The 57295-nt window shown below is 65.5% G+C and carries 47 protein-coding genes, 1 tRNA gene and 1 riboswitch (2 of these 49 only partly in view); of the genes, 24 read left to right on the top strand and 24 right to left on the bottom strand.

Annotated elements, in window-relative coordinates:
- Positions 1–1542 carry the 3' portion of an EAL domain-containing protein gene (locus tag RDV64_RS19685; RefSeq protein WP_309199555.1) on the top strand. It extends 18 nt beyond the left edge of the window, so the window shows 1542 of its 1560 coding nt (coding positions 19–1560); the start codon falls outside the window, past its left edge; the stop codon is at positions 1540–1542.
- 327 nt (positions 1543–1869) lie between these two features.
- Positions 1870–3369 (top strand): EAL domain-containing protein, encoded by a 1500-nt coding sequence (locus RDV64_RS19680; RefSeq protein ID WP_309196660.1) that lies wholly within the window; start codon positions 1870–1872, stop codon positions 3367–3369.
- A gap of 14 nt (positions 3370–3383) precedes the next feature.
- On the opposite strand, the gene RDV64_RS19675 is transcribed toward RDV64_RS19680, so the two are convergent.
- Entirely contained in the window at positions 3384–3875 is a 492-nt protein-coding gene (locus RDV64_RS19675) for a DinB family protein (protein WP_375143841.1), read from the bottom strand.
- 146 nt (positions 3876–4021) lie between these two features.
- Between RDV64_RS19675 and ndk the strand changes: the two genes are divergently transcribed.
- On the top strand, positions 4022–4444 hold the full coding sequence (gene ndk, locus RDV64_RS19670; RefSeq protein WP_309196658.1) for a nucleoside-diphosphate kinase: 423 nt from the start codon (positions 4022–4024) through the stop codon (positions 4442–4444).
- Complete coding sequence (locus RDV64_RS19665; protein WP_309196657.1) at positions 4444–5058, top strand: glutathione S-transferase; 615 nt, start codon at positions 4444–4446, stop codon at positions 5056–5058. The genes ndk and RDV64_RS19665 overlap by 1 nt, the downstream gene beginning before the upstream one ends.
- A 33-nt stretch (positions 5059–5091) precedes the next feature.
- On the opposite strand, the gene RDV64_RS19660 is transcribed toward RDV64_RS19665, so the two are convergent.
- The 3 genes from RDV64_RS19660 to RDV64_RS19650 form a co-directional block, all read right to left on the bottom strand.
- Entirely contained in the window at positions 5092–5955 is an 864-nt protein-coding gene (locus RDV64_RS19660) for a CoA ester lyase (protein WP_309196656.1), read from the bottom strand.
- Positions 5956–6411, bottom strand: a complete 456-nt coding sequence (locus RDV64_RS19655) for a MaoC family dehydratase (protein WP_309199554.1) — start codon at positions 6409–6411, stop codon at positions 5956–5958.
- Between the two features lie 126 nt (positions 6412–6537).
- Positions 6538–7311, bottom strand: a complete 774-nt coding sequence (locus RDV64_RS19650; protein WP_309196655.1) for an NAD kinase — start codon at positions 7309–7311, stop codon at positions 6538–6540.
- A 157-nt stretch (positions 7312–7468) separates the two neighbouring features.
- Between RDV64_RS19650 and RDV64_RS19645 the strand changes: the two genes are divergently transcribed.
- A complete protein-coding gene (locus RDV64_RS19645; RefSeq protein ID WP_309196654.1) occupies positions 7469–8713 on the top strand; it encodes an Mrp/NBP35 family ATP-binding protein in 1245 nt (414 codons plus the stop codon).
- A 9-nt stretch (positions 8714–8722) separates the two neighbouring features.
- On the opposite strand, the gene RDV64_RS19640 is transcribed toward RDV64_RS19645, so the two are convergent.
- Positions 8723–10012 carry a multidrug effflux MFS transporter gene (locus tag RDV64_RS19640; RefSeq protein WP_309196653.1) on the bottom strand — a complete coding sequence of 430 codons (1290 nt, stop codon included), beginning with the start codon at positions 10010–10012 and terminating at the stop codon, positions 8723–8725.
- A 157-nt stretch (positions 10013–10169) separates the two neighbouring features.
- Positions 10170–11183: a GTP 3',8-cyclase MoaA gene (gene moaA, locus RDV64_RS19635; protein ID WP_309196652.1), complete on the bottom strand. Its 1014-nt coding sequence runs from the start codon at positions 11181–11183 to the stop codon at positions 10170–10172.
- A gap of 63 nt (positions 11184–11246) precedes the next feature.
- On the opposite strand from moaA, the gene RDV64_RS19630 reads away from it, so the two are divergent.
- Both RDV64_RS19630 and RDV64_RS19625 read left to right on the top strand, forming a co-directional pair.
- Complete coding sequence (locus tag RDV64_RS19630) at positions 11247–11657, top strand: DUF971 domain-containing protein (RefSeq protein ID WP_309196651.1); 411 nt, start codon at positions 11247–11249, stop codon at positions 11655–11657.
- A 113-nt stretch (positions 11658–11770) separates the two neighbouring features.
- Positions 11771–11844 (top strand) — tRNA-Gln (locus RDV64_RS19625).
- Positions 11845–11959: 115 nt separating this feature from the next.
- On the opposite strand, the gene RDV64_RS19620 is transcribed toward RDV64_RS19625, so the two are convergent.
- The 6 genes from RDV64_RS19620 to RDV64_RS19595 all read right to left on the bottom strand — a co-directional run bounded on the left by RDV64_RS19620 (position 11960) and on the right by RDV64_RS19595 (position 17147).
- Positions 11960–12994 carry a DUF1206 domain-containing protein gene (locus RDV64_RS19620; protein ID WP_309196650.1) on the bottom strand — a complete coding sequence of 345 codons (1035 nt, stop codon included), beginning with the start codon at positions 12992–12994 and terminating at the stop codon, positions 11960–11962.
- A 55-nt stretch (positions 12995–13049) separates the two neighbouring features.
- Entirely contained in the window at positions 13050–13259 is a 210-nt protein-coding gene (locus RDV64_RS19615) for a cold-shock protein (RefSeq protein ID WP_309196649.1), read from the bottom strand.
- Between the two features lie 355 nt (positions 13260–13614).
- Complete coding sequence (locus tag RDV64_RS19610; RefSeq protein ID WP_309196648.1) at positions 13615–13950, bottom strand: hypothetical protein; 336 nt, start codon at positions 13948–13950, stop codon at positions 13615–13617.
- Between the two features lies 1 nt (position 13951).
- Positions 13952–14848 carry a DUF6772 family protein gene (locus tag RDV64_RS19605; RefSeq protein ID WP_309196647.1) on the bottom strand — a complete coding sequence of 299 codons (897 nt, stop codon included), beginning with the start codon at positions 14846–14848 and terminating at the stop codon, positions 13952–13954.
- Positions 14849–14871: 23 nt separating this feature from the next.
- Positions 14872–16023 (bottom strand): mandelate racemase/muconate lactonizing enzyme family protein, encoded by a 1152-nt coding sequence (locus RDV64_RS19600; RefSeq protein ID WP_309196646.1) that lies wholly within the window; start codon positions 16021–16023, stop codon positions 14872–14874.
- Positions 16020–17147 (bottom strand): mandelate racemase/muconate lactonizing enzyme family protein, encoded by a 1128-nt coding sequence (locus RDV64_RS19595; protein ID WP_309196645.1) that lies wholly within the window; start codon positions 17145–17147, stop codon positions 16020–16022. Before RDV64_RS19595 ends, RDV64_RS19600 begins: the two co-directional genes overlap by 4 nt.
- A gap of 146 nt (positions 17148–17293) precedes the next feature.
- Here RDV64_RS19595 and RDV64_RS19590 point away from each other — a divergent pair, with 146 nt between their 5' ends.
- The 9 genes from RDV64_RS19590 (at position 17294) to ltnD (ending at position 25813) form a co-directional block, all read left to right on the top strand.
- On the top strand, positions 17294–18076 hold the full coding sequence (locus RDV64_RS19590; RefSeq protein ID WP_309199553.1) for an FCD domain-containing protein: 783 nt from the start codon (positions 17294–17296) through the stop codon (positions 18074–18076).
- Positions 18073–18870 (top strand): SDR family oxidoreductase, encoded by a 798-nt coding sequence (locus RDV64_RS19585; RefSeq protein ID WP_309196644.1) that lies wholly within the window; start codon positions 18073–18075, stop codon positions 18868–18870. Before RDV64_RS19590 ends, RDV64_RS19585 begins: the two co-directional genes overlap by 4 nt.
- 68 nt (positions 18871–18938) lie before the next feature.
- Positions 18939–20183 carry an ABC transporter substrate-binding protein gene (locus RDV64_RS19580; protein ID WP_375143771.1) on the top strand — a complete coding sequence of 415 codons (1245 nt, stop codon included), beginning with the start codon at positions 18939–18941 and terminating at the stop codon, positions 20181–20183.
- Positions 20184–20191: 8 nt separating this feature from the next.
- A complete protein-coding gene (locus RDV64_RS19575) occupies positions 20192–21121 on the top strand; it encodes a sugar ABC transporter permease (protein WP_309196643.1) in 930 nt (309 codons plus the stop codon).
- Positions 21118–21960: a carbohydrate ABC transporter permease gene (locus RDV64_RS19570; RefSeq protein ID WP_309196642.1), complete on the top strand. Its 843-nt coding sequence runs from the start codon at positions 21118–21120 to the stop codon at positions 21958–21960. The genes RDV64_RS19575 and RDV64_RS19570 overlap by 4 nt, the downstream gene beginning before the upstream one ends.
- Positions 21961–21994: 34 nt before the next feature.
- Positions 21995–23011, top strand: a complete 1017-nt coding sequence (locus tag RDV64_RS19565) for a sn-glycerol-3-phosphate ABC transporter ATP-binding protein UgpC (protein WP_309196641.1) — start codon at positions 21995–21997, stop codon at positions 23009–23011.
- 68 nt (positions 23012–23079) lie between these two features.
- Positions 23080–23463 (top strand): Rid family hydrolase, encoded by a 384-nt coding sequence (locus tag RDV64_RS19560; RefSeq protein WP_309196640.1) that lies wholly within the window; start codon positions 23080–23082, stop codon positions 23461–23463.
- Positions 23463–24752 (top strand): FAD-binding oxidoreductase, encoded by a 1290-nt coding sequence (locus RDV64_RS19555; protein WP_309196639.1) that lies wholly within the window; start codon positions 23463–23465, stop codon positions 24750–24752. The genes RDV64_RS19560 and RDV64_RS19555 overlap by 1 nt, the downstream gene beginning before the upstream one ends.
- Before the next feature lie 176 nt (positions 24753–24928).
- Positions 24929–25813, top strand: a complete 885-nt coding sequence (gene ltnD / locus RDV64_RS19550; RefSeq protein WP_309196638.1) for an L-threonate dehydrogenase — start codon at positions 24929–24931, stop codon at positions 25811–25813.
- Positions 25814–25815: 2 nt separating this feature from the next.
- On the opposite strand, the gene RDV64_RS19545 is transcribed toward ltnD, so the two are convergent.
- The gene (locus tag RDV64_RS19545; RefSeq protein ID WP_309196637.1) at positions 25816–26709 is read right to left on the bottom strand and encodes a VOC family protein; all 894 of its coding nucleotides are present in this window, start codon (positions 26707–26709) and stop codon (positions 25816–25818) included.
- A gap of 134 nt (positions 26710–26843) precedes the next feature.
- Here RDV64_RS19545 and RDV64_RS19540 point away from each other — a divergent pair, with 134 nt between their 5' ends.
- The 3 genes from RDV64_RS19540 (at position 26844) to RDV64_RS19530 (ending at position 29897) form a co-directional block, all read left to right on the top strand.
- Positions 26844–27830 (top strand): tripartite tricarboxylate transporter substrate binding protein, encoded by a 987-nt coding sequence (locus RDV64_RS19540; protein ID WP_309196636.1) that lies wholly within the window; start codon positions 26844–26846, stop codon positions 27828–27830.
- Between the two features lie 114 nt (positions 27831–27944).
- Positions 27945–28412 carry a tripartite tricarboxylate transporter TctB family protein gene (locus RDV64_RS19535; protein ID WP_309196635.1) on the top strand — a complete coding sequence of 156 codons (468 nt, stop codon included), beginning with the start codon at positions 27945–27947 and terminating at the stop codon, positions 28410–28412.
- A 3-nt stretch (positions 28413–28415) separates the two neighbouring features.
- On the top strand, positions 28416–29897 hold the full coding sequence (locus RDV64_RS19530) for a tripartite tricarboxylate transporter permease (RefSeq protein WP_309196634.1): 1482 nt from the start codon (positions 28416–28418) through the stop codon (positions 29895–29897).
- Positions 29898–29933: 36 nt separating this feature from the next.
- Here RDV64_RS19530 and RDV64_RS19525 read toward each other — a convergent pair whose 3' ends face one another.
- Positions 29934–30368: a 6,7-dimethyl-8-ribityllumazine synthase gene (locus tag RDV64_RS19525; RefSeq protein WP_309196633.1), complete on the bottom strand. Its 435-nt coding sequence runs from the start codon at positions 30366–30368 to the stop codon at positions 29934–29936.
- 75 nt (positions 30369–30443) lie between these two features.
- A riboswitch (FMN riboswitch) is annotated at positions 30444–30594 on the bottom strand.
- A gap of 131 nt (positions 30595–30725) precedes the next feature.
- Between RDV64_RS19525 and RDV64_RS19520 the strand changes: the two genes are divergently transcribed.
- Positions 30726–33113, top strand: a complete 2388-nt coding sequence (locus RDV64_RS19520) for a Tex family protein (protein ID WP_375143770.1) — start codon at positions 30726–30728, stop codon at positions 33111–33113.
- Between the two features lie 34 nt (positions 33114–33147).
- Here RDV64_RS19520 and RDV64_RS19515 read toward each other — a convergent pair whose 3' ends face one another.
- The gene (locus tag RDV64_RS19515; RefSeq protein ID WP_309196631.1) at positions 33148–34971 is read right to left on the bottom strand and encodes a hypothetical protein; all 1824 of its coding nucleotides are present in this window, start codon (positions 34969–34971) and stop codon (positions 33148–33150) included.
- A gap of 421 nt (positions 34972–35392) precedes the next feature.
- Here RDV64_RS19515 and RDV64_RS19510 point away from each other — a divergent pair, with 421 nt between their 5' ends.
- Positions 35393–37039: an arylsulfatase gene (locus tag RDV64_RS19510; RefSeq protein WP_375143840.1), complete on the top strand. Its 1647-nt coding sequence runs from the start codon at positions 35393–35395 to the stop codon at positions 37037–37039.
- Positions 37040–37247: 208 nt separating this feature from the next.
- Here RDV64_RS19510 and ilvD read toward each other — a convergent pair whose 3' ends face one another.
- Positions 37248–39104: a dihydroxy-acid dehydratase gene (gene ilvD / locus RDV64_RS19505; RefSeq protein WP_309196630.1), complete on the bottom strand. Its 1857-nt coding sequence runs from the start codon at positions 39102–39104 to the stop codon at positions 37248–37250.
- 102 nt (positions 39105–39206) lie between these two features.
- Here ilvD and RDV64_RS19500 point away from each other — a divergent pair, with 102 nt between their 5' ends.
- Positions 39207–40169, top strand: coding sequence for a LysR family transcriptional regulator (locus tag RDV64_RS19500; protein ID WP_309196629.1), 963 nt, complete (start codon positions 39207–39209; stop codon positions 40167–40169).
- A gap of 13 nt (positions 40170–40182) precedes the next feature.
- Here the strand turns inward: RDV64_RS19500 and RDV64_RS19495 are convergent, their stop codons facing one another.
- The 6 genes from RDV64_RS19495 to RDV64_RS19470 form a co-directional block, all read right to left on the bottom strand.
- Positions 40183–41112 (bottom strand): GGDEF domain-containing protein, encoded by a 930-nt coding sequence (locus RDV64_RS19495; protein ID WP_309196628.1) that lies wholly within the window; start codon positions 41110–41112, stop codon positions 40183–40185.
- 230 nt (positions 41113–41342) lie between these two features.
- Entirely contained in the window at positions 41343–42977 is a 1635-nt protein-coding gene (locus tag RDV64_RS19490; protein WP_309196627.1) for a hydantoinase B/oxoprolinase family protein, read from the bottom strand.
- The gene (locus RDV64_RS19485) at positions 42974–45022 is read right to left on the bottom strand and encodes a hydantoinase/oxoprolinase family protein (RefSeq protein WP_309196626.1); all 2049 of its coding nucleotides are present in this window, start codon (positions 45020–45022) and stop codon (positions 42974–42976) included. The genes RDV64_RS19490 and RDV64_RS19485 overlap by 4 nt, the downstream gene beginning before the upstream one ends.
- A 22-nt stretch (positions 45023–45044) precedes the next feature.
- Positions 45045–46328, bottom strand: coding sequence for a TRAP transporter large permease (locus tag RDV64_RS19480; protein WP_309196625.1), 1284 nt, complete (start codon positions 46326–46328; stop codon positions 45045–45047).
- Positions 46328–46918: a TRAP transporter small permease gene (locus RDV64_RS19475; RefSeq protein ID WP_309196624.1), complete on the bottom strand. Its 591-nt coding sequence runs from the start codon at positions 46916–46918 to the stop codon at positions 46328–46330. The genes RDV64_RS19480 and RDV64_RS19475 overlap by 1 nt, the downstream gene beginning before the upstream one ends.
- 84 nt (positions 46919–47002) lie before the next feature.
- The gene (locus tag RDV64_RS19470) at positions 47003–48052 is read right to left on the bottom strand and encodes a TRAP transporter substrate-binding protein (RefSeq protein ID WP_309196623.1); all 1050 of its coding nucleotides are present in this window, start codon (positions 48050–48052) and stop codon (positions 47003–47005) included.
- 273 nt (positions 48053–48325) lie between these two features.
- Between RDV64_RS19470 and RDV64_RS19465 the strand changes: the two genes are divergently transcribed.
- On the top strand, positions 48326–49048 hold the full coding sequence (locus RDV64_RS19465) for an aspartate/glutamate racemase family protein (RefSeq protein WP_309196622.1): 723 nt from the start codon (positions 48326–48328) through the stop codon (positions 49046–49048).
- A gap of 40 nt (positions 49049–49088) precedes the next feature.
- Here the strand turns inward: RDV64_RS19465 and RDV64_RS19460 are convergent, their stop codons facing one another.
- The gene (locus RDV64_RS19460; protein ID WP_309196621.1) at positions 49089–51482 is read right to left on the bottom strand and encodes a mechanosensitive ion channel family protein; all 2394 of its coding nucleotides are present in this window, start codon (positions 51480–51482) and stop codon (positions 49089–49091) included.
- A 423-nt stretch (positions 51483–51905) separates the two neighbouring features.
- Between RDV64_RS19460 and RDV64_RS19455 the strand changes: the two genes are divergently transcribed.
- The gene (locus tag RDV64_RS19455; RefSeq protein ID WP_309196620.1) at positions 51906–55979 is read left to right on the top strand and encodes a PKD domain-containing protein; all 4074 of its coding nucleotides are present in this window, start codon (positions 51906–51908) and stop codon (positions 55977–55979) included.
- Here RDV64_RS19455 and RDV64_RS19450 read toward each other — a convergent pair.
- Positions 55954–57295: the 3' portion of a TAXI family TRAP transporter solute-binding subunit gene (locus RDV64_RS19450; protein ID WP_309196619.1), read on the bottom strand. The gene runs 20 nt beyond the window's last position; 1342 of the gene's 1362 nt are visible here — the last part of the coding sequence; the start codon falls outside the window, past its right edge — the gene reads right to left on this strand; it ends in the stop codon at positions 55954–55956. The two genes, RDV64_RS19455 and RDV64_RS19450, sit on opposite strands and share 26 nt — an antisense overlap.

Raw genomic sequence — 57295 nt, 5'->3', positions numbered from 1 at the left:
TCATTGCTTCTGGGGTTTGTCGGGACGATCGGGCTTATGTCGGCCGTGCTCATCTCGTCTTGGATGCTGGCCCGGGCCGACGAGCGCCAGGAAGCCCAGCTGACCGCCGGACGTGCCGTCCACCACGCCGATCTGATCTACCGCGATGCGGTTGAGGTCATCGCGCGATTGGAAGCCTTCGACGGCATCCCGTGCTCGCCCGAGCACATAAGGCTGATGTATCTCCTCACTCTGAATTCCATGAAGATCCACATGACAGGCTACGGCAAGGGCGCTGATATCCTGTGTAGCGCCGACGGCGGTCCGCCATTGCCCGGCGTTGTGGATCCGAGCGACGTCCTGCAGCCGGACGGGATCGGGATGACGGTCAACTGGCCGGGCTACTTTGTCGACGAGCTGCCCGATCGGGGTCCGATCCTGATCATGCGGCGAAGCGGCTACCACGTGCTTTTGGATCAGCGCAACTTTTACGAAAACCTGTTCCTGATGGGCCGGACTGCGCAATTCTCGATCAGAACCCGGAATGGGATCGAGCTTTTGGCCGGTCCGTCAGCGCGACCGGACGATCCCGGCTCCCGTGACGATCAAATTGTCGCCGAGGCGCATTCGGCCGACTGGATCGCGCAGGCCAAGGTCGAGCGCATCGGCATCGCCGACCATGTAATTTCCATGAAATCGACGCTCATTCCGGCGTCGGCGGCCATCGCACTGCTCTTTCCCGTCGGAAGCTTCTGGCTGATGCGCCGACGGATTTCCGTCGCCTCGGAAATCGCGGCCGCCATCCGCAATCGCGAGCTCTATCTCGAATATCAACCGATCATCGAGTTGCCATCGCGCAAATGCGTGGCGGCGGAAGCGCTTTTGCGGTGGCAGCGGCCGGACGGGATACTCGTCAGACCGGACCATTTCATTCCGATTGCCGAAGAAGCGGGGTATTGCGAAAAGATCACCGACCTGGTGATCGACCTCGTCGTGCGCGATCTGGCGCCATTCCTTCAGCGGGAGCGGTCCTTTTATGTCTCCATCAATACGTGCGCGTCCGACATCGGTTCAGGCCGCATCCTGACGGCGCTGGAAGCGGGCCTCAAGAAATCGGGTATCAAGAACCACCAGATCTGCGTGGAGGCGACGGAGCGCAGCTTCGTTGACCTTGAAGGCGCCTGCGCGACCATTGGAGAGCTTCGGCGCCGCGGCCACCGCGTCGCAATCGACGATTTCGGCACCGGCTACTCAAGTCTCCAGTATCTTCAGAAGCTGCCGGCGGACATGCTGAAGATCGACAAGGCCTTCATCAATACCGTTGGCACCGAAGCGGTCACCAGCAGCGTCATCGGCCATATCATCTCCATGGGCAACGACCTCAACCTGACGATGGTCGCCGAAGGCGTCGAGACCGAAGCGCAGGCGTTGTTCCTGCAGGACGCGCGTGTCCAGTTTGCGCAAGGCTGGCTGTTTGCCCGATCGCTGCCGCGCATCGAATTCTTGAATTTCTACCGCAAGCATCGCCCTGGCGCCCCGGATCTCGTGACGTCGGCGACGTGAGCGCCAACGCGAATATTCCAGAGCGATGATGTCCTTGCACCTCAGCCCGCTTTCGGGGCCGGCAAAAAGCCGCGCCTTCCGGAGGGGTTAGCCATTTTGCCACGCCGCAACGAATGCGCGTGCCACTGCGACGATTAAAAGTATATTCATTAAGTCGACAATTGGCGATGGCCCCGTGTTCGCCTGCATGCTATCGGCCACAATCATATATCGCGCAGTATTCATGTAGTATTTCTGGGGGGATTTGGAGGTGTTCTATTGCTTGACAGGCGGATTGCAACTCTAGTTTTCATATGGGCAACTCTGGGGTCGGTCGCACTTTTCGCGGTGGCGGTGCTGATTTCTTGGATGCTGGCGTTGCACGCACAGCGCGAGGGGGTCGAGCGCACGGCAATCGGCGCCGCGAAGGTTGCCGACTCGATCTATGCTGACGCAGAACGGGTCCTCAGCGAGATCGAGGCCACCGACACCACGCCGTGCTCACCCGAGAACATTGAGCAGATGTTCGATCTGCACCTGCGTTTTCTGCGGGTCGACAACATCGCCTACGGCCTCGGCGACAACATCACGTGTACGGCTTTCGGCGCGAAGAACGTCAAGGATGCCTTCGGGCCCCCCGATTGGGTGCAGCCGGATGGCCTGACCGTGAACGTCAACTGGGAAGGGGGCTTGGTTGACCAGCTTTCCGGCCGGGGGCCGATCCTGGTCATGCGACGTGGCGGGTACGACGTCCTTATCGACCAGCGTCAATTGTACGATGATTTGTACTGGACCGAGTGGCCCATGACATTCACGGTCAGCACGCAGAATGGTCTGCCTCTCTACCCAACAGAGTCGCGCGAAGGCGGCGATCTGCGGACGGCTGGGGATGGGGTCGCCGTCGAGTTGCACTCGAAATTCTGGATTGTGACCGCTCGCGCGGAACGGATCACGATCGGCGCACATCTCAGCGCCAGAAAATCGACGCTCACTTTGCTTGTTGCGGCGATCATGCTGCCTTTTGCAAGCGGCGGTTACTGGTTGCTGCTTCGCCGAAGATCGTTGGATTCGGAGCTTTCGACCGCCATTCGGCAAGGAGAGTTGTTTGTTGAATATCAACCGATTGTCTCGTTGTCCTCGCGCACCTGCGTCGGTGCGGAGGCGCTGGTGCGGTGGCGGCGGCCGGACGGCCAGATCGTCAGGCCGGACGTGTTCATTCCGATTGCCGAAGATACAGGCATAGCCGGGCAGATCACGGATCTCGTGATCAAAACCACCGTGAAAGAGCTGGCGGGATTTCTTCAGCAGGAGAGGTCCTTTTATGTGTCGATCAACGCAAGTGCCGGAGAAATCAGCTCCGGCCAGATTCTGACGGCTTTGCAACGGGGGCTCAAAGGATCGACCGTCGACCCCGCCCAGATCTGTATCGAGGCGACGGAGCGCAGCTTCGTGGAGATCGAGGGGGCGGCGGCGACGATTGCCGAGCTTCGGCGGCGCGGCCACCGCGCTGCAATTGACGACTTCGGCACCGGCTATTCCAGCCTGCGCTATCTGCAGGACTTGCCGATGGACACGCTGAAGATCGACAAGGCGTTCATCGATACCATCGGCACCGGCGCAGTGACCCGGAGCGTCACCGGCCATATCATCAGGCTGGCAAAATGCCTGGACTTGAATCTCGTCGCCGAGGGTGTCGAGACCGAAGTTCAGGCGGCGTTTCTGCGCAAGGAGGGCGTGCATGCGGCGCAGGGCTGGCTGTTCGCCCGCCCGCTGCCGTGCGCCGAATTCATCGACTTTTGCCGCAAACACCGCACCGACGCGGCGGAGACCGCGCTGCCGGCAGCGTAGGCGCGGGTCGCCCGTCAGTCCATGCCCTCACCGGTCTCGCGCTGGTAGTAGATGAGGTCGAGGCTGGGGGCTTCGCCGGTGAGGCGGGTCAGCAGCGTGTGACACTGGCCGCGGTGGTGGGTCTGGTGGTTGAAGGCGTGGAGGAGCGCCGGCGCCAGTGGCTGTGTCACCGGCACGGGGGTGGTGACCGGGGTGTAGGTGAAGTTGGTGGCGAGCGCCTCGTCGGAGAGGCGGGCGACGTAGCCGATATAGGCGTTGTCGGTCGCCTCGCGTTCTTCGCGCAGGGTGGTGAAGTCTTCGGCAATGATGGCGTCGAGGCGGGACGGGGCATCGCCTTCGCCGGTAAAGCGGGTGAGCCAGATCCGGTCCGCCGCCACCAGATGGTTGAGCGTGCCGTGGAGGGACTTGAAAAAGGCGCCCTCATCGGACCGGTAGGCTTCGACGGATAGCGGCGCAACCGCATCGTAGAGCCGCGCGTTGGCCCAGCGATTGTAGTTGGCGAGCATCGTATAGAGCGGTTTCACGGGTCTTCTCCCACCGGTTCTCTTCAATGTTGCGGTCAAGCCGTTGCAGCGCGCCCGCCTGCCAGCGTAGGAAGCGGGCAACGCGGGGTCTGCCCCGCTCACATTATCTGTTTCAAAGGACAATACCCATGGCGATCGAACGCACCTTCTCGATGATCAAGCCCGATGCGACCAAGAAGAACGTCACCGGCAAGATCATCGACCGGCTGGAAAGCGCCGGCCTGCGCGTGGTTGCGTCCAAGCGCGTCCACATGTCCCTGCGTCAGGCCGAGGCGTTTTATGCCGTCCACTCTGCGCGCCCGTTTTATGGCGAGCTGACCGAGTTCATGTCCTCCGGCCCGACCGTCGTCCAGGTTCTGGAAGGCGAGAACGCCATTGCCAAGAACCGCGAAGTGATGGGCGCCACCAATCCGGCGGAAGCGGCCGAAGGCACCATCCGCAAGGACTTTGCCGACTCCATCGGCGAGAACGCCGTGCACGGCTCCGACGCGCCGGAAACCGCCGCTGAAGAGATCGCGTTCTGGTTCTCCGGCACCGAGCTGGTCGGCTGATGAAACTCGTCGGGCGGGATCTTTCGCCCTACGTGCGGCGGGTCGCGATCTGGCTGACGTTGCAGGAACGGGCGTTTGAGCGGGAGATCCTCGGCACGTTCGATCCTGAGGTGATGGACCGGCTGAACGCCGTCCACCCCAGCCGCCGCGTGCCGGCGCTCGTGCTGGATGACGGCACCAGCCTCATCGAGAGCTTCGCGATCTGCGACTATCTCGACGAGACGATGCCGCATCTGCGCCTCGTGCCGGAAAGCGGTCCGGCGCGGCGGGTGACGCTCCAGCGCATCGCGCTGGCGCACTCCACCACCGAAAAGATCGTGGCGGTGTTTTACGAGAAGGGCCGCCGTCCACCGGAGCTGGTCTGGGACGAGTGGCTGGACAGGCTTGCCGCGCAGACGCGCGACGGGTTGGCCGCCATGGAGGCCAACGCCGATCCCGCAGGCGCCTTTGGCGGCGCCGACGGGCCGGACGGCGGCGACATTGCCGTGGTCTGCGCGTTTCAGATGGCGAAGATCACCAGCCCGTGGCTGATCGACCGGGAATACAAGGCGCTCGAAGCCCTTGAAGCTCAGGCGATGGCGCTGGCGCCGTTCGCCGAAACCTACCCCGGCTGATGTTCCGGCCGGCGGCGCGGGTTGCGCTGCCGGTCAGACGCCCAGCGCCCTCGCGCGGGCCAGCAGTCGCTGCGCATTGGCAAGGTGCGGGCGGTCGACCATTTTTCCATCCAGCGAGAGGACGCCGGCGTCCGGCGCCGCATCGAACGCCGCGACAATCCGCTCGGCGGCATTCACCGCAGCCGCACTCGGCGTGAAAGCGGTGTTGATGATGGGGACCTGCGCGGGGTGGATCGACATCTTTCCCAGAAAACCGTCTGCGGCCGCGGCTTCGCACTCGGCCTTGAGGCCGGCGTTGTCGCCAAGGGCTGTGAACACGGCGTCGAGCGGGCTGGCGGCCGCCGCGTGGGCACCCGCCAGCGTGAGGGTGCGGGCGAGCGCAAATGCGCCGGTGAGGCGGGTATCTGCGCAGCGGGTGCGGCTCGCGCCCAGCGCGGTGGACAGATCCTCAGCGCCCCAACCCATGGCGCAAAGGCGCGTTGAACTGTCGGCGTAGGTCCCGAGCTGGAACAGGGAGGACGCTGTTTCGGTGACGATCGCCATGATGCCGATGGCGCCTTCGGCAAGCCCGGCTTCGGCCTCGGCGACGGCAAGGCGGGCGGCAAGCTCGGCCACGCTGGCACCGCCCTCAGCCTTTGGGAGCACCACCAACGCCGGGGCGGCGGCGGCAACGGTTGCGATGTCAGCGTCCACCATGCCGGAATCGAGTGCATTGATGCGGATGGCCGTCCGGGCCGGCGCCATGTCGCGGGCGGCCAGGGCGCAGTCGCGCGCAAAGGCCTTGCGGACGGGGGCGACGGAATCTTCAAGGTCGAGAATGACCACGTCGGCCTCGGTCAGGAACGCCTTTTCGATCTTGCGCTCTGAATCGGCGGGGACGAACAGCCAGGAGCGCAATCAGGTCTCCCGCTTCTTCATCATGGCAACCCGCTTCGTCACCGCGACGATCACACCGTTCTGGTTGCGGCCGGTGTGCTCCAGCTCCACAAGCCCCACGTCCGGCCGGGACTTCGAACCCCGCTTGGAGAGGACTCTGGTTTCGGCGTAGAGGCTGTCGCCGTTGAAGAGGGGGTGGGGAAAGCGCGTTTCGCTCATCCCGAGGTTGGCGACGGTGGTGCCGATCGTGAGATCGTTGACCGAAATGCCGATAAGCAGCCCCAGCGTGAACAGCGAATTGACGATGGGCTGGCCCCACTCGGTGTGCCGCTCGCAATAATGCCTGTCGATGTGGAGGGGCTGGGGGTTCAATGTCATGTTGGAGAAGAGGATATTGTCGGCCTCGGTGATGGTGCGCGACAAGGTGTGCCGCGTGACCGTACCCACCTCGAAATCCTCGTAGTAGAGGCCTGCCATGGTCCCATCCATCGGTTTTCCGCCGGGGTGTTCCGGCCGCTGCGGCACATCCACGCTGCATCATGGGTCGAGCGTGGCGCGCGGCAGCGGAGCCGTCAACGGCCCGGCATGGCAGCCGCAATGCGGCTAGTAGGTGAACTGTTCGGCGAGGATGCGTTCGTCCCACGAATGGTCGGGGTCGAACATGATGATGCAGGAGGCGTCCCGGTCCTCGCGGATTTCGACCTTGGCCACGCGCCGGATCTCCACATGGTCGGCGGCAGCGGCGACCGGCCGCTTGTCGCGCTCCAGGCACTCGATCGTGACGGTGACGTGGGACGGGAGGAGCGCGCCGCGCCAGCGCCGGGGGCGGAATGCGGAGATTGGCGTCAGCGCCAGAAGCTGGGCGTTGATCGGCAGGATCGGGCCGTGGGCGGACAGGTTGTAGGCGGTGGAGCCGGCCGGGGTCGCCACCAGCACACCGTCGCAGATCAGCTCCTTGAGGCGGGCGCGCCCGTCGATGTGGAGCGAAAGCTTGGCCGCCTGGTGGGACTGGCGCAGGAGCGACACCTCGTTGATGGCGCGCGCGGTGGTGACTTCGCCGTAGACATCCTCCGCCGTCATGGCGAGGGGGCGGATGGTTTTGGTGTCGGCCCTTGCGATGCGGGCGGGCAGATCGTCCAGCGTGTACTCGTTCATCAGAAAGCCGACCGAGCCACGGTTCATGCCGAAGGTGGGCTTGCCGGACGACATGAAGCGGTGGAGCGTCTGCAGCATCATGCCGTCACCGCCGAGGGCGACGATGACGTCGGCATCATCCGGGTCCACCGCCGGGTAGCGGCGGGACAGGAGGTCGGCTGCCGCGCGCGCCTCTTCGGTCTCTGCGGCAAGGAAGGCGAACCGTTCGGGCAAGGCGGTCACGGGGCGGGGCGGCTCGTCGCGGGGGGACGCATGTTCGGATCCGGATGGCGGGAACTTCGGGACCGGCATCATCAGTGTTTGCGGGCGCGCGTCAACGGCGGTTAACAAGGATGCAGCGGCGCGCCCGGATGGGGCGGGCTGCGGCGAAGGGAATTTTATGGCTGACGACCAGGTGAACCGCGCGGCGGTGGAGGCAGCGCTTGCCGATGTGACAATGCCGGACGGTGGGGCACTGGCGCTCTCGCGCATCCGTTCGCTGGTTGTGGAGAATGGCCGCGTGGGGTTCGCCATTGCGGTTGCCCCCGGCGAGCGGGCGGCGATGGAGCCCGTGCGCGCCGACGCGCAGCGCCGCGTCGAGGCGCTGGCGGGGGTGGACCGCGTGCTGGCGGCACTTCTGGAGGAAGGCGCACCACCGGCCGAGGCCCGCCGCGGCAACGGGATCATGGGCAAGGTAAAGCGGCTTGCCGGTGTCGGCCGGCCGGGAGGCGCCGCGCCAACGGGCAATTCCGGCACCGATGAGAAGAGTGCGCCGCCGCCCCGTCCGGCACCGCCTGCTGCGGAGGCGCCGGCTGCGCAGGCAAAGGGCGGCGGTGCCCGCACCGGGCCGGTTGACGGGATTGCGCGCATCGTTGCGGTCGGCTCGGGCAAGGGCGGGGTGGGCAAGTCCACGGTTTCGTTCAACCTTGCCGTGGCGCTGGCGGCCACGGGCTGGCGCGTCGGCTTGCTGGACGCCGACATCTACGGCCCTTCGGTGCCGACGCTGATGGGCGTCAACGACCACAACCCGCAGACCGAGCCCGGCGGTTTTGCGCCTGTGTCGGCATTCGGCATCAAGGCCATGTCCATCGGCTATCTCATCAAGCCCGAGCAGCCGGTGGTGTGGCGCGGACCGATGGTGACCGGGGCGCTCAACCAGCTCCTGCGCGACACGCGATGGGGTCCGCTCGACTGCCTGATCATCGACATGCCGCCCGGCACCGGCGACATCCAGCTCTCGCTGGCGCAGCAGACGCCGCTCGACGGCGCGGTGCTGGTGACGACCCCGCAGGACCTTGCGCTGGTGGATGTGCGCAAGGCAGCCCAGATGTTTCGCACCGTGAAGATCCCGCTCCTCGGGATGGTGGAGAACATGGCAACCTTCGTTTGCCAGAGCTGCGGGGCCGAAACCGCGATCTTCGGCCATGGCGGCGGCGAGGCCGAAGCCGCGGCAACGGACGTGCCGTTCCTGGGTGCAATTGCGCTGACCATGGCAATCCGCGAGGCGGCGGACGCGGGACGGCCCGTTGCGCTCGACGATACCGGCGAAGGCGCCGCCTACCGCAGGATTGCCGAGGGATTGAAAGCGTCGCTGGAAGGGGTCACGGGCAAGCCGTTTCCGAAGATCGTGTTCGAGGACGCCTGACGACAGCGTTCAGGAGAAGCGGCGCGCGCTCAGCATGAAGGCCAGGATGAAGGCGAGGATGCCGCCGCACGCCATGGGGGCCAGCACCGGCCAGGACGACGCGGGGAACACCTCGAACTCGATCACGAGACCGATGCCGACGCTGGCAATGGCGCCGCTGCCGATCTGAAAGAAGCCGGCGACCCCGGCCGCGGTGCCCGCAAGATCCGGCCTGACGCTGACGCAGCCTGCAATGCAGTTGGGCAGCGCGAAGCCGTTGCCGGTGCCCACAATCAGCATGGGGGCAAACAGCGCCAGAGGGCTCGCGACCCCGGCCACGGCAAGGCTGACCGCAACGCCGATGCCAATGAGCGAGATGGCGTTGCCGATGCGGATCATCCGCACCACACCGATGCGTGCCGAATAGCGCCCGGTGAAGAAGTTGCCGACCACATAGCCGGTGACCACAAAAATGAAATAGAGCCCGTAGGTCTGCGCATCGAGGCCGAATACGGATGAGGCGACGAATGCCCCGCCGGCAATGAACGAGAAGAAGGCCAGCGACAGCGCCGCAAGAGTGGCGGAGACCAGCCAGAAATCGCGGATCGTCAGCAGCTCGGCCACTTCGCGCCGCCAGTTGGCGAAGACGCCGTTGCCGTGCGGGCCGGGCGGATGGGTCTCGCGCAGCCGCGTGACGGTTGCAAACAGGCTGATGAGGCCGGCAATCCCCATGACCACGAAGATCACCCGCCACGATGAGATCTGGTAGAGGAAACCGCCGATGGCGGGCGTGATCAGCGGTGCAATCGCCATCCCCATGGTGACATAGCCGATCATGGAGGCGGAGGTGCGCGTGCCGTGAATGTCGCGGATGATGGCGCGGGAGAGGGCGAGCCCAGCACAGCCGCCGGCGCCCTGAATGATCCGCCCCGCAATGAGCACCTCCACGTTGGGCGCGGCGATGCACACGATGGTGCCGAGTGTGAAGACCAGCGCCCCGCCGATCAGCACGGGCCGGCGGCCGTAGATGTCGCTCAGCGGTCCCACAACAAGCTGCGCGAATGCCGTGGCTGCGAGGAAGGCCGACAGCGTTGCCTGAATGAGGGAGGCGGTGGTGGCAAGGTCGCCCTGCATGGCGGCCATGGCCGGCACATACATGTTGAGCGCCATGGGCTGGATCGTCGACACCAGGATGAGGAGCAGCACCGGCGCATCGGACGGGCTCGGCATGGCGGGCCCGGCGGCTGCCGGAGAAGTGGCCGGCGTTGCGTGCCCGCTCGCCGGCGCGGCAGGGTCCGGGGGGAGCGGCTCGCAGCGCATCGGTTCGATTCCTGGGTCTTGGCGGGTTAAGGGCTGGCGCGGACCGGACGGCGCCGGTCAGGCGTGGCGACACGCTACGTTGGCACGGAACACTGGTGCAACTGCCAGACCTTCAAACTTTCCGGAACGATGCAGGCATCGACCCGGCGGCTGCCGCTCACCCGCCGGTGGATGACATGTGACGCGAGACGGCGGGACCGGCGCCGCGCCGTTCGATCACGAAATCGTGGCCCTTCGGCTTGATGACCATGCCCCGGTCGATGGCAGCATGGAGAGCTTCGTTGGATTCCGATGCCCGCAGCGGTTCGCGCAGATCGACCGCATGGTCCTGTCCGAGGCAGAGATACAGCGTGCCCGTGCAGTTGAGCCGCACGCGGTTGCAGCTTTCACAGAAATTGTGGGTGAGGGGGGTGATGAAGCCGATCCGCCCGCCGGTTTCCGCCACCTGCACATAGCGCGCCGGGCCGCCGGTGGAGTCCGGCAGATCCGTCAGCGTGTAGCGTTCCTGAAGGCCCGCGCGAACGGCGGACAGGGGGAGGTACTGATCCGTCCGGTCCTCCTCGATCTCACCCAGCGGCATGGTCTCGATGAGGGTCAGGTCGTGGCCCTCGCCGTGGCAGAAGCGCAGCATCGGCTCGATCTCGTGGGCATTGGCGTTCTGCAGCGCCACCATGTTGATCTTGACCTTGAGGCCCGCTGCCTTGGCCGCATTCAGCCCTTCCATGACGCGGCCAAGGTCGCCCCAGCGGGTAATCCGCTTGAAGGTGTCGGCATCCAGCGTATCCAGCGAGACGTTGACGCGGCGCACGCCGATATCCGCCAGCTCCGCCGCGTACCTAGCAAGCTGGGAGCCATTGGTGGTGAGGGTCAGCTCCTTCAGCGCACCACTGGCCAGATGGCGGGACAATGCGCGGAAAAGGCTCATCACGTTGCGCCGGACAAGGGGCTCGCCGCCGGTAATGCGCAGCTTGGTGGTGCCACGCTCGACGAAAGCCGAAGCGACCCGGTCCAGCTCTTCGAGCGTCAGCAGGTCCTTTTTGGGAAGAAAGGACATGTGCTCCGACATGCAGTAGACACAGCGAAAGTCGCAGCGGTCCGTCACCGAGATCCTGAGGTAGGATACGGTACGGCCGAACGTGTCGACGAGGGGGCGGGTGCTCGAAGATGTCATGACACCCATATGGCACCCTGTCGGGAAAATTCCCAATCCCCATCCAGCAATTCGGAGCGATTGATGAGCGATTTTTCATGGCCGGCGGAGCTTCGGATCAATGCCGACCGCAATTGCCTTGCCGTGCACTATCCGGACGGCACCGTGGAGCCGCTGGACGCGGAATATCTGCGCGTGTTCACGCCGTCTGCGGAGCGGACCGGCCATGGCGGCCGCCGGACGGTGATTGGCGGCAAGGCGAAGGTGCGAATCGACGCGGTGGCCCCGATTGGCCGCTATGCGGTGCGCATCAGCTTCGACGATGGCCATTCCACAGGGATCTATCCCCTGACATCGCTCCACACTCTTGCAGCGGAGCATGGTGCCAACTGGGCGCAATACGAGGCGGAACTGGCGGCACTCGGCCTCGATCGCGACCGGCCGGGCAGTGCGCCGGCACCGCTGAACAAGACGTCAGCGGCGCTTTCCGATTGATCGTTTGCGCGAAAGGCTCTTGACGGGACGGTGGCCAGCTGCCATTTCCCCGCTCGGACACAGCGCACAGACGCTGGCGCTCCCCGGCAGCGTTACCGCGCAGCCGACCCTTTTGGGGGATAGTTTAATGGTAGAACAGCGGACTCTGACTCCGCTAGTCGTGGTTCGAGTCCACGTCCCCCAGCCATAATTTCCAGGTCAGCTGCTTGAGCTTGGCCTGTGCGACCGGTCTCCAGCGACCGGTTGGCCGTTTTCCCGACCGATCGCTGTTTCATCATCCTCCGCTTGCAGGCGAAAGCCGTTCAGACGTTGGCCTTGGCTTTCGCCTTCAGGCTCGCGGCCAGGGTTTCTACGTCACCCGTCGCGATTTTCGGGATGATTCGATAGGCGGCGTTTACGAGGCAGAACACCGCGAAGCCGAGAAGGCCGATGCAGCTGAGCGTCACCAGGATCTGCCCGTAGGCCTGCTGGGAGATCCAGCTGAACGCCGCACCGACGCCGCCCGCCTCGGACGAATCGGCTTTGATGCCTGCATAAAGCACGAGCACGCCGATCACTGTGATGATGGCGCCCTGTGCCAGCACACCGGCCTTCAGAACGGGGTTCCAGTGCTGCGTGAAGTGATTGGCCCGCAGTCGTTCGCGGTATTTTTCCTGCCATGCCTTGTGGAGATAGTAGAAGCCGGCGCCGATGATGATGAGGCCGACCGCGCCGATCAGGATGCGTCCGCCGGGCATTCCCAACACGGCATCAAGCGTCTTGGTGATGGTTGAGCCATCTCCCTGGCTGCTGTTGGAAAAGAGCAGCGAGAATGCGAGCGCGCCGATCGCGAGATGCACCATGCCGGTGACCAGCATCCCGGTTCGCGCGATCAGGCCTTTCGCCTCGGTCCCGTAATCTTCGAGGTCGAAGATGGTGTCGATCAGGCGCCACAGCGCGTAGGAGGCCATGCCGAGGGCAATGAGCGCCAGGAGGATCATGCCCCACCAGCTGTGTTCCAGCCGGCCGAGGGCGGAGGAGGTGCCTTCGGCGGTCCCCCCATGCCAGATCGCCCAGAGCGAAAAGCCCGCCACCACGAGATAGACGAGCGCACGACCAGCATAACCGGCGCGCATGACAGGGATCGTCCAGGAAAGATCTTGATGTTTCATATGCGTACAACCGCCGGATGCGCCTGCACGTTCCCCTTGGCCGCGCAGTTGGCGGCAAAAGGCGATGTTCGGGCATTTTAACCGCGGTGCGGCGCGTCGCCTTCGGTTGCGAAGGCCGGGCGAATCGACCGGGGCCGTGGGGGCGGGCGGTGCGAGCGCGGCTGCTGCAGGGTGGGCCGGGCACAAAAAAATAGGGGCGGCGCCAAGCGCCGCCCCTATTCAAATTCTCGGATCGTCAGACTTAGTTGACGAGCGTCAGGTTCGTTGCCGACTCGCGACCGTCGCGGCCCTTTTCGATGTCGAACGTAACCTTCTGGCCTTCGTCGAGCTGGCTGAGGCCAGCGCGCTCAACTGCAGAGATGTGCAGGAAGATGTCGCGCGAGCCGCTTTCCGGCTGGATGAAACCAAAACCCTTGGAGGGGTTGAACCACTTCACGGTACCATTGGCCATGAAATTCTCCTGAATGTTATTGCTGCCCACACAGTTGTGGCAGCCCGGCGCCGTCAGAGCAAAATCGCGTGACTGCAGCCAGTAAGGAGACAGTAGTCGACCATGGTAACTTAGCCACCCTCATTTACTCGCTTGCGTGTGAGGGTTCAAGACCCGGCCGCAAATTCGTTTGGGGGCAACACGTCTGAGCTGCGCACTCCATGGGTCGGTCGTCAAACAACCGGCCGACTCGCGACGGACGCTCATCCGACGAGGTGGACTTACCTCAACACGGTCCGGACCCCTTGCGCAACCCGCGCCCAGCCAGACCGCGGCGGCCGTGCACACCGAGGCTGGCCGGGCATGGCCGCAGCCCTCACGCCTTGGCGTGGATGGTGACGAGGACGACAGCATCGGCCCCGTCCGCAAAATCGGCGGCCAGACGGACGAAATTGCCGAAGTGCGCAACGCGGACAAATGCCAGGGGCTGCGCGGCGGAAGGCAGGTCCAGCGTGCTGCCTTCGTCGGCCCAGTGGATACCGTCGGGCGAAATCTGAACGCGGGCAGCGGGAGGCTGCCCCGTTGGTGCTTTGAGAGCGCGGACGAAGATGATGATCTCGCGGGCCCAGCCGGCCTCATAAGGTTCGGTGGCGGCATGGCCGCTCCACCGCTCGTTGCGGGCGACGACGGCGGTGATGTTCTCCGGCAGCATCTCAAAAATCTCCCGAAATGCAGACCGAATCGACGTAGAGAAACGCCCGTTTGGCCGAATTCGTCTCCACGAAGAAGCAAAAATTGAGCATCTGCCAAAGGTTGCTCATCGCCGGAATCTCGATGTTGCTGAACGTCGACAGGTCCAATTCCCGGTCGTTGCACTGGAAGGCGAGCGCCTTCATGGCGGCAAGATCGAAGTCGAATCGGATGTAGGTCCAGTTCACCTTGGTGGCGATTTCGTTATAGCAAAGCCGCTGGTCACCACCCGGAATATCCTGCCAGCCTTCTGGCGACAGATGGTAGTGCGTTGCGGTCTTGTTCTCGTCGCCAAGCGGCTTGAACGGCGTTGTTTCGGCCTTGAACTGCCATTTCTGCTGCGTCTCGCCATCGAGAGCGTTCAGGAATCTGAGGTGCGGCATGATGCGCGCGGCGTCCCTGTCACGATCGCCGCCCTGCAGGTCGAACAGGAGGCCGAAGGAGCGCACGTCCACGTCGCCGAGTTTCAGCTCCGTGGCCTCGGGCTTGAAGGTGACGTAGGCCTCGAAGCGGATCGGCCCGCGCTTGCGTGTGGTCAGCCGCTTGATCGCGACATTCTGCGCCCCCGCCCGCGCCCGCGTTGCAATCTTCAGGGCATAGGAGCTGTCGATGCCGCCGTGGGAGCCCGCGTCCCAGTGGGCGAGGGTGGACAGCATGGCGGCCGAATGCTGGGCGTAGCCCGGCAACATGGAATCCAGCGAGCCTTCATAATTGCCCACCAGCTGCGACCAGCCGCAGTGTCCGCGCGAAAAATCGTCGTGGCTGATGATGCGCCGCAGCGGCTCGAACCGGCTGAGGTCCGGATTGGCAAGGACCATTGCCTGGCGGATCGCGTCCGCGTCGAGGGTTTGGGCGCTCATCGTGGTTCTCCTTGCGGGGATGGTCATCGGACTGTGAGGCGTCCCACCGCGTCCCAGTCGATCTCAAGGCCGAGGCCGGGGCCGGTGGGCACGTCGAGCGTGCCGTTTTCGGCGCGCACGCAGCCTGGGGAAAGGTCCGCCAGCGCGACCTTGAAGGGGCTGGCGTCGGTCTCGCATTCCATGACGCGGAAATTGGGCATGGCGGCGGAGAGGTGGACGCTCGCCGTCTCGCACACGATGCCGGACATGCCGATGTGGGGCGCGTAGCCCACGTCGTAGGCATCGGCCAGAAGCGCCATCCGTCGCGTTTCGGTGATGCCGCCGGCGCGCGCCACATCGGGCTGCAGCACCGAAAGGGTGCGCGTCTCCACCAGATGGCGCGCTTGATCGACGGTATAATTGCTCTCGCCGGCAGCCAGCGGAACGTTGGTGCGGCGGCGCAGCTCCCTGTAGCCCGCTTCGTCCTCGGGCCGCAGCGGCTCCTCGAACCAGAAATAGCCATTGGCGCTGAGTGCATCGGCCACCACCAGCGCCTCGTCGAGCGTGAAACCCCAGTTGGCGTCCACGCAAAGGCCAATGTCGTCGCCCGCCCTTGCGCGGATGCGCTCGATGCGCCGGCACGCTTGCGTCACCGGCCGCGCCATCTTCACCTTGATGCGGTTGAACCCCCGCTCAAGGTAGCGGTCGAGTTCGGCGTCGGCGGCGCCATCGTCCAGCCAGTTGACCGCCGCGGCGTAGACGTCGATCTGCCGCCGTCCCGTGCCGCCGAGAAGCGTGGCGATCGGCATCCCGGCCGCTTTTCCCAGAATGTCCCACAGTGCAATGTCGACGCCGGCAATGGCCTCGATCAACATGCCGCCCGCGCGCCCGGAGAGGGCGCGGCGCATCGTGTTCCAGTGGGCCGCTATGTCGGTGGCTTCGCGGCCCACGAGGCGCGGCTTCAGCAGCGTCTCGACAATTTCGGCGTATGCGCGCGGTGCAAAGCGGCCGAGCGTTTCGCCGACGCCGGTGATGCCGGCATCGGTGCGCACTTCCACCAGCACCATCGAAACCTCGCTGTAGGTGCCCCATGAGGTGATGGTGGGTTTTGGCAGCGTCTGCGTCAGAGGGTGAGCGATCACATCGGTGATGGTGATCGGCCCGGCGGCGGTGCGGGGCATCGTGTCGTCTGTCATCGGGCAAGCTCCGCCAAGCGGGTCCAGTCAATTTCGAGCCCGAGGCCGGGGCCTTCCGGGCAGGTGAGGGTGCCGCCAGCCGCGCGTGCGGAGCCGGGCGCAATGTCCGCAAGGCCGTCGCGGAAGGCATTGGGGGCAAGGGCGCATTCCATCACGGCGGCATTGGGCAGCGCGGCGGCAAGGTGCAGGCTCGCGACCTCGCACACGATGCCGCTCATGCCGTTGTGCGGCGCGTAGGCCACGTCGTGCATGGCGGCGAATTCGGCCATCCGCCGCGTTTCGGTGATGCCGCCGGAGCGGGTTACGTTGGGTTGCAGCACCGACAGCGTGCCGTCCGCCACGAGGCCACGCGCCTCATCCAGCGTGAAATTGCTTTCGCCGGCCGCGAGGGGAACATCGGTTCGGGCCTTCAACGCGCGGTAACCGCCTTCGTCTTCGGGGCGGAGCGGCTCCTCGAACCATTCATAGCCGTTGGCGTGAAGGGCGGCGGCCACGGTGACCGCCTCGTCCAGGCTGTAGGCCCAGTTGGCATCGGCGCTGAGGGTGATGGCGTCACCAGCGCGGGCGCGGATCCGCTCGATCCTGCGGCAGGCGCGGTCCACTGGCGCGCCGAGCTTCACCTTCATGCGGGTGAAACCGCGTGCCATGAATTGGTCGACCGCAGCGTCCGCCGCGGCATCGTCGGCCCAGCCGACGGAGGCGGCGTAGACCGGGACAGCGGTGCGCCCGGTGCCGCCAAGGAGGCGGTAGAGCGGCAGACCCGCAGCCTTCCCCAGTATGTCCCACAGCGCGATGTCGATGGCCGAGAGCGCTTCCACCAGCACCCCGCCCGCGCGGCCCGAAAGGGCGCGGCGCATGGCGTTCCAGTGTGTGGCAATTGCGCTTGCGTCACGGCCCATGAGGCGCGGTGCCAGAGCATCGTTGATGAGATGGACAAAGGCGGCGGGCGCAAACCGGGCCAGGCCTTCGCCGACGCCCACAAGGCCGGTTTCGGTGGTGATCTTCACCATCACGATCGAGACCGCATCGTAGCTGCCCCACGAGGTCTTCGACGGCTGGGGCAACCGCTGCGTCAGCGCAAATGCGCGGATCTCGCGGATCTCGTGGCGGTCCGGCGCCTCCATGCGGCCTCTTTTCCCGGTTGTGCGCGCGACGGCGCTGGCTGGAAGCGTCGTCTAGTCCAAGCTGAATTACTTATCAACTAGAAAACCTAGTTGCTAAGTTGAGGGGGCTTTGCTAATTGACCCTCGCCAACGGGAGCGACGGGCTGATGAGCGAAGAGCGGGAGGTGGGCGATGTGTTCGGCGCGCGGCTGGAAACGCCGACGCGGCTGGCCGACGCCGTTTCCGACGCCATTGCCGCAGCGCTGTTCGACGGGCGCATTCGGCCCGGCGATCCGCTCCCGTCCGAAGGTGTGATCGCCAGGGAATTCGGCGTGTCCAAGCCCATTGCGCGGGAGGCGTTGCGGCAGCTGGCCGGGGCGGGTCTCATCCACACCCAGCAGGGGAAGGTGGCGCGGGCAAAGCCGCTCAACGGCGAACCGCTGGACCGTTTTTACGGCTACGCCGTGCGCTCCAGCCTGACGCGCCTGCGCGAAGCCAACGAGATGCGGCTGGTGGTGGAGCGCGGGATTGCGCAGCTGGCCGCCCGGCGGCAGGCAGCTGCCGGTCTTGCGGCGATGCATTCCGCGGTGGCGGCGATGGAGAAGGCGCTGAAGAAATCGGACGCCTTCACCGACAGTGACGTTGCCTTCCACCACGGCATGGCGCTGGCCACCGGCAACCGGATGATCGAGATCCAGATGGAGGGTCTTCGCGCGGTGCAGCGGGAGGTCTCCGATCTGTTCTCGCGCCGCTCCAACCGCACGGATGCCGACTGGGTGGCCACCGTGGAGCGTCACCGCCACATAGTTTGCGCCATTGAAGCCGGTGACGAGGCGGGTGCGGAAGCTGCCATGGTCGCGCACTACGCAGCCGCCGACATTGCCTCCTTCGAAGTGGCCGATACGCTGAGCGCAACCGATACGCTGAGCACACGGAGCGCGCCGTCATGATCGGTCTTGCCGTGCCGCTGGACGGGCGCACGGCGCTGGTCACCGGCGCCAATGCCGGGATCGGCCGTGCCATCGCGCTGGCCCTTGCCGCAAACGGTGCCAACCTCATCGTCCACCACCACGGCGACCCGGAGGGCGCCACGGGCACGGCGGCCTCAGCGGAAAAATGCGGACGCAAGGTTCAGGTCCTTGCCGCCGATTTTACCGAAGAAGGGGCCGCACGCGCCCTTGCTGACGACGCAGCGGCGGCGGGGCGGGTGGATATTCTGGTCGCCAATGCCGCCATCGAGGTGCGCTGCCCGTGGGACGAGATCACCGACACGCACATTGACCGGCATGTGTCTGCCAACTTTTCCGCCCTTGTTGCCATGTGCCAGCGCCTGCTGCCGCCGATGACCGCAGCAGGCTGGGGCCGCGTCATTGCCATCGGCAGCATCATGGCGTCCCGCCCGCGGGCCGAAACGCTGGTGTACGCCGCGCTGAAATCCGCGCAGCTCACCGCCATTCAGGCGATGGCGCGCGAGGTGGCGGGCCGGGGCGTGACCATGAACGTGATTTCGCCGGGTGCCGTTGAGATCGAACGGACGGCAGAGCGCTACGCAGACCCCGCGTTCCGCGCAGCCGTCACCGCAAAAATTCCCGCAGGGCGCCCCGCAGGGGTGGACGATCTCGTGGGGCCGGCCCTGTTTCTGGCCAGCGATGCGGCCGGCTACGTCACCGGCGCCAACATTCCGGTCGATGGCGGATGGAGCATCGGCGATCCGCCGGGAACGCTGCCCGGCCCGGCGCAATGAGCGCCGTTTCACTACCAGAACGGGACGGTGACAGAACGCCGCCCGCAAACCTCACAGGGAGGAATGCCATGAAGACCACTTTGATGAGCTGTGCCGCCGCCTGCGCTCTGGCGTTCGGCGCTATGGGCTCCGCGTCTGCGGAGGACCTGCGCTTTACCGTGTGGACCGGCAGCGAGGCGCACCTGTCGATGCTGAATGGCATCGCGGAAAGCTTCACCGCCACCCATCCGGACGTGACGGTCTCGTTCGAGACCATCCCCGCCGGCGACTACACCCAGAAGCTCACCTTCCAGATTGCCGGTGGCAACACGCCGGACCTTGGCTGGATGTTCGAGGATGCGGCTCCTGCATTCGCCGACGCGGGCGTGCTCGAAAATGTCGGCCCGGCGCTGAAAGGCGCAGCCGGTTACGACTTTGCCGACTTCTCCAAGCCCGCCATGGGCCTGTGGGAGGACGGCGATACCGTCAACGGCATCCCGTTCTCCACCTCGCCCTTCATGGTCTACTACAACAAGACCCTGTTCGACGAAGCCGGCCTCGAAGACCCGCTCGCCCTGTCGGCCAAGGGCGAGTGGACCATGGATGCCTGGCGCACCGCCGCAAAGACGCTGAAGGACAAGACCGGCACCTGGGGCTTCGACTTCAAGGACGGCGAGGGTTACGACAGCCGCATCCTCCACGCCCTGATGCCGCCGATCCGCGCCTATGGCGGCTACGCGTGGAAGGACGGCGAGTGCGGCTTTAACAAGCCGGAGGCGGTGGAAGCCGTCACCGTCCTCCACGACATGGTGTTCAAGGACAAGTCCATCGTGCCCCCCGGCGAGACCGGTGACTTCTTCTCCGGTGATGCGGCGATGACCGTCAACCAGATCTCGCGCGCCTCCCGCCTTTCGGACGTGGCGTTCGACTGGGGCATTGCGCCGCTCCCCACCGGCCCCGCGGGCGAGGCGCCGGTGATCGGCCAGGCCGGCATCGTGGTGTTTGCCGAGGGTGACCAGAAGGCGCTTGCCACCGAGTTTCTTGCCCACATGACCAACGCCGAGAATGTGAAGATCATGGCGCAGTTTTTCCCGCCTGCGCGCAAATCGGTGCTGGAGAGCGGCGTGCTGGTGGAAGCCAACGCGCTGATCCCGGCGGACCAGATGGCAAACGTCGCCACCGCCATCGAGACCGGCTCGGTGCTGCCGTCTTCCAAGAACATGCCGCAGATCCTCGCCGCGCTGAAGCCGCGCAGCGACGCGCTGTGGCGCCCGGATGCGGACGTGGAAAAGGCGCTTCAGGCCATCTGCACCGCCATCCAGCCGCAGCTCTGAGCTGATCGATGAGCCGGGCCGAAAACACGACAAGGCCGGCACGCGGATTGCGCGTGCCGGGGCTCACGCTGCGCCGGCGTGAGGCCATCGAAGCATGGCTGATGACGAGCCCCACCATCATCGGTTTTGCCATCTTCTTCCTCGGCCCGCTCATTGCCGTCTTCATCTACTCCACCGCGGAGTGGAACCTCCTGTCCCGCCAGATGACATTCGTGGGGCTCGCCAACTACACCGACGCGCTCACCGTCAACGCCGATTTCTGGCAGGTGATGGGCAACTCGGTGATCTTCGCCGCCGGCCTCGTGCCGCTCAACATGGCGCTCGCGCTGGCATTGGCGCTCGCCCTGTCGCGGCCCTTCTTCGGCGTCGTCTTCTTCCGCACCATCTTCTTCGCGCCCGTCGTCACGTCCGCCGTGGCGTGGGCCATCGTGTGGAAATTCCTGCTCCAGGGCGAGGCGGGGGCGGTCAACCAGATGCTGGCCTCCATCGGCATCGACGGCCCCAACTGGCTGCGCGAGCCGGACTGGGCGATGGCCGCCGTGATCGTCACGCGCGTCATCAAGATGGTCGGCCTCAACATGATCCTCTACATCGCCGCACTCCAGACCATTCCGCGCGACTACGAGGAGGCGGCCCGCCTTGAGGGCGCCACCCACTGGCAGGTGTTCAAGATGGTGATCTGGCCGCTTCTGGCGCCGACCACGCTCATCATCATGGTCATCACCACCATCGGCTCGTTCAAGGTGTTCGACCACATCTACCTGATGACCGGCGGCGGCCCCGAAAACGGCACGCTGGTGCTCGCCTTCTACATCTACCAGCAGGCATTCGAGTTCTTCGAGGTGGGCTACGCCTCCGCGCTTGCCATAATCATGTTCGTGATCGTCCTGGCGCTGACCTTGGTGCAGTTCGCGCTGCGGCGGAGGCAGGTCAGATGACCACGAAACAGTGGCGCTTTCTCAACCGCACGCTCTGGACGGTCTCCCTGCTGATTGCGGCGGTCCCCTTCGTTTTCCCGTTCCTGTGGATGCTGTCGTCGGGCTTCAAGAGCGCGGCGGAGATCTTCGGCCAGCCGAGCCTGATCCCCACCGTCTGGCACTGGGAAAACTTCGTCGAGGTCTTCACCTACCAGCCGTTCGCGCGGCAATATTTCAACTCGCTCTATATCGCGGTGTCGGTCACGGGGCTGACGCTGGTGGTCGCCTCGCTCGCCGGCTACGCGCTGGCGCGGCTGCGCTTTGCAGGGGCGGGGCTTTTGATGCTCTTCCTCGTCTCGGCGCTGATGGTGCCCGAAGAAGTCACCATCGTGCCCAACTTCTTCCTGATCCGCTGGATGGGCCTCACCGATACGCACCTGCCGCTGATCCTCTTGCCGGTCTTCGGCCCGCACGGCGTGATGGCGACGTTCCTGATGCGCCAGTATTTCGTCGCGCTGCCGAAGGAGCTTGAGGAGGCAGGGCGGATGGACGGGCTCACCACGCTGGGTGTGTGGTGGAAGATCGCGCTCCCCATGTCGCGCCCTGCGCTGGCGGCGGTGGCGATCATCACGTTCCTCTTCTCGTGGAACCTCTTTCTGGAGCCTCTGGTGTTCCTCTCCTCGCTGGAGCTCTTCACGCTGCCGCTCGCCCTTTCCAACTTCACCGACCCCTACGGCGCGCCGCTGTGGCACCTGCAACTGGCCGCAACCAGCCTCGCGGTGGTGCCGATCCTGGCGGTCTACATCATCGCCCAGCGCCAGATCGTCGAGAGCTTCGCCATGTCGGGGGTGAAGGGATGACCGTTCTGTACGTGCCAACCGTTGAAAGCCGCCGATGACCAGCCTTTCCCTCAAGAACATCAAGAAGGCCTTCGGCCGGACCGAGGTCATCCGCGGCATCGACCTCGAGATCGAGGACGGCGAGTTCGTGGTGTTCGTCGGCCCGTCCGGCTGCGGCAAGTCCACGCTTTTGCGCATGATCGCGGGGCTGGAGGATGTCACCTCAGGCGACCTCTTCATCGGCGGCAAGCGTGTCAACGAGGTGCAACCGGCGAAACGCGGCGTGGCGATGGTGTTCCAGTCCTACGCGCTCTATCCGCACCTCAATGTGCGCGACAACATGGGCTTCGGCCTCAAGGTGCGCGGCGAGAAGCCCGCCGCCATCGTCGCCCGCGTCGAGGAAGCCGCCGAAACGCTCCAGCTCGGCCCGCTGCTGGACCGTTTCCCGCGCGAACTTTCCGGCGGCCAGCGCCAGCGCGTTGCCATCGGCCGCGCCATCTGCGGCAACCCGGACGTTTTCCTCTTCGACGAGCCGCTCTCCAACCTAGACGCTGAACTCCGCGTCCACATGCGCGCCGAGATTGCCGCGCTCCACAAGCGCCTTGCCAACACCATGGTCTACGTCACCCACGACCAGATCGAGGCGATGACGCTTGCCGACAAGATCGTGGTCCTGCGGGGCGGGCAGATCGAGCAGGTCGGCACCCCGCGCGACCTCTACAACAACCCCGCCAACGTGTTCGTCGCCCAGTTCATCGGCAGCCCCAAGATGAACATTCTGCCCGGCGCATTCGTCGCCGAGCGGCTTTCGGCGGGCGGCATCTATGTGCCCGCCGGCAAGGTGGTGGGGATGCGGCCGGAGCACCTTCATGTCGCGGGTATGGACGATGCCGTGCTGAACGGGCGAGTCGTGCTCGCCGAATACACCGGCGCCGGCTCGCTCCTGCATGTGGATGTGGGCGGGGGGGAGACCGTCCTCGTCACCCACGAGGGGCAGGACGAGCCGCCCAACGGCGACAACATCGCGCTTGGGATCGACCGCGAGAACGTCCACATCCTGACGCCGGCGTAAGAGCGCGGGCAGGTGGCAGAGCGGCGCCGGGTGATGTAGATCCACCCGGCAACCCACTCGGAGTTTTCATGTCCCGCACCGCCATCACCACAGGGTCCCGTTTTGAGGAAATGGCCGGCTACAGCCGCGCCGTGATCGACGGCGAATGGGTGTTCGTTTCCGGCACCACAGGCCACGACCATGCGGCCGGCACCATCGCGGACGACGCCGCAGGCCAGGCCCGCCAGTCGCTCAAAACCATTGAGGAAACGCTGGCAAAAGCAGATGCCACGTTCGCCGACGTGGTGCAGGTTCGCGTCTACCTCGCCGACGCAGCCGACGTTGCGGCCGTTTCGCAGGAACTGGGCCAGCGCTTCGCGCCGCCGCGGCCGACCAACACCACCGTGATCGTCGGTTTCCCGCTGGAGGAGATCAAGGTCGAGATCGAGATGATCGCGCTGAAGCGCCGCTGATGGGCGCCGAAGCCGCCAACCACTGGGCGCTCACCTCCGGCGAGACTTTTGAGGCCCCAAAGCTCACCGGCGACGTTGCGGCCGATGTTGCCATTGTCGGCGGCGGGATTCTCGGCCTCTCCACCGCACTGGCGCTCGCAGAGGCCGGCGTGTCGGTCGTGCTGGTGGAGGCATCGAAGGTGGCGCACGGGGCATCGGGCCGCAATGGCGGGCTGGTGGTCCCCAGCTTGCCGCGCGTCTCGCCCCAGGGCGCGGTTGCTGCGCTGGGCGCCGATGGCGAGCGGCTTGTGGCGATGGTGGCACGCGGCGCCGATACCGTGTTCGAGCTGATTGCACGGCATGGCATCCAGTGTGACGCGGTCCAGTCCGGCTGGCTCAATCCGGCCCATGCGCCATCGCTTGTGGCGGGACTTGCCGCCCGCCATGCCGCGTGGAAGGCGGCGGGCGCCAACGTGACCCTGCTGGATGCGGGCGAAACCCGCGCCCGGCTTGGCAGCGCGCGCTATCACGGGGCGATCCTCGACCGTTCGGGCGGGCACCTCAACCCGGCAGCGTACAGCCGCGGGCTGGCGCGCGCTGCCGTTGCCGCGGGCGCCGGCATTTTTGAAGAGAGCCCGGCGCGTGCGATCATCGCCGCAGATGGCGGCTGGGTGGTTGAGACGCCCGGCGGCACGGTGCGCGCGGCGACGCTGCTGCAGGCCACCAACGCACAGCCTGCCGGGCTTGCCGACGCCGACGCCGAAACCATCGTCCCGCTCATCGTCTACCAGATGGTGACTAATATCCTGTCGCCCGAACAGCGCGCCAGTGTGCTCCCCGGCGGGGAGGCGATGTCCGACACGCGCAACAATCTCTTCTCGCTTCGCTGGACGGCGGATGGCCGCCTTGGCACCGGCGGCATGGCGCCGCTCACCCAGCTTGGCGGTGCCGCCCGTGTGGCGCGGACCGCGGAACGCCGGCTGGCGGCCATTTTCCCGGTGCTGGAAGGCACGACGATTGCGCGCACATGGACGGGAAAGGCCAGCCTCACCGGTGATTTTCTGCCTCGTGTGATGACGCTGGGGCCGCGCCGCTACTCGGTGGTGGCCTGCAACGGACGCGGTCTGGTGCTGACCACCAACCTCGGGCGCGCGCTGGCCGCAGCGTTCGCCGCCGGACGCGACGCGCCGCTCCCCCTTGCCGCCCGTCCGCCGCGGCCGATCCGCGCCCGTGCGCTGGCCGCCAGGGTGCCGCAGCTCCTGCTGCCCCTCGGTTCGCTGGCCGATGCCCGCGCCGAATGGCGCGGCTGACGGCACAGCGACGAGATGGCATCGGTGCAAGCGAAATCCGCATCGGACGTGTGGTGGCAAAGGAACACCGCTTTGGCGTTTGAAATTGCCGCAATGTGATCGTCCGTGCGGTATGACCCGCAATGCGGTACGAATTTTTCCGTGGATACCGACAGGACTTTGAGAGTGGAGCGGGCATGAAAGTAGCGGTGATCGGGCTGGGGTCGATGGGATACGGCATTGCCGCATCGGCGCTGCGAGGTGGACACGAGGTGTGGGGGAGCGACATCAATCCCGCACAGGTGGACAAGTTTCGCAGCGAAGGCGGGGCGTCCGGTACGCTGGATGAGGCAGCCGGCTCGCTGGATGCGGTTGTGGTGGTCGTCCTCAACGCAGCGCAGACCGATGCGGTGCTGTTCGGCGATGCCGGGATCGTTCCGTCCCTGAAAAAGGGCGCCGTGGTGATGGCCTGTGCCACCGTCCCGCCCGCCTTCGCACGCGACATGGCTGCCCGCGCGGCTGAATACGGGGTTCATTATCTGGACGCGCCCATCTCCGGCGGTGCGGCCAAGGCGGCAAGCGGCGCGCTCAGCGTCATGGCATCCGGCACGCCCGAGGCCTTTGCCGCGGCAAAGCCCGTGCTCGACCATGTTGCACAGACCGTGTTTGCGCTTGGCGACGAAGCCGGCGCCGGTTCGGCCATGAAGGCCGTGAACCAGATGCTGGCCGGCGTCCACATTGCCGTGATGGCAGAGGCTGCCACCTTTGCCATGACGCAAGGGATCGAGCCTTCGCAGTTCGTCGAGGTGATTTCCCAGTGCGCCGGCACGTCGTGGATGCTGGAGAACCGCGCGCCGCACATTGTGGATGGCGACTACAGCCCCAGAAGTTCGGTCAACATCTGGCCCAAGGATCTCGGCATCGTGCTCGACATTGCGCGGGCGTCGAGCTTCAGCGCGCCGATTACCGCAGCGGCGCTCCAGCAATTTGTGGCAGCCGCCGGGATGGGCCTTGGCGGCGAGGACGATGCCGCCGTTGCCAAGGTCTACGCCCGCAATGCGGGGCTGAAGCTGCCCGGCTGAAATCAGCCGGTGTGGACGATCCAGACCCCGAGGCCCAGCGCCTCGGGGAAGCGGACCACCAGCGCCCCTTGCGCCTGCGCCGCGCCGATGCCGGCCCGTGCGAATGCATCCCGCGCGGTTTCGAGGTCCGCCACCTTGAGGCTGTAGGCCACGATGGCGGGTTGGCCGGGTTCAAGGTCCCGGCCCGCCAGATGAGTGCCGGCAGCTTCCTCCACAAAGGTGAGAACACCGCGGTCGAGCCGGACGGCATGGCCGGCGGCAGTCGCCTCGGCCGGGCGGCCGAACAGGCGCGAGAAGCGCGCGGCGGCCTCGGCCGGATCGGGCGCCGCAATGGTCATGCCGGAAAGGCCGACTGCGCTGTTCTCGTGGGTCACCCAGCGGGGCTGCCAGATGGCGGCCTCGTCGTGGTGGGTGAGAAGCTGGATGCGGCCTTCCGGCATCGTGCCTTTTTCGAGCCGCGCCACAGTGAAGCGGGCCGTCGCCTCGCCATCTTCGGTGCCGACGGTGCGCGAGAAGCGGGCAAGCGGGCGCATCGGCCAGCCATCCGCTGACAATGCAGCGTGGGTTGCCTCCGCGTCGGGCACGGCAAAGGCGGCCAGATGCAGCCCGGCGCGCCGCGCCAGCGCTGCCTGAAACTCCTGTCCGAGCGGCGTATCGGCGGTGTGGACCAGAAACTCCAGATAGCCGGAGCCCAGCATCACGCAGACGTTTCCCGTGCCGGTGGGGGTCGGCTCGCCGGTTTCGGGGTCCGGCACCACCTGCGCGCTGTAAGGCGTCACGGTGAACCCGGCGGCGGTCAGCGCATCGGCACAGGCCGCAGCATCCGGCACAAAATGGCCCACATGGTCCAGAACCACTTCGCCCTCGCGCGGCAGATTAATCGGCGCGTCGCGCATAACCTCTCCAATCAACAGTGTCTGCGGCAATGCCTACCGCTTCGGCAGGGTGTTCACAAATCATGTTTGCAAGGCATGCCAGCCTGTATAACAATCTGCACACAACACATCTCGCAGAGATTAGGAGTGCACGAATGCGCAACTGGAGAAACCTCGGCCTGGCCGCCGCCGCACTGGCGAGCGTTGCCTTGACCGCCGGAACCGCGTCCGCACAGGACTTTCCGAAGCGTGATTTGACCCACATCATGCCGTGGAGCGCGGGCGGCGGCACCGACACCGCCATGCGCACCTTTATGGAATATGCGCAGGAGCCTCTGGGTGTCGACATCAACACCCAGAACATCACCGGCGCCCAGTCCGGTGTGGGTACGCTGCGCCTGATGAACGCGCGGCCGGATGGCCACACCATCGGCTCGATGACGTGGGATTCCATGATCACCGTGCCGTATTTCGACTTGGTGCCGGGCTACGACATGGACAAGCTGTCCATCCTCGCCAACGTCACCCTTTACCCGACCGTGCTGGCGGTGGGGAAAGACACCGGCTGGGAATCCATCGACGATTTCGTGAAGGCCGCGAAGGAGCGCCCCGGCGAAATCACCGTTTCCAACTCCGGCAACAGCGGCATCTGGCACCTCCACGCGCTCGACATGGCCGACAAGCTGGGGATCGAGCTCAACCACGTGCCGTTCCCGTCCGGCTCCGCCCCCCAGCGCGAAGCACTGCTTTCGGGTGAGAACGATGCGGCATCGGTCAGCTTCGGCACCATCGCATCGGCCGTGGAAGCGGGCGACGTGAAGGTTCTGGCGGTGATGGGCGAGGAACGTGACCCCAAGCTCCCCGACGTGCCGACCCTCAAGGAACTCGGCTATGACGTGAGCTGGGGCGGGATGCGCGTGATTGCCGTCCCCGCCGACACGCCGCAGGAAAACAAGGACATCCTGATTGCAGCCTTCAAGGCAGCGTTCGACAATCCCGAATTCCAGGAGAAGGCCAAAACGCTGGGCCTGACGCCGTACTGGATGTCGGGTGACGACGCGCAGGCCTACGTGGACCGCACCCGCGAGCGCGCCGAAGCCATGCTCAACAAGCTGGCCGAAGAGGGCCTCATCAACAAATAACGCGGCGCATTCGCGTTTGCGCTACACATCCGGCTCGCGCGACATTGGCGTCGCGCGGGCCGAACTTTTGCCGAGACGCTGCATGGGTCGGGCAGGCTTTCGAGGAGCGGTAACATGGCGTCCTTCATCAACCGTGAGGCAATCTTCGCCCTGTTCCTGCTGGTGATGAACACCGGCTATTTTATCGAGACGCTGAAGATGCCGCGGCCCTTCCAGCTCGGCGAACCCGGGCCGGCGTTCCTGCCGATGCTGCTCTCGGCCATCATGTTTGTTGCGGCAGGGCGCATTCTGGTCGGTGCGCTGGGTGGTTTTCGGACCGATGACGGCGAACGCTTCTCCATCAAGCCGCTGATCCTGGCAGCGCTGACCCTTGGCTTCATCGCCCTCTTCGAGCCTGCCGGTTACTGGATTGCGACGCTGGCCTACACCTTCACCGTCGCAGTCCTGTTCTCGCTGGAGGACAGCCGCGCACCGCTGAAGGTGGCGGGGCTGTCGGCCATCATCGCCATCTGCGTGACAGGGGTCGGCTATCTCTTCTTCGTCACCCTGTTCGACCTCTATCTGCCGGAAGGGAATTGGTAGGCCATGGAATTTGTTGATGGCTTTGCCCGGCTCCTGCAGCCGGAGACCTTCCTCTACCTCGTGGGCGGATACCTGCTCGGCCTTGTCTTCGGTGCCATTCCGGGGCTGACGGCAACGCTCGCCATTGCGCTCCTCCTGCCGTTCACCTTCGCCATGGAGCTCGTCAATGCGCTCGTCATGGTGATGGCGATCTTCATGGCCGGGATCTACGCGGGGTCGATCACCGGCATCATCGTCAATATTCCGGGTGCCCCGTCGGGGGCGATCACCTCCATCGAGGGCCACCAGCTGATGAAGCGGGGGGAGGGCGCGCAGGCGCTCGGCCTCGACGCGTTCGCATCCTCCATCGGCGGCATGGTCGGCGCGCTGGTGCTGATGCTGGTTGCGGTGCCCATGAGCCGCCTCGCGCTCCAGTTTCAGACGCCGGACAAGTTTTCGCTCGTGGTCCTCGCGCTGGTCACGGTGGCGGTGGTGTCCAAGGGCTCGGTCTGGAAGGCCGTTGTTGCGGTGACGCTGGGGATGATGGTGTCCACCGTGGGCATCGACAACATGGTGGCGCAGGGCCGGTTCGACTTTGGCAGCCCCAACCTTGTGGAAGGGGTGCGTCTTCTTCCCGCCGTCATCGGCATGTTTGCGGTGTGCGAGCTTCTGGTTCAGGCGGGCGCTGCCAAGCGCGAGATCCACATCGCCGATTTCAGCGTGACACGGCGCGATTTCGTGCCGCGCTGGAAGACGATGCGCGAAATCGGCCCGCTCACCTACATCAAGAGTTCGGTGATCGGCGTGTTCGTCGGCATGCTGCCCGGCGGGGGTGCCGCCATGGCCTCGTTCATCGCCTACGCGGAGGCCAAGCGCAGCTCCAGACAACCTGAGAAATATGGCAACGGCTCGCACGAGGGGCTGGCGGCGGCCGAATCGGCCAACAACGCCATGTGCGGCGGCGCGGTGGTGCCGCTCCTCACGCTCGGCATTCCGGGCGATTCGGTCACGGCAATCATCTTCGGCGTGCTTCTGATCCACGGCCTGGTGCCGGGTCCGCAGCTTCTGGAAAACAACATGGACGTGATTTCGCCCATGTTTGCCGCGCTGTTCGTCGCCGCGATGTTCGTCTTCCTGTCGGTGCTGGCGTTCGGACCCTACTACATCTGGCTGGCGCGGATGAACCGGGCGGTGCTCTACGCCTTCATCGCGATGATCTCCATCGTCGGCACCTATGCCTCCACGTTTTCTGTGTTTCAGATGGTGGTGGCGCTGGGGATCGGCCTGTTTGCCTATGTGATGCGGGTGGTGGGCTACCCGATCATCCCGATGCTTATGGGGATCATCCTCGGCCCGTATTTTGAGGAATATCTGAGGCGATCGCTGATCACCAACGACCTCAACCCGCTGGTGTTCTTCACCAGCCCGATCAGCCTTTGCCTCTTGTGCCTGACGGTGTTCTTCGTCTACGTGCTGCGCCGCCCGTCGGTCGCCGGCCCGTCCTGAGGCGAAGCGGCGGCCGGGCTGGCCGCCGCGCCCCTGTCAGGCTGCAATCAGCGCGCGGGTCGCTACGATCTTGAGCGCCGCCTGTGCTGCCTCGCGGCCCTTCTCCACAAAGTGGGCCTGGAAGATCGCGTTGTGGTGCGCCGTCTCCTGATAATGGTGCGGGGTGAGCGAGACGGAGAGGATCGGGACGCCGGTTTCAAGCCCTGCCTGCATCAGCCCGGTCACCACGGCCTGTGCCACGAAATCGTGCCGGTAGATGCCCCCGTCCACCACAAAGGCGGCGCAGGCGACGGCGCCGTAGCGTCCGGTTTCAGCAAGCTCCTTGGCCAGAAGCGGCATCTCGAAGGCGCCGGGCACCTCGAAGACGTCAACGTCGCCTGCTGGGATGAGCTGGGTGAAACCGACAAGCGCCTGATCGACGATATCGGCGTGCCAGCCGGCCTTGATGAAAGCGTAGCGGGTGTGTGCCATGGGATCTCCTTTCGCGACGACACGTCACCCAAGGCGATCACATGCGGCGCAGCCCGCCGGAGGGCAGGCCGCTACACACGTTCTCTTTCATCCGGACTCTAACCGTCGGCTCAGGTTTCGCACCTGATCTGCTGACCCTTCCCGCAGGCGGGAAGGCGCTCGCGGGCTTGACGGTTCGACCCGCCTTACCGCCGGTGGGGAATTTCGCCCCGCCCTGAGAACAGGGCATACATCGCGCCCCCCGCCGCCGAGCGCAAGCGTTGTGCGCATGGAGATTGCCGGAAAACCGCTGTGCGGCGATGCCGGTCATGTGGAAGGCCGGGCGCTCGCTGTTTGAAGGAAAGGAGAGGAGGCGGTATGCCGTCGCTCCACCCGCGACAGGAGCCGCAATTGAACAAGACCGCAGAGACCATCGCCCGCCTCATCGCCGACGAGATCGGCGCGCGGCCCGCTCAGGTCACTTCGGCCGTGGAACTTCTGGACGGGGGGGCGACGGTGCCCTTCATCGCCCGTTACCGCAAGGAAGTGACCGGCGGGCTCGACGACACGCAGCTGCGCACTCTCGGCGAGCGCCTCACGTATTTGCGCGAGCTGGAAGCCCGGCGCGCTTCGATCCTGAATTCGGTGCGCGAGCAGGGCAAGCTCACCGGTGAGCTGGAGCTGGCGATTGCTGGCGCCGAAACCAAGGCGCGGCTGGAAGACCTCTACCTGCCCTTCAAGCCCAAGCGCCGCACCAAGGCGATGATTGCGCGCGAGAACGGGCTGGAGCCGCTGCTCCACGCCATCCAGAACGACCGGACGGCAAAGCCGGAGACGCTGGCGGAAGGCTTCCTCGGCGAAAAGGTCCCCACCGTGAAGGCCGCCCTCGACGGGGCGCGCGACATCAAGGTGGAAGAACTGGCGGAGAATGCCGACCTTCTGGGGCGTCTGCGTGCCTTCATGCGCGAGGAGGCGATCATCTCGGCAACGGTTGTGCCCGGCAAGGAGGAGGCCGGCGCCAAGTTTTCCGACTATTTCGACCATCGCGAGAAATGGGCCGACATTCCCAGCCACCGGGCGCTTGCGATCATGCGCGCCTCCAACGAGGAAATCGTGACCGTCGACATTGCGCCGGATCCGGAAACCGGCACTGCCCGCGCAGAGGGCATTGTGGCCGCTGCCATCGGCATCACGGGCGATGGACCGGGCGATGCGTGGCTGCGGCAGGTGGCCGGCTGGGCCTGGCGGGTGAAGCTGACGCTCTCCATGTATCTGGATCTCTTCGGCGATCTCCGGCGCCGTGCGCACGAGAGCGCCATCACCGTGTTCGCGCGCAACCTGAAAGATCTGCTCCATGCCGCTCCGGCGGGTCAGCGGCCGACGCTCGGGCTGGATCCCGGCATCCGCACCGGCGTGAAGGCGGCGGTGGTGGACGCCACCGGCAAGCTGGTGGAGACGGCAACCATCTATCCATTCCAGCCGCGGAACGACGTCGCCGGCGCGGAGGCAAAGATTGCCGAGCTGGTGAAGCGCCACAAGGTCGAGCTGATTGCGATTGGCAACGGCACGGCTAGCCGGGAAACCGAGCGGCTGGTGGAGGGCACCTTCCGCCTCCTGCCTGAGGGGGTGACGCGGCCCACCAAGGTGGTGGTCTCGGAGGCAGGCGCTTCGGTCTATTCGGCCTCGGAGCTGGCAGCGCGCGAATTTCCCGAGCTTGACGTTTCGCTGCGCGGCGCGGTGTCGATCGCGCGGCGCCTGCAGGATCCGCTGGCCGAGCTGGTCAAGATCGAGCCCAAGTCCATCGGTGTCGGCCAGTATCAGCACGATGTGGATCAGGGCCAGCTGGCGCGCACGCTGGACGCTGTGGTGGAAGACGCGGTGAATGCCGTGGGCGTCGACCTCAACACCGCCTCGGCGCCGCTTCTGCGGCAGGTGGCGGGCCTCGGACCGTCACTCGCCGAAGCCATTGTCGCCCACCGGGACACCAACGGCGCCTACCCGACGCGCAAGGCATTGCTGAAGGTATCGGGCCTCGGCCCAAAGGCGTTCGAGCAATGCGCCGGGTTCCTGCGCATCCGCGAAGGCGCCGAGCCGCTGGACGGGTCGGCGGTCCACCCGGAGGCGTATGGCCTTGCGCGCCGCATCGTCCAGAATTGCGGGCGTGACATCCGCGACATCATGGGCAATGCCGCAATGCTGAAGGCGCTGAACCCGGCGGATTTCGTCGATGACACGTTCGGCCTTCCGACGGTGCGCGACATTCTGGCAGAGCTGGAAAAGCCAGGCCGCGACCCGCGCCCCGATTTTCGCACCGCCACCTTTGCCGATGGCGTCGACGCGATTTCCGACCTCAAACCCGGAATGACGCTGGAGGGGACGGTGACGAACGTGGCCGCATTCGGGGCGTTCGTCGACGTCGGTGTCCATCAGGACGGGCTGGTTCACATCAGCCAGCTGGCCGACCGGTTCGTGAAGGATCCGCACGAGGTGGTGAAGGCCGGCGACGTGGTGCGGGTGCGTGTGGTGGAGGTGGATATTCCCCGCAAGCGGATCGGCCTCACCATGCGCAAGGATGCGCCGGCACAAGATGCCGCGGCGCCGGAGCGCCCGTCACGTCAGCCCGCCGGCGGAAAGCCTTCAGGCCCGAAGGGGCGGCCGCAGAGCGGCGGCAAAAAGCGCAGCGAGCCGCGGGCGAAGGACACCGGGGGCGCTGGCAACGGCGCATTGGGCGCGGCCCTTCTCGATGCCATGAAAAAGCGCACCTAGGCCGGCGGCGGCGGCCTGCCCTGAGCGATGCCGGTCAAAGCGGCGTGGTGTGTGCCGATAGCTGATCGGCTGTGGGGCAAGCGCCGCCTTTTGCGTGTTCGATGGCCTTTGAGATGGCGTCTGCGATCCGGTCGGTTGCGCCATGCCGGCGCAGGTAGGCGGGAATGTCCCGTGCGATCGGTTCGTGCGATATCATCCGGTCCAGCGCGCGCTGGGCTTCGTCCATGTCGCAGCGCGCCCAGTTGGCGATGGCCCACAGGCCCTGGCTCACGCCAAGGAGGTGCCCGCTGAACCGTTCGGCGGATTTGTACATCTCATCATACTCACCCTTCAGAAAATGATCGATGGAGATGAGGTGGAAGTACCAGGGCGGAGGCGCCGCGTTGCGCCCGATAGCGTGCTTCAGGATGGGAATGCCTTCTTCGAAATTGCCCCGCACGGCAAGGCGCCAGCCGAGCTGCGCCAGCGTGTCGGAATCGTGCGGATTGAGCGCTGCGGCCTGGCGCGCAAGCCGTTCGGCATCCTCGAAGTATCCCATGTAAAAGCTGATTGATGACAGTGCCTTGAGGGCGAGCAAATTCTGAGGCTCCAGGCGGATCGCCTGAGTCGCCGCGTCGAAGCCTTTTTGATATTCGGCTTCCATCTCGGCAGCCGGCGCGAACTCGAAGCGTCCTGCGTCGAGGTGGAGCCAACCGAGCATGGCCCAGGCATCGCTGTAGTCCGGATCGCGCCGCACGGCGTCTTCCAGACATTTGAGGGTGGGGCCGAACTGCGCCTTCGAGAAATTCCGCCGGTACGTGTAGGCCTTCAGGACGCAGATGTAGCTCTGGATATCGGGCGAATCGGCAGAGGCTGCGCGGTTCAGCAGGTCGTCGTTGATGATGCCGTAGGGCTGGCCGAGGGCGGTTGCGATTTCGCCCGCAAGCTCCCCTTGCAGCGTGATGAGGGCCTTGGGCGCGAGGGGGCGGTTGTAGCTGCCGCTCCACAACAGGCGGCCGGTTGCTGCATCGGCAACCCGTGTCCAGAGGCGCAGATTGTCGTCCGACGTCTGAACATTGCCGCTGACAATGTAGGTGGCGTCCGCCGTGCTGTCCGCAATTGCGGGGCTGCCGGCGCGCGGCGGTGAACCTGCCAGCTTCGAATAAACCCGGAATCCGGGGAAGCGCATGAGGTTGTTTATCAGCTGATAGGTGATGCCCGAGGCAAGCGCCTCCGTTTCGGCATATGTCCCGTCATATTCGAACGCTGCCACGATGACGGACGGTTCGCCCTTCGACATCGGCACCGGCTGCGTGGGCGACCTGAACACCCCGGTCACTGCGATCGCAACGGCGATGACGGCCATCGCCACAATGGCGCCTGAAATCTGAAACAGGCGAACGCGGCTGGCACCGGGCTTTTCCGCGTCAGGCGGAGGCGGGTTCGTTTCATCGGCGGAGGCCGGGTGCTCGGGCGGGATTTCGAGCAGGGGGGCTGACGGCACGTCGCGCCATTCGTAGTGGGGGACGTAGGCGCCCTTGGGAATAAAAATGCGCACCGGGTCCTGACTGCCCGGACCCATATAATAGGAGTCGAGATCGCGGCGGAGGCGCCGTGCCTCCAGCCGCACGACGGGATCGGCCTGCGAATCGAAATCCTCATCGCGGTGAAACACGTCCACCGCGATGTTGTAGCCCTTGAGCGATGCCCCGCGGCCGGCAAGACATTCCTCGACGATGTGACGGAGAAATTCGCGGCGCCGCTCGCTTGCTGCAAATTCGGCGCAGGCCAGAACGCGGCAGAGCGCGTCGCGCACGTCCGCTTCCACAATGTCGGGTCGTTCAGCCTTGTCGTTCGCTGCGGCAGTTTCGCTCAGCATCGGCTCGGCCTCGAAACACAAATCCGTCCAGGCCCGAAGTTCCGGCCAGTCCGGCCACAACCGGGACGCCGGTTTTATCGCACCGGACAGGCACAAGTGTCAAAAATTTTTCCTCAAAAATACGAATGGTGTCAGTGGTGTGCGCGTTTCAGCCTACTGTAGGAACATGTTCGCGACTTCCTCCTGATCGCGGGGGCGTGGATGGGTCCGGCAGGGCATCCACAGCGATCCGCGACGGGTTGTCCCCGAAACTCGGAGAGGGGCTGGGTGCACGGAGAACTCCGAAACGCACTTCGCCAAACGTCCCCAGGTGCCCCGGTCGATGCGTTCGACCGCGGCCCTTTTGGCGTTCTGGCGAACCCTGAACCAAGAAAACCAACGGAGACGGAGCATGAACTACAAACAATCGTCCCTCGTGCCGATGCTTGCTATCGGCATTGGGACGTTTTTCCTCGCGCCCGCCATGGCGCAGGACGACAAGACGCCGGCAGCCTCGGGCAGCGCGGACAGACCCAACATCCTGCTCATCGTTTCCGACGATACCGGTTGGGGCGACCTCGGCCCCTACATGGGCGGTGAAGCGCTCGGGATGCCGACCCCGAACTTCAACGATCTGGCATCCGAAGGGATGACCTTCACCAATTTCTACGGCCAGCCGAGCTGCACGCCGGGCCGCGCCGCCATCCAGACCGGCCGTATCCCGAACCGCTCGGGGATGACCACGGTCGCCTTCCAGGGCCAGGGGGGCGGTCTGCCGAAAGCGGAGTGGACGCTGGGTTCGGTGCTGGGCGAGGCCGGCTACAAGACCTACTTCACCGGAAAGTGGCATCTGGGCGAGGCGGATTATGCGCTGCCGAACGCGCAGGGCTACGACGTGATGAAGTACGCCTTCCTCTACCACCTCAACGCCTACACCTACACCGATCCCACCTGGCACAAGGCCATGACCGAAGAGCAGCGCGAGGTCTTCGTGAAGGCCACCAAGGGTGCGCTTTCGGGCAACGCGGGCGAGACGGCGAAGGAAGACTTCAAGGTCAACGGCGAGTATGTCGACACGCCGGACAAGGGGCTGGTCGGCATTCCGTATCTCGACAAGTACGTCGAGCAGGCGGCCGTGGAATTCCTCGAGGATGCGGCGAAGGACCCGTCGGAGCCGTTCTTCATCAACGTCAACTTCATGAAGAACCACCAGCCGAACATTCCGGCCCCGGAGTTCGAGAACAAATCGGTCAACAAGACGCCCTATGCCGACTCGGTGATCGAGCTTGATACCCGCGTGGGCAACGTCCTCAAGAAGCTCGACGAGCTTGGGCTGGCAGACAACACGCTGGTGTTCTACACCGTCGACAATGGCGCGTGGCAGGATGTGTACCCCGATTCAGGCTACACCCCGTTCCGCGGCACCAAGGGTACCGTGCGCGAAGGCGGCAACCGCGTTCCGGCCATCGTCCGCTGGCCCGGTCACGTCAAGGGCGGCGTCATCAACCACGGCATCTCGGGCGGTCTCGACCTGATGGCGACCTTTGCATCGGTGGCTGGCACCAAGCTGCCGGAGAACGACCGCGCCGGTGAGCCGATCATCTTCGACAGCTACGACATGACCCCGGTCTGGACGGGCACGGGCGAAGATCCCCGCAACGAGTGGTTCTACTTCACCGAGGACGAACTGTCCCCGGGTGCGGTTCGCGTCAATCAGTTCAAGTTCGTGTTCAACCTTCGCGGCGACGACGGTGCCGCAACGGGCGGCCTGTCGGTCGACACCAACCTTGGCTGGAAGGGTGCGTCGAGCTATGTCGCAACCGTGCCGCAGGTCTTCAACCTGATGGCCGACCCGCAGGAACGCTACGACATCTTCATGACGACCTTCACCGAGAGCACCTGGACGACGGTAACGGCCAACCAGGTGGTGAGCGACCTCATCAAGACGTACGTGAAGTATCCGCCGCGCAAGCTGCAGAGCGAAACCTACACCGGCCCGCTGACACTTTCGTCCTACCAGCGCTTCGAATGGGCTCGCAAGCAGCTCGAAGCAGGCGGCGTGAACATCGGCATGCCCACGGGCAACTGATCATCGACCGCACGCGCATTGGCCGGGTCCCTCGCGGGGCCCGGCTTTTTTTTCGCCCGGTCGTCTGTTGAACACGAACCGGCCGTGCCGCGCATTAGTGGGGGCACTCGCGACAGCCAGCTCACACAAAAATGCGCGGGCGGCGTTATCCGCCGCGCCGCGCACAAAGTTGCGTGAGGCGCAGAGGGCTCCTGCGCGCCGAGGCCGGTCAGTTGGCCTTGCGGGTCGCAAGCTGGTCAACGTCGCGCACCGCACCGCGTGACGCGGACGTGGTGAGGGCGGCGTAAGCCTTCAGCGCGGTAGAGACCTTCCGCTTGCGCTTCTCTTCCGGCACCCAGCCCTTGGCCTCGCGGGCAGCGCGGCGTTCGGCCAGCACCGCATCGTCCACGGCCAGATGCATCTTGCGGTTCGGAATGTCGATCTCGATCGTATCGCCTTCCTCCACCAGCCCGATGGTGCCGCCTTCCGCCGCTTCCGGCGAGACGTGGCCGATGGAAAGGCCCGACGAGCCACCCGAGAAACGCCCGTCCGTCACCAGCGCGCAGTCTTTGCCGAGGCCCTTCGATTTCAGATACGAGGTCGGGTAGAGCATTTCCTGCATTCCGGGGCCGCCGCGCGGGCCTTCGTAGCGGATCAGCACGATGTCGCCCTTCTTCACCTTGTTGGTGAGGATCGCCGAAACCGCCGTGTCCTGGCTTTCGAAGATGCGGGCCGGGCCGGTGAAGACGAGAATGGACTCGTCAACGCCGGCCGTCTTCACGATGCAGCCGTCCTCCGCAAGATTGCCGTAAAGCACCGCAAGGCCGCCATCTTGCGAGAAGGCGTGCTCGGCACTGCGGATTGCGCCGTTCTTGCGGTCGAGGTCCAGCTCGTCGAACCGGCGGGACTGGGAGAACGCCACCTGCGTTTTCACGCCGCCGGGCGCTGCCTTGTAGAAATCGTGCACGGTTTCAAGGTTGGTGCGCATCACGTCGCAGCGGTCGAGCGCGTGGGCGAGGCTCTCGGCGTGAACCGAGCCGCAGGAGGTGTCGAGAAGGCCGGCACGGTCGAGTTCGCCCAGGATCGCCATGATGCCGCCGGCGCGGTGGACGTCTTCCATGTGGACGTCGTTTTTCGCCGGGGCGACCTTGCACAGGACCGGAACGTGGCGGGACAGGCGGTCGATGTCGGACATGCCGAAGTCGACCTCGCCCTCGTGCGCGGCGGCGAGAAGGTGGAGGACGGTGTTGGTGGAGCCGCCCATGGAGATGTCGAGCGTCATCGCATTCTCGAACGCCTTCACCGAGGCGATGTTGCGCGGCAGGACCGACTCGTCGTCCTGCTCGTAGAAGCGGCGGGCGAGGTCGACGATCAGGTGCCCGGCCTCGACGAACAGGCGCTCGCGGTCCGAGTGGGTGGCGAGCGTGGAGCCGTTGCCGGGGAGGGCGAGGCCGAGCGCTTCGGTGAGGCAGTTCATGGAGTTGGCGGTGAACATGCCCGAGCACGAGCCGCAGGTGGGGCAGGCGGCCTGCTCGATCTCTTCCACCTGCGCGTCGGAATACTTGTCGTCCGCCGCGGCGACCATGGCGTCCACCAGATCCAGCGCGACTTCCTTGCCTTCCCACACAACCTTGCCGGCTTCCATCGGCCCGCCGGAGACGAACACGACCGGAATGTTGAGGCGCATGGCGGCCATCAGCATGCCGGGCGTGATCTTGTCGCAGTTGGAGATGCACACCATGGCGTCGGCGCAGTGGGCGTTGACCATGTATTCGGTGCTGTCGGCGATGATCTCGCGCGAGGGCAGGGAGTAGAGCATCCCGTCGTGGCCCATGGCGATGCCGTCGTCCACCGCGATGGTGTTGAATTCCTTGGCGACGCCGCCGGCCTTCTCCACTTCGCGGGCGACCAGCTGGCCAAGGTCCTTCAGGTGGACGTGGCCGGGCACGAACTGGGTGAAGGAGTTGACGATGGCGATGATCGGCTTGCCGAAATCGCCGTCCTTCATGCCGGTGGCGCGCCACAGGCCGCGGGCGCCGGCCATGTTGCGGCCATGGGTGCTGGTTCTGGAGCGGTAAGGGGGCATCACAATATCCAGGTGAATTAGAACAGGGAAAGATTAAGCGCCTCGAACGTGCGAGTAAAATATATTATTATCCTCGCATTGGGTCGCTGGAGGTATCAGAGGATGGACGTGCGCCAGCTCCGGCATTTCGTTGCCGTGGCCGATACGCTGCATTTCGGCCGTGCGGCGGAGCGGCTGGGAATGACGCAGCCGCCGCTCAGCCAGTCGATCATGGCGCTGGAGCGGGATCTGGGGGCGCCGCTGTTTGTGCGCACACGGCGCAGCGTGTCCCTCACCCCCTTTGGCGCGCAATGGCTGCCCTATGTTCGCGCGGCGCTGGAGGGCGTTGCAGGGCTCGCCGAGACCGCCGAGCAGATCCGGAAGGGGCACGCGGGCCGGCTCGCGCTCTCCTTCGTCAGCACGGCAGACTACAGCGTCTTGCCGGCGCTGGTGCACCGCTTCCGCCAGCTTCATCCCGACGTGGAGCTGGCGCTGACGGAATCCACCAGCGACCGCCAGATCGCCGCGCTTTCGGAAGGGGACGGCCAGGTCGGCATCATCATCCCCCACGGCAACGAGGTGCTGCCCGAGCGGTTTGCCTATCGCACTCTGGTCCGTGAACCGTTGATTGCTGCCGTGCCCGAAAGCTGGGTGGCGGAGGGGCGTTTCGGCGACGTGACGACGCATCTTCCGGCAGCGGCGGTCATCGCATCACCGCTGATCGTGTTCCCGCGCCATGCCGCGCCCCTGTTTTACGATCTCGTGACCGATTATTACGCGGCGTCGGGCGTCAACGCCCATGTGGTCCAGAACGCGATCCAGATGCAGACGATCATCAGCCTGGTTTCGGCCGGGATGGGGATTGCGCTGGTGCCGGCGTCGCTGCGCAACCTTGCGCGGGTGGGGGTGCGTTACCTCGCGCTGGAGGGCGCCGCGCCCGAATTGGAGACCGGGATCATCTGGCGCCGCGATGATGCCACGCCAACGCTTGCGAACTTTCTGGCGATGGTGGACGGGGTGGCCGCGGATCACGGGTTTGGCAAGACCGCCGATATGGCAAAGCCGCCAGAGGCGCTGGCTGGCTGAACGCCGGGGTCGTTCAGTCGCTCATGCGGACCCGGTTGCGGCCGCCATTCTTCGCCTCGTAGAGTGCCTTGTCGGCACGGTCGAGGGCAGCGGAGACGGACTGGTCTTCCGGGCAGAGCGACGCGACACCGATACTGCCCGTGACGCGCAATGTGCCGGCGGTGGTTTCGATCTCCAGCCCCTCGATGATCGAACGCAGCTTTTCGGCGACCTGCATCGCCGCAGCCTTGCCGGTGCCCATCAGCAACGCGACGAACTCCTCACCGCCCAGCCTTGCAAACAGGTCGCTGGAGCGAATGGCACGATTGCAGTGTGCGGAGACCTCCTTGAGGACCGCGTCGCCCGCCAGATGGCCATGGGTATCGTTGATGCACTTGAAATTATCGAGATCAATCATCAGCACGGCAATCGCGCCGCCGAAGCGCTCGAGGCGACCCAGCTCCAGTTCGGCGTATTCTTCGAAGAAGCGGCGGTTGGGCACGTCCGTCAGAGGGTCGGTCGATGCCAGCCGCGCGTAGGCGATTTCCATCAGCTTCCGGTCGGTGACATTCATGTGCGACACGACCGCGCCGACCCTCTTGGCCTCCCCGGTCCCCATGAGCGGTGTGACCTTGGCGACGAACCAGCGAAGGGCGCTCGGCGAATGACAGGGATATTCGATCTCGAAGTGGCTCTTCCGGCCGTTGATCACATCGCGAATGCCATTGTAAAAGCCAGGCGCTTCCTCCGCGGCGGATCCTTCGGACCCGCGACACAGGTCGAGGTAATTAATCCCAAGATGGGTCTGCTCGACGCCGTTGCCGTTGGCCGCACTGAACTCCATCCAGGCACGGTTAACGGCAATGATTTTGCCAGAAAGATCAACGACGCAGATATTCGACGTCAACGCATCCACAACCGAAACGGCCAGCTTTTCGTCAATGAAAGATCCCAAACCGCTCACTCCGCAAGGGCGCGCTCCCTTGAAGGGATCGGGCAAATTGCATTTAACAGAGCGTGTTTGGTGGTTTCGCGGATGCTGAGCAAGTCGAATTGTTGAATGTTGGCTCAAAAATTGCCGCGGCTTCTTGTCCTGCGTCTGAAACCGGGCGAGCATCGTCTCGTCCGGTCAACTGTTCAGGCCTTCGGTCCGTCCCTCTGGTGCCGGATTTCTGTCCGCAACGCGCCGCAGGGTCAGACGTATCCGAGCGCCTTGTCCTGCTCGGTGCGTTCGGTGGTGCGGCCGGCCGGTGCGCCGTAGCCGCCGCCGCCGGAGGTTTCCAGGCGGATGATGTCGCCCTGCTTCAGCGCAAGATTGTTCACCTTGGAGCCGAGTTCCCGGCGCTCCTCGCCCCGTATCAGAGTGAGGTGACCCTCGCGGCCGGGCTCGCCGCCTTCAAGGCCATAGGGGCGGAAGCGGAATCGCTCGCCGTTGGCGGAGAACACCGCTTCGGGGCTGTCCACGCGCCACTCGCGGAAGAGGCCGAGGCCGCCGCGCTGGCGGCCCGCGCCGCCGGAACCCGGCAGCAGGCCGTAGGCGGTGATCGTGAGCGGCATGTCACTCTCGATCATTTCCGCCGGGATGTTTGAGTTGTTGTGCATCCCGTAGGTGTAGCCGGAGAGCCCGTCAGTATCATGGTGGGCGCCCGAGCCGCCGACCTCGATCTCGACCAGAACGCCGCGCGTGCCGTCCTCGTTGATGGTCTGGAACGTCGCGACGTAGCTGACGCCGTAGTAGGCGGCGGGCACGCGGTCGGGGATTGCCTGATGCAGCGCGCCGAGGATGGTGGTTGCGACGCGGTGGGTGCAGGCGATGCGGTTGGCGACGGGCGCCGGGTATTTGGCGCTGACCACCTTGCCTTCGGGGGCCACCACGGTGATCGGGCGCATCACGCCGGCATTGGCGGGAATGTCGACGTCGGAGACTGCCAGCATCGCGAAGGTGACGCCGGACAGCGACGACGCGAGGGTCGCGTTGACGGGGCCCTTGGCCTGCCGGCTGCACCCGGACAGGTCGATGGTGGCCGCTTCCCCGGCGATGGTGACTTCGGCGTGGATGCGGATCGGGTCTTCGGTGATGCCGTCGTCATCCATGAAATCCTCGAAAGCGTAGGTGCCGTCGGGGATGCGGGCGATCATCGCGCGCATTGCGGTTTCCGACTGGTCGAGAATTTTCGCGCATGAGGCGACGAAGGTTTCGGTGCCGACTCTGGTCGCAAGCTTGCGGATGTTGGCTTCGCCGACATTGAGCGAGGCGAGCTGCGCCTGAAGGTCGCCGTGCAGCATGTCCGGCCGGCGCACGTTGTTCATCATTATCGCGAAGATGGCTTCGTCGCGCTTGCCGCCGCGGATCAGCTTGAGGGGCGGAATGCGCAGGCCCTCCTGCACGATTTCGGTCGCAGTGGCGGAGTAGGAGCCGGTCGCCATGCCGCCCATGTCGAGGTGGTGGCAAAGGGTGCCGACAATGGCGACGCGCTCGCCATCCACGAAGACGGGGCGGAAGGCGAGAATGTCCGGAATATGCTGGCCGCCGCAGTAGGGGTCGTTGGTGATGACGACGTCGCCTTCCGCCCACTCGCTGAGCGGCAGGTGCTTGCTGACGACGGTGAGAAGCCCCGCGCCCATGGAGTTGAGGTGCTGCGGAATGCGGGCGGCCTGGGCGACGTTGTAGCCGTCGCGGTCGAACACGGCGGTGGAGTAGTCGAGCAGCTCGCGCACCACGGTGGAGCGCGAGGTGCGCCAGACGGTGATGTCCATTTCCGCAGCCGTTGCGGTGAGGGCGTTGCGGAAGATTTCGAGGCTGACGGGGCTCAGGGCATCTTCGGTCATCGTGCGGTCTTCCTTGCGATCAGCGTGCCTGCGGGTCCGGGTTCGCAGGACCATCCCTCGCCGATGAAGCTCGTTGTATATTCCTCCTCGATCAGCGCCGGCCCTTCGACGGCGCCGGCCACATGCTCGCGCCGGTGGATGGCCACGTCGCGCCACGCCCCGCCGGTGAAGACGCTGCGGGATCGGGTATCGCCGGCGGTTGCCGGGGCAGCGTCAGCGCTGGCGGGCGGCGCCTTCAGGACGCCGATGGCGGACAGGCGCACGGCGACCAGCTCCACAGGGGCGGCCGCATCGCTGTAGGAGAAGCGCTGCTTGTGCAGCTCGTGGAAGCTGGCGAGCAGCCTTTCCAGCGCGGCACCGTCGCCGGCCGGGTCGTCCCACGGCACCACAAGCTCGAAGGCCTGGCCGCGATAGCGCATGTCCACCGAAACGGCGCTGCGGCGGTCTTCGGCCGGGACGCCGTCCTCATCGAGGAGGCTGTCCGCCTGGGCCGCGAGATCGGCAAGCGTTTCGGTGAGGAAGGGGAGCGCTGCTTCGTCGGCCATCATCACGCGCGACCGGGCAAGGTCGTGGGTAATGTCGGAATAAAGGATGCCGAAGGCGGAGAACGTGGATGCGTCCGCCGGAAACACGATCTCGTCGATCCCCAGCGCTTCTGCGACGCGGGCAGCATGGAGGCCGCCAGCACCGCCGAACGAAAGCAGCGTGAAGTCGCGCGGGTCCAGCCCTTTTTCAAAAAGGCTGAGGCGTGCGGCGGCGGCAAGGTTGGCCTCGGTGACGGTGAGGAGCCCTTCGGCAGCGTCTTCTGTGCCCAGCGACAGGGGGGCGGCGACCTCGCGGTGGATGGCGTCGGCAGCGCCCGAGGCATCGAGGGCCATGGCGCCACCGAGGAAGAATTCCGGGTCGAGCCGCTTCATCACCACGTTGGCGTCGGTAACGGTGGGCAGGGTGCCGCCGCGGCCGTAGGCGACGGGGCCGGGCTGGGAGCCGGCACTTTGCGGGCCGACGCGCAGGCGCCCCGCTTCGTCAACACGGGCGATGGAGCCGCCACCGGAGCCGATGGTGCGGATCTCGACCATGGGAAGGCGCACCGGCAGGCTGTCGATCTCGCCCTGCGTGATGGAGGTGAGGCGGTCGTCTGCCACAACGCACACATCGTAGGACGTGCCGCCCATGTCGACACCAATGACATTGTCGCGGCCGATCGCGCGCGCGGTGCGCAAGGTGGCGAGCGCGCCGCCGGAGGGGCCGGAGAGTAGAAGACGCGCGGGTTGCGTCTTGGCAAGCTCCGCGGTGCAGACGCCGCCGTTGGACTGGACCAGAAGAAGGCGCGCGCCAATGTCGGCCTCCTTCAGCCGTGCCGAAAGCCGGTCCATGTATCCGCCGACGATGGGCATCAGGAGTGCATTCAGCACCGTGGTGGAGCAGCGCTCGTACTCACGGATCTCGGGGCTGATGGCGGACGAGATGGAGACCGGAAGGTCCGGGCGCCGGGCGGCGATCATCGCAGCGACAGCCTCCTCGTGCGCCGGATTGACGTAGGCGTGGAGGAGGCAGACCGCGACGGCTTCCGCGCCCAGCGCGTCGAGCTGCGGCATGATTGCCGCGATGGCGTCTTCCGTCAACGCGGTCTCGGCGGTGCCGTCTGCGCGCATGCGTTCGGGGAGCCCAAGGCGGCGGTCGCGCGGGATCAGCGGCGGCTCGGCGTGTGGCTTGAGGCCGTAGATGTCGCGCCGGCCGTGGCGGCCGATCTCCAGCACATCCTCGAAACCTGCTGTGGTGAGAAGCACGCCCCTGGCCAGCCGGCGCTGGAGGACGGCATTGGTGGCGATGGTGGTGCCGTGGACGAGGAGGCGGATGTCGGCCGGCGTGAAGCCGAACCGCTCTGCCGCGCCAAAAATGCCGGTGACGAGACCGACGGACGGATCGTCCGGCGTGGTCGGGGTCTTGTAGCTCGCAATGGAGCCGGTGGCCTCATTCAGGATCTGAAGGTCGGTGAACGTGCCACCGATATCGATGCCGATGCGGATGTGGGGGTCCGTCAAACTATAGTCTCCGAACGAGGGATCAGCGCAGGGTGGAGGGCAGCCACAGGGCAATCTGCGGGAAGAGAGCGAGAAGGCCGACCATCGTCGCAATCGCGATGACGAAGGGCGCCGAGCCGATGATCACATCGTCGATCCGGCCCTTCTTGCGCAGCCCCTGGACCACGAAGAGGTTGATGCCGACGGGCGGCGTGATCATCGCCAGCTCCATCAGAAGCATGATGACGACGCCAAACCACACCGGGTCGAACCCGGCCGCGACAACCACCGGCGTCATGATCGGCACGGTGGCGACCATCATCGACAGCGTTTCCATGAACATGCCGAGGATGAGGTAGAACAGGACCACCACCGCCAGAAGCTCGTAGGGCGAGAGGCCGAGCGAGGTGATGATGGCGTTGACCTGCCGGGTGAGGCCGATGGCGGTGATGACGAAGTTGAGGAAGTAGGCGGCAAGGATGATCGCCATGATCATGGCCGTGGTGCGGATCGTCCCCTCGAAGGCGGAAAGCAGCACCTTGACACTCAGCTGTCGCTGGACGCCTGCAATGATGAGCGCCGCAATGACGCCAAGCGCTGCGGCCTCGGTGGCCGTGGCCCAGCCGGCATAGATCGAGCCGACCACCGCCAGGAAGATCACCACGGGGGGCAGAAGGTCGGGCAGGGCGGCACGGCGCTGCGCCCAGGTGGCGGTGGTTCGCTCGCCGCCAAGGCCGGGGTTGACGAGGCACAGGATCAGCACCGTGAGGCTGAACAGAAGCGCCAGCACCAGCCCCGGCAGGAAGCCTGCGATGTAGAGCTGCGGGATCGAGGTTTCGGTGAGGACGCCGTAGATGATCATGTTGATCGACGGCGGAATGAGGATGCCAAGGGTGCCGCCGGCGACAATGGTGCCGAGGAACAGGCGCTCGGAATAGCCGCGCTTTTCCACCTCATCCAGCGCCACGGTGCCGATGGTGGCCGCGGTTGCGACAGACGAGCCGGAGGTGGCGGCAAACAGCGCGCAGGAGGCGATGTTGGAGTGCATCAGCCCGCCCGGCAGCCACGGCATCCAGTAGACGAGCGCGGTGTACATCCGCGCTGCCATCCCGGTGCGCAGGAGGATCTCGCCAAGCAGGATGAAGAACGGCATGGCGACGAGCAGGAAATTGTTGGACGTCGACCACATGACTTCGCCAAGCGCAAAGGTGAGCGGCAGCGGCGAATAGAAGGTGGACAGCGAGATGCCGAGGACGCCGAGCGTGGCGGCCACCGGAACGGCCAACGCAAGGAGGCCCAGAAGGATGAGGACGGTGGCAAGAACCATCAGCCGCGCCCCCCGGTGCCGGACTGCATGGCGGCAATTTCCTCAGCCACCTCTTCCTGCCCGGAGCGGGTGGAGAGGATGTGTGTTGCAGCGCCGACCCGGCCGCGCGCAATCAGCACCGCGCCGGCCACAAGCAGCGCAATGCCCACCAGAAGCGAGACGCCAAGCCCGGCAAGCCACATGAATTGCGGAATTGCGGTGGGGATCTGAAGAGCGCTCTGGCTGCGCGAACCGGACTTGAGCGATTGTTCCAGCACCCCGAGCCCATGCCAGCCGGCAAAGGCGAAGAAGCCGAGGAAAAGACCGAGGCCCACAAAATCGAGGATCAGGCGGAGGACGCGGGGGAACAGGCCGTAGAGGCTGTCGATCCGGATGTGCGCCCGGTCCACCAGCGCAATGCCGAGGCCCCAGGTGGTGCCGATGGCCAGCGCATAGCCCGCCAGAAGGTCGGCGCCGCCGATGGATTCGGAAAATACCGCGCGCAGGATGACGTCAACCCCGATGAGGATGGCGGCAAGGAGTATGAGCGCGCCGGCGAACCAGGCACTGACCCGGGTGATGCCCCTGAGGGCCGAGAGGAGAGGTTCCATGCGGCCAATTTGCGTTGGCGCCACCCGCAATCGGGGTGGCGCAGCTTCAGGCAGGTGCGGTCGGGGAAGATGCCAGATGGCGGCTCAGGGGAGCGGCGCCTCAAGGTCGAGCGCCTTGCCGACGGTCTCGTTCCACTCGGTCACGCAGTCGGCGCCGCAGCGGCCAGCCCAGCCGGCGAGCACGGCATTTTCCACCAGTGCGGTGTGCGCTGCACTGTCGGCGTCGGCAACGGGGATGACGGTGGAGGATGCCATCTTGCCCAGGGTGCAGGGCTCAGTGCCGGTGTTGCAGTTTTCCGCCTCGTTGGTCGCCTTGGTCAGCGTCTCCCACATCTTGTCCTCGTAGGCGGCGGCCTGTTCGAGGAAGAATTCCTGGGTGGCTTCATCGAAGCTGTCCCAGGTCTTCAGGTTGACGGCGAGGATGTTGATGCTCCAGCCGAGCGACATCGGGTAGATGCTGTCGATCACCTCGTTCCAGCCGGCCGTGTTGCCCGACAGGCTGCCCGTGACCGCGCAGTCCACGACGCCGTTGTTGAGCGCGGGGATCACTTCGGCAAACGCCATGGAGATGGCCGTTGCGTCGAGGCCAGAGAGGAAGTCGCGCATGGTGTTGTTGAAGACGCGGATCTTCTTGCCGCGCAGGGTGTCGAGGCCGTCCAGCTCGCCGCGGCACCAGAACACCTGCGGTGTGTTGCCGCCAATGGCGAGGAGCTTCACGCCCCAGTCTTCCTGAAGCTGGCGGTCGATCACCGGGCGCCATGCTTCGCACGCTTCGCGGGCATTGGCGGGAGTCAGCGCGAGACCGGCAAGGTCGCAACCCTCGAAGACGGGGTCGTCGCCGGACATCTTGGAGATGTCCATGCTGCCAAAATCCATGACGCCGAGCTTGAGAAGGCGCAGCATTGTCTTGTCGTCGATGCCCATCTGATCGACCGGGGTATACTGCGCGGTGATCTTGCCACCCGACGCTTCGGGGATGGTTTCGGTCCAGAACGGCACTTCGTCGTAAATGGAGACCGGCGTGGTCCCGTTGGAGCCGATCGCCTTAACCTGCAGCGTCTGCAGATCCTGCGCCGCCACAGGGGTGATCAAGCCTAGGCCGAGGGCAGCCACAGCAACAGCACGAGCGAACATTAACAATCCCCTTCAATGTCTGGACGTTTGATCGTGTTCACTTCTGCAAAGCCGGGTCAAGCAGAGTGATTAATTTGGAACGCCAACTGCTCGCGAATGCTGCAACAAGCCGAAAGTTTGGCGGGGAATTGCCCTCCGATTGGACGCTCTGGCAGCAGTCGTTGCATATGGGCAATGGCGTTGGCGCGGCGGTGCCGGGCTTGCTGCGACGGCGCCGGCGGGCTTTGTTCTTGCACCCCTGCCAGCCTCTCGCGCCAAAAAGGTTGAACCGACATGCCTGCCACCACCCGCCTCGGGATGCTGACGCCTTCGTCCAACACCGTGCTGGAACCGATGACCCAGGCGATGATTGCGGGGCTTGACGGGGTCAGCGCCCATTTTGCCCGGTTTCGCGTGGTCGAGATTTCACTGCGCACCGAGGCGCTCGGGCAGTTTCAGCTTGAGCCGATGCTGGCCGCCGCCGAGCTTCTGGCCGATGCGAAGGTGGACGCCATTGCCTGGAACGGGACGTCCGCCGGGTGGCTGGGCTTCGACAAGGACGAGACGCTTTGCGCCGCCATCGAAACGCGCACCGGGGTGCCGGCGTCGTCTTCCGTTCTGGCGCTCCTCGACATCGTGAAGCGGTCGGGCGCAAGCACCTACGGGCTCGTGACCCCGTACGTTGCCGATGTGCAGGACAAGATTGTGGAGACGTTCGCGGGCGCCGGGCTCACCTGCGCCGCCGAGGAACACCTCTCGATCACCGAAAATTTTGCGTTCGGTGAAGTGAGCGAGGCGCGCGTGCGGGAGATGTGTTTCGGGGTGGCCCGCGCGCAGCCAGACTGCATCATCGTCCTGTGCACCAACATGCGCGGTGGCCGGATTGCGGCCGATATCGAGGCGGAAACCGGCATTCCCGTGCACGACACGGTGGCAACGGCCGTGTGGGGCGCACTGCGTAAGGCGGGGCGCGACCCGTCGGCCATCCACGGCTGGGGCAGGCTGTTTCAGGTCTGACTGGCGGCGCGCTTGCGGGCAAACGGGCCGCCAGCCGGGGTCAGGACTTGCCTTCGGAGGCGCTGACGGCGGCGCCGGCGCGGGCCAGCTGCTCCTGTCGCGCGTCGTGGTGATCGTCCATGTTGTCGGCATGCGGGACATCGACGATGACGCGCTTGGGCGCAAACTTGATGCCGTTGTCGGCGAACGCCTTCTGCACCTTGGTGTAGACCGCCTTGCGGATGGCCCACTGCTGGTTGGGCTTGGTCATGAACTTGCCGCTGACAATGAACGCCGAGTCGTCCATCTTCACCACACCCTGTGACTTGAAGGGTTGCAGGAAGGCCGGTCCCAGCTCCGGGTCCGCCTGCATTTCCTGGCCGATCTTCTTGAACAGCTTGCGCACCTTGTCGATGTCGGTGTCGTAGGGGACGCGAAAACGCAGCTTCATCATCACCCAGTCGCGGCTGAAGTTGGTGACCATGCCAAGGCTGCCATAGGGCACGGTGTAGACCGCGCCCAGATAGCCGCGCAGCACCAGCGAGCGCGCATTGAACCGCTCCACCGTGCCCGCCGTCCCGCCGGTCTCGATGTATTCGCCAATGCGGAAGGCATCGTCCATCAGGAAGAAGAGGCCCGAGATGATGTCCTTCACCAGCGTCTGCGCGCCGAAGCCGACGGCAAGGCCGAAGACGCCGGCACCGGCAATCAGCGGTGCGATGTTGACGCCCATGGCCGCCAGCCCCACCAGCACCGCCATCACGGCAATCACGATCTGAATTGTCCGCCGCAGCAGCGGCAGGATGGTCTGCAGCCGTGTGCCGGCATTGGCCGACGGGCCTTCGCTCTCTTCTTCCTCAACCGGGGCCTTGGCCCGTTCTTCGGCCAGTTTCTTGTCGATCCACGACGCGATCAACGCCCAGATGACATAGCCGAGAAGGCCGACGACGCCGATGTCGATGAGGATGCCGAGGACGAACTGCGCAATGGGATATTCGTTGGTGGAGGAGAACACGTCCACGCCGATCACCGTTGCGAACAGGGCAAGTGACGCGATGAGGACGACGGTGGAAATCACCCGGCTGAGGACGCGCTTGTCGCGCAGGGCCATGGAGACTTCCGGGTCGGGCGCCCTGGTGGTTGCGTCGCCGTCTTCTGCCGGGGCGGACGACAGGTTCATGGCCACCCGTTCGCCGTCATCCGGGTCGGTGACGAAAATCTGCGACGGGCGGGCCGGGGCGGCGATGATGTTGTCCGACAGGAACAGCGCCTTGCACACGGCGGTGGCATATGGGTTGAGCACGAAGAGGACGAGGAAGCCGGCCGCGGCGCGCAGCGGGTCGTACGTATTGCCGAGAAGCAGCGCGTAGATCCCGAGGAGCGTGGCGACAATGACATAGGTGACGGCGAGGGCGTACCAGGTCCATCCGGCAGCCCCGCTGGCCCAGCGCGGCGCGTTGATGCCCTCCACCGCAGCCTCGACCGTGCGCAGCGCATGGCGGCGGTAGCGCCACAGGAACAGCCCGTACGACAGGGCGAACACGATTGCGCCAAGGAGCGAGCCGAGGCGCCACACATCGTTTTCCACCTCCCACATCCGCCCCAGCGTGCCGATCAGCAACAGGACGATGCCGAGGGTGACCTGACGGCGCGTCCCGCGCACGAAGTGGGCCGCTGCTTCGTCGTCAGCCGGCATGATCCGCCAGCCGGTGTGGTTGGGCAGGAAGACGAAGCGGATCAGCGCGACGGTGACGCGGGTGACCACAATGGCGAGCAGCACCACAATCAGAAAGTCCCGCCGCGGTACGTCGCCTTGCCACACGGCGAGGAACGTCCCGATGAAGCCGGCCGCGAAGACGGCAATGGCGCCAAGGCCGTGGACGAGCTGTCCGAGGGCCCGCGTCATCTTTTGCCGCACTGTCTCGATCGGCGCGCTTTCGTAGCGTGCGACCATGGTGCGCGTGGCGTAGCGGTAGCCAAGTTCCAGAAGGCCGCCGACAAGGGTGAGACCCAGCAGCGTGCCGACAATATACAAAATGCCGCCGGCGCCGACCGACACCCGGAGCTTTTCCTCCATCTTGCCGACATAGTCGCCGATCAGCTGACCGAATTTTGAAAGGACGGCCTCCAGATTGACGCGCAGGGCCGTGCCGGTCTCCTGCAGCACCTTCATCGAGAGGGCTGCGGCATGGCCTTGGGCACTGGCCGCCGCTGCCGGCGCATTCTGGGAGAGATAATAAAGGAGGAGGTCGCGCGACTGGGCGTCCGTCATCCGGCCGATGAGCGCGGCCCGCTCCTGCGAGGACAGGGGGGCAAGTTCGGCGGCGGTCGCCTGCGGCGTCGTCGGAGCCGCGGCCGCTGCGGTGTCGCTGCCACCGGCCGCAAGGCTCCCCGTGCAACCAAGCGCGAGCGCGACCCAGATTGCAGCGCACCGCAGAAAGGCCAGAGGCCACATACGACACATAGGCAGCAATCCTGCTCTTTTATCCATTCTCAGTGTTCCTGAATTCGGCCGGCCGCTTTTGATGGACGCAGGCGCGCACTGGAATTCCAATTGCGGCCGGACGCCAAGTCGCGAAAATTCGAACCAGATACGCCTTTGAATTGCAAATATTATTGCACTTTCAAGAAAGGAACGGGCGACATCGGAGGGCCAATCGGGCACATTTGCCGCCCGGCTGCCGACATATTGAAGGCCTCATGCCGGAAAATATTCAGGTTGGTGCTTTTTTCTCGCAAAATATTGACGTATTCCGGCATTTAAAGCGGAGCCTAAGCGCGTAGATCGCAGCGATTGCTGTCGGGTCCGGATGATGGTTGCAAGGTGCAGGTGGTGATGCCGTTTACGACCAACTCTCCTGTCTCTGGTGGAAGCTTGTTGCCGGACGGCATCACGCCGGTGGGCGGCATTGTGCTCGACCTTATCGGCACAAGCGGCGTGCGCGTCATCAGCCAGATTGCGGCGAGCGATCTGTATGTCGGCTATTTCGGCGCAAACCCCGGCCTGATCGGCATCCAGTCCGGGTTCACTGCGGCGGCCATCAACGCGCTCGGCGGCGGCATCGCGGAAGCATCGGTGCGCTTCACCATCGATGATGGCGACACCGCCCCCGGCAATTTCGATGACAATGACAACACGCTGCTGATCAACAACATCGCGTTCGGCAACTTCAGCGATGTGCGAACGGTCGTGACCGACGGTGCGGGCAACGTCCTGGGCGCGGAAGGAACCGGCTTTCCGAACGGACAGCTGGCCACAGGCTTTTTCCATCTGACCGAGCCGAGCGCGCTGTCTGCCCTGTTCGAGAGCCTCTTCGAAGGTGCGGTGACGTTTGCCCTGTCCGACACCGACCCCGGGGACAATTTCTTCGACTTCACCCAGGGGATCGACGGCGAGCTGGTTGACGTGGGGCAGGGGCCCAACGTGTCGCCGGTGATCGAGCGCATTTTGTTGCCCGAAACGATCGAGGAAGGCAGCCGCTACGCCGTCCGTGTCGATGCGACAGACCCCGATGAGACGACTGGCGGTCTCACCTACCGTTTCGACATTGATGGCGACGGCGTGTTCGACGCCGAAAACACCACAGGCATTGCCCGTTTTACCGCGTTTGACGATCTGGACGGGTCGGTGCTGGTGGAGGTTGCCGATGCGCGCGGCGGGCTGACGCGCCAAAGCATTGCGCTCCCCATCGAGAATGTCGCGCCATCCGTGGTGCTGGACCCGGTGACGACCGTCGCTTCCGGCGGCACTGCCGTCCTGTCCGGCACGATCACCGATCCGGGGCTTCTCGACAGCTTCACCGTCGAGGTCGACTGGGGCGACGGAACGACCACACCCTACGAGATTCCGGCCAGTGCCGTCGGCGCGCAGGAATTTTCGTTCACCCACCGTTACGCCGGCGGCAAGGAAAGCAAGTCCTATCCCGTTTCGGTGACCGTGCGCGATGACGATGGCGGAACGGCGGAGGCCACCACGTCAGTCCTCGTCCAGGTCGAGACGCCGACCATTGTGCTCGCCCCGCTGGAGACCACGCGGGAGGGGGAGGCGGCGCTGTTGTCCGGCACGGTGACCGGGTTGAACGGCGTCGAGCGTTTTGTGGTGGAGGTGGACTGGGGCGACGGCACGGTCGAGCGCATTCCCGTTTTTGCCAGGGACAAGGGCGTTTTCAGCGCCACCCACGTCTTTGCTGCGGACGATCCCACACAAACCGCGCTCGACCGGTACCCGGTGACCGCGCAGATCATCAGCCCCGGCGTGCGCGTGAGCGACGGCGAGACGGCTGCGGTGCGCAACGTCGCGCCTGTGCTGCGGCTGGATGACCTTGCCCCGGTGGTGGTCGGCGGCGTGCTCACCTTGTCCGGCGAATTGGTCGACCCCGGCTTGGGTGACAGCTTTACGATCGGCGTTAGCTGGGGCGACGAGACGAGCAGTTCGCTTGCCCTCGACGCGTCGGCAGCGGGGCGGCAGCGTTTCGAACTCGAACACCGGTTCGAGACCACCACGCCAACCGGGAATGTCCCGATCCTCATCACCGTGCGCGATGACGACGGCGCAGTGCGGTCCTACACGCGCACGGCCTCGGTGGAGGCTGACCCGCCGCAGATCGCCCTGTCCAAACCGTCGGCCGTGCAGGAAAACGGCGTCGTCACCCTGAGCGGGACGATCACCACGGTGACCGACCCCGGCCCGTTCGCCGTGACCGTGGTTTGGGGCGACGGCGTCAGCGAGACGCTGCTGTTCGATCCGGCCGAGCAGGAGACCGACACCTTTTCGCTGTCGCACCGCTATCTGGACGACAAGGCTTCCGGCGCCGACCGCTATGCCATCACGGTGAGCGCCGAAGGGAGCCACGGGGCAGGCTCCACGGCCACCACGTCGGTCGCCGTTGCCAACATTGCGCCGACATTGCGGCTTGCGCCCGTGGAGGATATCGGCCCCGACGGTATCGCCACCCTCACGGGCACGGTGATCGATCCTGGCCGTAACGACACGTTCACCGTGCGGATCGACTGGGGGGAGGTGGGCAGCGCCACCCGGTTCGAGACGGTGACGCTGGGGCCGAGCGCCACCGGCCGGCAGACCTTCGAACGCCGCCATGCGTACGACGACGCCACAGGTGCGGACCGCTACAACGTGGTGGCGACCGTGGTGGACGACGATGGCGGGCAGATGCGGGCAACGCGCACCGTCGAGACCAGCAACACCGCACCGACGCTGACGCTGGACGCTGTGGGCGCACGGTACGAAGGCGGTGTCGCCATCCTGCGCGGCACCATCGCAGACCCCGACAACACCGGCCCGATCGTCCTTGCCGTCAACTGGGGCGACGGCGAGGCCAACAGCGTGCAGACCGTCAACATCGACGTCGGCCCGGAGGGGCCGCGGCAGTTCACGCTCACCCACCGCTATCTGGACGATCCCCTCAGGCAGCCCGGTGATCTGTTTGCCATCACGGCGAGCGTTCGCGACAGGGAAGGGGACACGGACGCCGAAACCACCAATGTGCGCATCGTCAACACGGCGCCCACCCTCATCGCGCCGCTCGGCAGCAATATTGCGCCGGGCGATACGGTGGCGGCCGCAGCGCTGGTTGCCATCAATGGCCAGTTTCGCGACTTTGGGGTGCGCGATGCCCACACCGTCGAGATCGACTGGGGTGACGGGCAGACCGTCTGGTCCGATACCATGCCGGGGCGCTCCACCCAGGTGGTGGACAATGGCGGCAGCGGGCAATTTGCCGCCGGCCACCGCTACGCTGCGGGCGGGTTCTACACCGTCACGGTTGCCGTTCACGACGATGATGGCGGCCAGTCTCTCAACCGGAAGCGCATTGCCGTGGAAGGGGTGGGGCTCGGCACGGACGGCGCACTCGATGTGATTGCCGGCGATGAAGCGGCCGTGATCAACATCTTCGGCGACAGCGCGGTGCGGGGACGCCTGATCGGCGAGCGCCCCTCGCTGCAGGACACCGCCGCCTCGCCCTTCCTGACCGTGACCACCGACATTCCGCGCGCATTCAGCCAGTCGGTCGCCTCGAGCGCGGTAGAGACTGTGAATTTCTTCGGCTCAGCGCTGGCGGACACCGTCAATCTTGCGCCCAGCGCAAAGGTTGCGGCCACCATCCATGGCAATGGCGGCGGAGACAGGCTGTTTGGCAGCGTGCGCGGCGATCATATCATGGGCGACGGCGGGGGCGATCTGATCCTCGGCCGGGAGGGGCTTGATACAATCACCGGCGGCACCGGCAACGACAGCCTTTATGGCGACTTCGACGCCATCAAGTTCGGCGCCTATGCGGATCTGGTGCGCGGCGGCGATGGCAACGACACGGTGCTTGGCGGCGGTGGCAACGACACGCTGACGGGGGACGCGGGCAACGATTTTCTTGCCGGCGGCGCGGAAAGCGACCTTGTGATGGGCGGCGCCGGCGCGGACGTTATCTTCGGTGACGGCGACACCTTGGCCCCGGCCTCGGTGCAGCCGGTGTCACCCATTGCCAGCACCGGGTCAGGCCCTTCCAGCAGCAACGGGAGCGGCGCGGATCCGCTGCCGCGGGCGGCCACCAGCGTGGTGGACGGGTCAGACTGGCTGGTGGGCGGCGATGGCAACGACAGCCTCTACGGCCAGAACGGCTTCGATTCCCTCAATGGCGGCAACGGCAACGACGTTCTGGACGGCGGCAACGGCAACGATGTCCTGCGCCTCGGCGCGGGGGCCGACCGGATCGTCTTCCGCGCTGGCGACGATGCCGACACGGTGTTCGACTTTGGCCCCGGCGACCGGATCGACCTGCGCGATCTTGGCCGCAGCTACATCGACAACGTGCGCGATGTGCTGGCGCGCACGTTCGCCGATGGCGAGGACACGGTGATCGACCTTGGTTTCGGCGACAGCCTGCGGCTGCTGGATACCGCGCGCGGCGAAATTAACGCGGACGATTTTTTGGTCTGATTGCGGTGTCCCGGTCGCCGAACGGGTCGGCGACCGCCGGCGCCTGTCCGCCCTGCTCTCCGCTTGCCACCACCAGCTGGCGGTGATTGAGCGTGGACGCTGCCACCTGCCAGGCAAAGGAGAACGACACCAGCGAGCGCTCTTCAATCCGGTCGTTGTCGAGGTCGACGATGACCTTCTCGAAAATGTCGAACAGCTCGCGGCGGATGCGGCCGAACTCGCCGTCCGTGGAGGCAAGCTCTGCGCGGCCGATAATGTCGACGATGGCAAGATTGTAGTGGTCGGCCCGGTTCTTTCGCGCGCCCGCCAGCCAGATCCGCGCCTGCCACAATCCCGAGATCAGGAGCGCGAGCGCGGTGACAGCCAGCGCCATCGGCTCGGCATATTCCACGATGAAGAGCGGGTCGTCCTGACTGTAATAGAGTTCCGCGCCGGGGTGGATGCCGAAGGCCAGGCGGTCATCGTCGCTGGGGGCGGCAATGAAGGCCGCCTGCGGGATCTGGCGGACCATCCGCTGGCGGTTCTCGAACAGGGCGCGGGTGACGGCTTCCACCGTCCCGTCGTCGAGCGCGCCGCGGGCGGCAAGGAGGCTCTGCACCGTCACCACGGGGATCGGGCGGGCGGGGACCGGCCTGTCGCCCGAATAGGTGCCGGTGGGGACGATTGCCGCCGACAGCGCCGGGTCGAACAGGGCAATGGCCTCCGCCTGTTCGATGGGGACGAGCTGGGTCGGCGTGCGCTCGATGATGTCCTCGATGGTGTCGTTGCCAAGGGCAATCACCATGAAGAATGCGTCGATCTCGCCAATGGCGATGGCATCGGCGTGTTCGGCAAGGGTGCCGTAGGCGATGGTAAGCGCGTCGAACGGCACTTCGTAGTGGCGCAGGAGGTGGGCAAAGAGCGCGTTGGAGCCCGACCCCTGGGGCATCAGCCCCACGCGCTTGCCCCGCAGATCCGACACCGATTCGATGCCAGACCCTTCCCGGCCCACAAGGTGGAAGGCTTCCGGAAACAGGCGGGCCACCACCAGCGTGTCGGGCTGCACCGCGGTATCGGACTGGATGAGCCCGAAATCGGCCTCGCCGGCGTTGAGGCGCGCTGCGTTCTCGTTGGCGCCGGCTGACGGGAGGATGACGAGATCGGTGACGTTCTCGGCCGTGAAGGTGGTGTCCATCGCGTTGGCGAACGCGCGGTAGGTGCCACCGTCGGTTCCGGACGAGATTCGCAGCGGTTTTGCCTCGAATCGGGTCAGTCCTGCGAAATACGCCACAGGCACCGCCACAACGAGAATGCCGAGGACGAGGACGACCAGAGTC

It is taken from the genome of Acuticoccus sp. MNP-M23, from assembly GCF_031195445.1.
In the GTDB taxonomy this organism is placed as follows: domain Bacteria; phylum Pseudomonadota; class Alphaproteobacteria; order Rhizobiales; family Amorphaceae; genus Acuticoccus.
This window is presented reverse-complemented; position numbering and strand designations above follow the sequence as displayed.

Excerpts from the sequence above, each read along its gene's own strand:
- RDV64_RS19575 (WP_309196643.1), top strand. The coding sequence starts at position 20,192 with ATGAGCCGGGCCGAAAACACGACAAGGCCGGCACGCGGATTGCGCGTG.
- RDV64_RS19475 (WP_309196624.1), bottom strand. The coding sequence starts at position 46,918 with ATGGAACCTCTCCTCTCGGCCCTCAGGGGCATCACCCGGGTCAGTGCC.
- RDV64_RS19600 (WP_309196646.1), bottom strand. The coding sequence starts at position 16,023 with ATGACAGACGACACGATGCCCCGCACCGCCGCCGGGCCGATCACCATC.
- RDV64_RS19535 (WP_309196635.1), top strand. The coding sequence starts at position 27,945 with ATGGCGTCCTTCATCAACCGTGAGGCAATCTTCGCCCTGTTCCTGCTG.
- RDV64_RS19545 (WP_309196637.1), bottom strand. The coding sequence starts at position 26,709 with ATGCGCGACGCGCCGATTAATCTGCCGCGCGAGGGCGAAGTGGTTCTG.
- RDV64_RS19630 (WP_309196651.1), top strand. The coding sequence starts at position 11,247 with ATGAGCGATTTTTCATGGCCGGCGGAGCTTCGGATCAATGCCGACCGC.
- RDV64_RS19480 (WP_309196625.1), bottom strand. The coding sequence starts at position 46,328 with ATGGTTCTTGCCACCGTCCTCATCCTTCTGGGCCTCCTTGCGTTGGCC.
- RDV64_RS19470 (WP_309196623.1), bottom strand. The coding sequence starts at position 48,052 with ATGTTCGCTCGTGCTGTTGCTGTGGCTGCCCTCGGCCTAGGCTTGATC.
- ilvD (WP_309196630.1), bottom strand. The coding sequence starts at position 39,104 with ATGCCCCCTTACCGCTCCAGAACCAGCACCCATGGCCGCAACATGGCC.
- ltnD (WP_309196638.1), top strand. The coding sequence starts at position 24,929 with ATGAAAGTAGCGGTGATCGGGCTGGGGTCGATGGGATACGGCATTGCC.
- RDV64_RS19675 (WP_375143841.1), bottom strand. The coding sequence starts at position 3,875 with ATGCTCGCCAACTACAATCGCTGGGCCAACGCGCGGCTCTACGATGCG.
- RDV64_RS19610 (WP_309196648.1), bottom strand. The coding sequence starts at position 13,950 with ATGCTGCCGGAGAACATCACCGCCGTCGTCGCCCGCAACGAGCGGTGG.
- RDV64_RS19490 (WP_309196627.1), bottom strand. The coding sequence starts at position 42,977 with ATGACCGAAGATGCCCTGAGCCCCGTCAGCCTCGAAATCTTCCGCAAC.
- RDV64_RS19565 (WP_309196641.1), top strand. The coding sequence starts at position 21,995 with ATGACCAGCCTTTCCCTCAAGAACATCAAGAAGGCCTTCGGCCGGACC.
- RDV64_RS19525 (WP_309196633.1), bottom strand. The coding sequence starts at position 30,368 with ATGGCACACACCCGCTACGCTTTCATCAAGGCCGGCTGGCACGCCGAT.
- RDV64_RS19640 (WP_309196653.1), bottom strand. The coding sequence starts at position 10,012 with ATGCGCTGCGAGCCGCTCCCCCCGGACCCTGCCGCGCCGGCGAGCGGG.
- RDV64_RS19500 (WP_309196629.1), top strand. The coding sequence starts at position 39,207 with ATGGACGTGCGCCAGCTCCGGCATTTCGTTGCCGTGGCCGATACGCTG.
- RDV64_RS19460 (WP_309196621.1), bottom strand. The coding sequence starts at position 51,482 with ATGTGGCCTCTGGCCTTTCTGCGGTGCGCTGCAATCTGGGTCGCGCTC.
- ndk (WP_309196658.1), top strand. The coding sequence starts at position 4,022 with ATGGCGATCGAACGCACCTTCTCGATGATCAAGCCCGATGCGACCAAG.
- RDV64_RS19540 (WP_309196636.1), top strand. The coding sequence starts at position 26,844 with ATGCGCAACTGGAGAAACCTCGGCCTGGCCGCCGCCGCACTGGCGAGC.
- RDV64_RS19570 (WP_309196642.1), top strand. The coding sequence starts at position 21,118 with ATGACCACGAAACAGTGGCGCTTTCTCAACCGCACGCTCTGGACGGTC.
- RDV64_RS19530 (WP_309196634.1), top strand. The coding sequence starts at position 28,416 with ATGGAATTTGTTGATGGCTTTGCCCGGCTCCTGCAGCCGGAGACCTTC.
- RDV64_RS19615 (WP_309196649.1), bottom strand. The coding sequence starts at position 13,259 with ATGGCCAATGGTACCGTGAAGTGGTTCAACCCCTCCAAGGGTTTTGGT.
- RDV64_RS19510 (WP_375143840.1), top strand. The coding sequence starts at position 35,393 with ATGCTTGCTATCGGCATTGGGACGTTTTTCCTCGCGCCCGCCATGGCG.
- moaA (WP_309196652.1), bottom strand. The coding sequence starts at position 11,183 with ATGACATCTTCGAGCACCCGCCCCCTCGTCGACACGTTCGGCCGTACC.
- RDV64_RS19465 (WP_309196622.1), top strand. The coding sequence starts at position 48,326 with ATGCCTGCCACCACCCGCCTCGGGATGCTGACGCCTTCGTCCAACACC.
- RDV64_RS19595 (WP_309196645.1), bottom strand. The coding sequence starts at position 17,147 with ATGGAGGCGCCGGACCGCCACGAGATCCGCGAGATCCGCGCATTTGCG.
- RDV64_RS19555 (WP_309196639.1), top strand. The coding sequence starts at position 23,463 with ATGGGCGCCGAAGCCGCCAACCACTGGGCGCTCACCTCCGGCGAGACT.
- RDV64_RS19645 (WP_309196654.1), top strand. The coding sequence starts at position 7,469 with ATGGCTGACGACCAGGTGAACCGCGCGGCGGTGGAGGCAGCGCTTGCC.
- RDV64_RS19605 (WP_309196647.1), bottom strand. The coding sequence starts at position 14,848 with ATGAGCGCCCAAACCCTCGACGCGGACGCGATCCGCCAGGCAATGGTC.
- RDV64_RS19655 (WP_309199554.1), bottom strand. The coding sequence starts at position 6,411 with ATGGCAGGCCTCTACTACGAGGATTTCGAGGTGGGTACGGTCACGCGG.
- RDV64_RS19520 (WP_375143770.1), top strand. The coding sequence starts at position 30,726 with ATGCCGTCGCTCCACCCGCGACAGGAGCCGCAATTGAACAAGACCGCA.
- RDV64_RS19585 (WP_309196644.1), top strand. The coding sequence starts at position 18,073 with ATGATCGGTCTTGCCGTGCCGCTGGACGGGCGCACGGCGCTGGTCACC.
- RDV64_RS19515 (WP_309196631.1), bottom strand. The coding sequence starts at position 34,971 with ATGCTGAGCGAAACTGCCGCAGCGAACGACAAGGCTGAACGACCCGAC.
- RDV64_RS19590 (WP_309199553.1), top strand. The coding sequence starts at position 17,294 with ATGAGCGAAGAGCGGGAGGTGGGCGATGTGTTCGGCGCGCGGCTGGAA.
- RDV64_RS19560 (WP_309196640.1), top strand. The coding sequence starts at position 23,080 with ATGTCCCGCACCGCCATCACCACAGGGTCCCGTTTTGAGGAAATGGCC.
- RDV64_RS19580 (WP_375143771.1), top strand. The coding sequence starts at position 18,939 with ATGAAGACCACTTTGATGAGCTGTGCCGCCGCCTGCGCTCTGGCGTTC.
- RDV64_RS19665 (WP_309196657.1), top strand. The coding sequence starts at position 4,444 with ATGAAACTCGTCGGGCGGGATCTTTCGCCCTACGTGCGGCGGGTCGCG.